This window comes from Rathayibacter sp. AY1D2 (genome assembly GCF_002932695.1).
Classification (GTDB): domain Bacteria; phylum Actinomycetota; class Actinomycetes; order Actinomycetales; family Microbacteriaceae; genus Rathayibacter.
This window is the reverse complement of the sequence record NZ_PSVX01000017.1, coordinates 1-54,423: the sequence shown is the minus strand read 5'-3', so window position 1 is coordinate 54,423 and position 54,423 is coordinate 1. Positions and strand designations below refer to the sequence as shown.

Below are 54,423 nucleotides of genomic sequence, written 5' to 3'. Positions count from 1 at the left end.
GCCGCCGGAGTCGCCGGAGACGATGTCTGCGTCCGTCTGGATCAGCCCGGTCAGCGTCTCGGCGGAGATCCCCGACTCGGAGCGGGTCGTGATCTGCTGATCGAGACCGGTGACCGTGCCGGTGGCGGCGACCAGGTCGCCCGTCCCTCCCGCGTTGCCGACGGCGGTCACGGTGTCGCCCACAGCGACCCCGTCCGTGTCGAGCGAGGCGGGGGTGAGGCCGGAGGCGTCCTCCAGCTGCAGGACGGCGACGTCGTTCGTCGCGTCGGTGCCGACGACGCGGGCGGTGTAGCTGCGGCCCGTCGACTCCACCGTGACCGAGATCGCGGTGGCGCCCTCGACGACGTGGTTGTTGGTGAGGATCATGCCGTCGGAGGTGAGGATCATGCCGGTGCCGGCCGAGCGGGCGCCCTGGTAGGTGAGCTCGGAGGTGATCGTGACGACGCCGGCGGTCTGCGCGGTGCTCGCGGCCACGGCGTCGGTCGCGCCGGTGGCCGGCTCGGCGGAGGAGCCGCCCTGCGACGAGCCGTACGGGGAGGAGCCGCCCTGCGTCGATCCGCCCCAGGAGGGGACGATCACGTACCCGCCGCCGAAGGATCCCCGCGAGCCGCCGGGGTAGACGATCGTGGCGGCGCCGGCCGAGGCGGAGGAGGCCGCCTCGGTGCGGCCGGCGGTGGCGACTCCGCCTGCTGTCACTCCGATCAGCACGGCGAGGCCGAGGCCGCCGGCGATCAGCGCTCGACGACGACGACGGCGGTCGTCCGCGCGCAGCGCGCGCACCTCGTCGGTGCCCGTCGCCTCGGTGGTGGCGGGCTGGTCGGTGAGCTCTCGCTCGTCGGATTCGTGTCGCTCGTTCATGGTGTCGTCCTCGTGCCGGGGCCGCCCCTGACGCGACCGGTTCCCATTCCACGCGCGGCCTCCCGGCGCCGCCTGGATGCCGCTTATGCGGTTCCTATGAGCGCTCACCTCCCCGAATGGTTGTAGCGTCAACCAAAAGCGGGTAGCGTCTCCGCGTGACCATCTCCTCCCCCGACCTGCTCGCTCCCGACACCGCGATGGGCGCGGTGACCCTCCGCGTCGCCGACCTCGACGGGATGATCGCCTACTACCGCGACGCCGTGACGCTCGAGCTGCTCTCGCACGACGGACCGGTCGCGGTGCTCGGCCGCGGCGGAGTGCCGGCCGTGATCCTCCAGCACGCGCCCGAGCTGGTGCACGCCTCGCCGCGCAGCGCCGGCCTCTTCCACACGGCGATCCTCTTCGAATCGGAGGCGGCGCTCGCCGCGGCCGTGTACAGCGTCGCGACCCGGCACCCCGGCTCCTTCACCGGCAGCTCCGACCACCTGGTCAGCAAGGCCTTCTACTTCGACGACCCCGAGCACAACGGCGTCGAGCTCTACTGGGACCGCGACCGCACGCAGTGGTCGTGGACGCACGGGCGGATCGAGATGAGCACGCTCTTCCTCGACCCGAACGCGTTCCTGCAGGAGCACCTCACCGAGGAGTCGATCGCGCAGCCGCGCCTCGGCGGCGCCTCCGTCGGCCACGTGCACCTGAGCGTGGGCGACGTCGCCACGGCGAAGGAGTTCTACGTCGACCGGCTCGGCTTCGAGACGACGATCGCGTACGGCGGGCAGGCGCTCTTCGTCTCGGCGGGCGGCTACCACCACCACATGGCGATGAACACCTGGAACTCGGCGGGCGCCGGACGCCGGCAGCAGGCCCTCGGCCTCGGACAGGTGGAGATCGTGGTGCCCGGCGCCGACGACCTCGGCGCGCTCGGCGAGCGGCTGGCCCGCTCCGGAGTCGCCACCCGCGACGACGGCCGCACCCTCGCCTTCGAGGACCCCTGGGCGAACGCGATCCGCGTCACGACCTCCTGAGCGCCGCCGACCGCGGGGACCCCCGCGGGTACGATGGTCGCGCGGAAGACCGCACTCCCCCGAGACTCCGGAGAACACGGTGCCCACGATCGTCGTTGAAGTCATGCCCAAGGCCGAGCTGCTCGACCCGCAGGGGAAGGCCGTCGCCGGCGCGCTCGCGCGGCTGGGCCACTCCGCCCTCCACGGCGTGCGGGTGGGCAAGCGCTTCGAGATCACCGTCGACGAGGTGACCGACGAGGTGCGCGCCTCGGTGCAGCGCATCGCCGACGAGATGCTCTCGAACTCGGTGATCGAGGACGTCGTCGGGATCCACTACCCGGCGGAGGCCGCCCGATGAGGATCGGCGTCATCACCTTCCCCGGCTCACTCGACGACCGCGACGCCCAGCGCGCCGTCCGGTTCGCGGGTGCGGAGCCGGTCGCGCTGTGGCACGGCGACCACGACCTCGACGGCGTCGACGCGATCGTCCTGCCCGGCGGCTTCTCCTACGGCGACTACCTGCGCTGCGGCGCCATCGCCTCCCACTCCCCCATCATGCGCGAGGTCGTCGACGCGGCGAACGCCGGGACCCCGGTCCTCGGCATCTGCAACGGCTTCCAGATGCTCACCGAGGCGCACCTGCTGCCCGGCGGCCTGATCGCGAACGACATCGGATCCTTCGTCTGCCGCGACCAGCGCCTGATGGTCGCGAGCACCGAGACCGCCTGGACGAACGGGTTCGAGCCCTGCCAGGAGATCACGATCCCGCTGAAGAACGGCGAGGGCGGCTACATCGCCTCGGCCGACACGCTGCTCGAGCTCGAGGCGGAGGGACGCGTCGTCGTCCGCTACCTCGGCCACAACCCGAACGGCTCGATGAACGACATCGCCGGCATCAGCAACCGCCGCGGCAACGTGGTGGGGCTCATGCCGCACCCGGAGCACGCCGTCGAGGAGGGCTTCGGGCCCGACACGGCCGCCGCGATGCGCTCGGGTGTGGACGGGCTGACGTTCTTCACGTCGGCGCTGAAGTCGCTGCTCGCCTCCGCCTGACGCATCCGGTCCGGGCGGCTCCGCCCGCCCGCGACGCACGAGACCCCCGGTTCCGGCCGGGGGTCTCGTGCGTGATGGGCGATGTTCGCGGCGCCGCTCAGGGCCCGGTCAGGACCTCGGGCTCGGGGGTCATCGAGATGGTGGGGATCGAGGCGGTGATCACGGTGCCGTCGGAGCGGCGGGTGCCCTCGATGTCGGACGTGGTCGGCGCTCCGTGCAGGCGGCGGCCCTGGTGCGTGAGCGGGACGCGCACGGGGCTGCCGGCGGCGACGTGCACGCGCTCGTCGCGGACGGTGATCGCGGCGGAGTCGCCGGTCTCGACCGTCAGCAGGACCTCGGTCTGCGTCACCTCGACGCGCACGCGCGTGCCGTGGAGGGTGATGCGGAAGGCGAGGCGGTCCCAGTCATCGGGCAGGCGCGGATCGAGCGTGATCCGGCCGCCGTGGTCGCGCATCCCGCCGAAGCCGTAGACGAGGGCGCTCCAGACGCCGCCCGTCGAGGCGACGTGGATGCCGTCCGCGGTGTTGCGGTGCAGGTCGGCGAGGTCGACGAAGAGCGCCGACAGGAAGTAGTGGCGGGCCAGGTCGCTGTAGCCGACCTCGGCGGCGATGATCGACTGCACGACGGCCGAGAGGGTCGAGTCGCCGGTGGTCAGCGCGTCGTAGTACTCGAAGTCGGCGCGCTTCTGCTCGGCGGTGAACTCGTTGCCCTGCAGCAGCAGCGCGAGCACGACGTCGGCCTGCTTGAGCACCTGGAAGCGGTAGATCACCAGCGGGTGGAAGTGCAGCAGCAGCGGGCGCTTGCTCGCGGGGGTGTTCTCGAGGTCCCACAGCTCCTTCTCGAGGAAGGCCGCGTCCTGCGGGTGGATGCCCGCCCGCGCGTCGAAGGGGATGTGCATCTTCTCGGCGGCGCGCGCCCACTCGAGCACCTCGCCCTCGTCGAGAGCGAGGCGGTCGGCCATCCGCTCGTACGCGGCGGGCTCGACGGCCTTCAGCAGCTCGACGGCGCGGGCGGCCGAGCGGAGGTTCGCCCGGGCCATGACGTTCGTGTACAGGTTGTCGTTGACGACGGTCGTGTACTCGTCCGGCCCCGTCACTCCGTGGATGTGGAAGTGATCGTCGCCGTTGCTGCGCCAGAAGCCCAGATCGGCCCACATCCGCGCGGTCTCGACGAGGATGTCGATCGCTCCGCGGGCGAGGAAGTCGTCGTCGCCCGTGGCACCCACGTACTGCATGAGCGCGTAGGAGATGTCGGCGTCGATGTGGTACTGAGCGGTGCCGGCGGCGTAGTACGCCGACGACTCCTGACCGTTGATGGTGCGCCAGGGGAAGAGCGCGCCGCGCTGGTTGAGCTCGGAGGCGCGCGCCCGGGCGGCCTCGAGCATGTTCTGCCGGAAGCGCAGGGCGTTCCGGGCGACGAGGGGCGCCGTGTAGCTGAGGAACGGGAGGACGTAGACCTCGGTGTCCCAGAAGTAGTGGCCGCCGTAGCCGGAGCCCGAGACGCCCTTGGCCGCGACTCCGCCGCCGTCGGTGCGGGCGGTGGACTGGGCGAGCTGGAAGAGGTTCCAGCGGGTGGCCTGCTGGATCGCGGGCTGGCCGTCCAGCTGCACGTCGGAGCGGGTCCAGAAGTCGTCCAGCCACTCGCGCTGCTTGACGAACTGCTCCTCGACCGGCGTCTCGCGGGCGCGGTCGAGCGTGCGGTCGCAGCGGTCGGCGAGCTCGCGCACGGGCACGCCGCGGGAGGTGTGGTAGGTCAGCGTCTTGACCAGGCGGACCGGCCGGCCGGCCTTGGCCTTCACGCGGTAGACGTGCTTGGCGAGGTCGTCGTCGATCTGGGAGGTCTGGTCCCACTCGTTCTCGGTCTCGAGCTGGTGCTCGGCGCCGCAGGCGACGGTCATCTGGGAGTTGGTGGTCCGGTAGCCGAGGAGGTAGCGGGTGCCGCTGACGCGCTTGAGGCGCGGCTGGAGCACGCGGTCCTCGAACGACTCCGCCTTGCGCGGGTCGAAGCCGGCGCCCTCGCTGCCGGAGGGGGCGTGGTACTCGTCCACGCCGTCCTGGCGGTTGAGGATCTGGCTCGAGATCAGCACGGACGCGTCGTGGTCGAGCATCTCGACCTCGTAGTCGAGGATCGCGAGGTGCCGGTCGGTGAACGAGACCAGGCGGCGCGAGCGGATCAGGACGCGCTTGCCGGAGGGGGTGCGCCACTCCAGCTCGCGGGTGAGCACGCCGTTCGCGAAGTCGAGGCGGCGCGAGTAGGCGAGGACGTCGGCCTCGCTCAGCACGAAGGGCTCGTCGTCGACGTAGAGGCGGATGATCTTGGCATCCGGCACGTTGACGATGGTCTGGCCGACGCGGGCGAAGCCGAACGCCTCCTCCGCGTGGCGGATGGGCCAGGTCTCGTGGAACCCGTTGATGAAGGTGCCGTAGGCGTAGCCGTCGCGCCCCTCCTCCACGTTGCCGCGGAGGCCGAGGTAGCCGTTGCCGGTGGCGAAGAGCGTCTCGGTGCGGCCCTGCAGCTCGGAGGCGAACTCGGTCTCGACGAGGGCCCACTCGTCGATCGGGAAGCGGTTCCGGTCGAGCGGGTCGGAGGTGATGGGGTTCATGCGGCGTCCTCGGGGGCGGGAGCGGTAGGGAGGAAGGGGAGCAGCTCGGCCAGGTCGTCCACGACCAGGTCGGCGCCGTGCTCGAGCAGGGTGTCGGCCCCGACTCCGCGGTCGACGCCGACGACGAGGCCGAAGCCGCCCGCGCGGCCTGCCGCGACTCCGGAGTGCGCGTCCTCGAGGACGGCGCACTCGGCGGCCGGGAGGCCGAGGAGCTCGGCCGCGTAGAGGTAGGTGTCGGGCGCGGGCTTGCCGGCGATCGAGCGCTCGGCGGCGAGGAGCCCGTCCACGACGACCTCGAAGCGGTCGCGGAGGCCGGCCGCCTCGAGCACCGGCACGCCGTTGCGGGAGGAGGTGACGACGGCGACCTGCACGCCCGCGGCGATCGCGGCGTCGACGAAGCGGAGCGAGCCCGGGTAGGGAGCGACGCCGGTCTCGGCGAGGGCGCGGTTGAAGGCGTCGTTCTTGCGGTTGCCGAGCCCGCAGACGGTCTCGAGCGACGGGTCGTCCTCGGGCGCGCCCTCGGGGAGGGTGATGCCGCGCGAGGCGAGGAGCGCCCGGACGCCGTCGTACCGCGGGCGTCCGTCGATGTACCGGAAGTAGTCGGCGTCGGTGTAGCCCTCGGCGATCCCGCGCGAGGAGAGGTACTCCGTGAACAGCCGCGACCAGGCCTGCATGTGGACGTCGGCGGTCGGCGTGAGCACGCCGTCGAGGTCGAACAGGAGCGCGCGGACGCCGCGGAGGGCGGAGGCGTCTGGGCGCGTCGGGGATGCAGTCACGGCGGGGAGGACCTCTGATCGGGGGCAGGCGTTCGGCGGTTCCGCCGATGACGGTCGTCCGCCGCGGACTGCAGGTATCGTATACGCCCCCCGGCCGCCGTGTGGAACCGTTTACACGTCCGTCATCTGCGCGCCGCCGGGGGCGTCGATCCGCTCGGGGGCGAGGCGGTGCCGCCCGAGGGGGAGCATCAGCGGGGTGCCCGAGGTCGGGTCGGTGATGATGCGGCTGTCGAGGCCGAACACGGCGAGCACCGTCTCCTCGGTGAGCACCGCGGCCGGGGTGCCGGAGGCGTGCACCGCGCCGTGCGCGATGGCCACGAGGTGGTCGGCGTAGCGGGCGGCCATGTTGAGGTCGTGCAGCACCATCACCACCGTCGTCCCGCGGGTGCGGTTGAGGTCGACGAGCAGGTCGAGCACCTCGATCTGGTGGCTGACGTCGAGGAAGGTGGTCGGCTCGTCCAGCAGCAGCACGTCGGTCTCCTGCGCGAGGGCCATCGCGATCCAGACGCGCTGGCGCTGCCCGCCGCTGAGCTCGTCGACGGAGCGGTCGGCCAGGGCGGCGGTGTCGGTCGCGTCGAGCGCGGTCGCGACGGCCTCGTCGTCGTGGGCGCTCCAACGGCTCAGCATCCCCTGGTGCGGATGGCGGCCGCGGCCGACGAGATCCGCGACGGTGATGCCCTCCGGGGCGATCGGCGACTGCGGGAGGAGGCCGAGCGTGCGGGCGAGCTGCTTCGCCGGCGTCCGGTGCACGGCCCTGCCGTCGAGCAGCACGGCGCCGGAGCGGGGCGCGAGCAGGCGCGACATCGAGCGCAGGAGCGTCGACTTGCCGCAGGCGTTCGCTCCGACGATCGCGGTGATGCGGCCGGGCGGGACGACGAGGTCGAGGCCGTCGACGACCGTCCGGTCGCCGTAGCCGAGGGTGACCCCCTCGGCCGTCAGGGTGTGCGCGGTGGTCACAGTGAGCCTCCCGCTCTATTGCTGCGGACGATGAGGTAGACGAGGTAGGGCGCCCCGAGGACGCCGGTGACCACTCCGACCGGGTAGCGCAGGCCCAGCCCGAACTGCCCGGCGAAGTCGGCGACGAGCACGAGCAGCGCGCCGACGAGGGCCGAGGGGATGAGGAGCGACGCGCCGGGCCCGATCAGGCGGGCGGCGATCGGGCCGGAGAGGAAGGCCACGAACGCGATCGGGCCGGCGGCGGCCGTCGCGAAGGCGATCAGCCCGACCGCGGCGACGATCACGACGAGGCGGGTGGCGTTCACGCGGATGCCGAGCGCGGAGGCGGTGTCGTCGCCGAGCTGCGTGGCGGAGAGGTCGCGCGAGCGCGAGAGCAGGACGGGGGTGAGGACGACGACCGCGGCGAGGACCGGCACGACCTCGCTCCAGCTCGCGCCGTTGAGGCTCCCGGTGAGCCAGCGGGACGCCTCCTGCAGGTCCCACGCGGCGGCCTGCGAGAGCACGTAGGCGGTGAGGGAGTCGAGCATGGCGGCGACCCCGATGCCGATCAGGATCAGCCGGGTGCCGGCGACTCCGCTGCGGTAGGACAGGGCGTAGACGAGCAGGGCGACCACGAGTCCCGCGACGATCGCGAGGGCCGAGACCTGCGCGGCCCCGAGCGAGAGCGTCACGATCGCGAAGGCCGCGGCGGCGCTCGCCCCGGCGCTGATCCCGATGATGTCGGGGCTGGCGAGCGGGTTGCGGAGCATGGTCTGGAAGCTCACTCCGCCGAGCCCGAAGCACAGGCCCACCAGCAGGGCGAGGACGGCGCGCGGGAGGCGGAGGCGCCCGACGGTGAAGCTCGCCCCGGGGACCTGCTCGCCGAGGATCACGCGCAGCACCTCGTCGGGCGAGTAGACGGTCTGGCCGATCAGCAGGGAGACGGCGAGGACGGCCGCGATCAGGACCGCGAGCACGGCGACGACGACCCGGCGGCGGGCCCCGCGGCGGCGGCGGCCGGCCGCGACGGCGCGGGCGGTGGCGGAGGGCGCCTCGAGCAGCGCGGTCACAGCTCGCGCACCTTCTGGCGGCGGACGATCGCGATGAACACCGGGGCGCCGACCAGCGCGGTGACGATGCCCACGTCGATCTCGCTCGGGCGCGCGACGACGCGGCCGACGATGTCGGCGGCGATCAGGAGCACGGCGCCGGTCACCGCCGAGAACGGCAGCAGCCAGCGGTGGTCCACGCCGACGAGGAGGCGGCAGGCGTGCGGGACGACCAGGCCGACGAAGCCGATGGGCCCGGTGACCGCGGTCGTCGCTCCGCAGAGCACGACCGCGCCCAGGGCGGCTCCGCCGCGCGCGAGGGCGACCCGCTCCCCCAGGCCCGCGGCGAGCTCGTCGCCGAGCGCGAGGGTGTTGAGGCTCTTGGCCGAGAGAACGCAGAGGACGAGGCCGGCCAGGAGGAAGGGGAGCACCTGCGCGATGCTCGCGGACGTCGCGCCGCCCACTCCGCCGATCTGCCAGGAGCGGATGCCGCCCGCGATGTCGGCGCGCGGCAGGACGATCGCGCTGATCACCGAGACGAGCGCGGCCGAGGTGGCGGCGCCGGCCAGGGCGAGCTTGAGCGGAGTCGCGCCGCCGCGCCCGAGCGAACCGACCGTGTAGACGAAGACCGCGGCGACCGCGGCCCCGCCGATCGCGACCCAGACGTAGGCGGCGGAGCTCGTCAGCCCGAAGAAGACGATGCCCGTCACGACCGCGAGCGAGGCTCCGGTGTTCACCCCGAGGATGCCGGGGTCGGCCAGCGGATTACGGGTCACCCCCTGCATCAGCACGCCGGCGACGCCGAGGGCCGCGCCCGCGATCGCGGCGAGCACGGTGCGCGGGATGCGCTTGGCGACCGCGGCCTGCGCGAATCCGTCCGTGGACCCGCCGAACGCGGCGACCACGTCGCTCCACGCCACCTCCCGCGACCCCACCAGCACCGAGACCACGGCGGCGGCGAGCAGCACGGCCACGGCCGCGACCAGCCAGAGGGCGCGCAGCCGCCTCGGGCGGCGCACGGCGGCGACGCCCGAGGCGGAGGGAGGAGCGGCGAGGGTCACGCGGGTCGGTCCCGGCTCAGGCGGCCGGAGTGCTCTGCGCGGCCTTGGCGGCGGCCTCGTCGAGCAGGTCCAGGTAGTCGTCGAGGACCCACGAGATCGAGAGCGGCGTCGGGTTGGCGGCGGTGCCGAGCGGGGTGGAGGGCAGGCGCACGATGGCGTCGTCGGCGACCGCGGGGATCTGCGAGAGCAGCGGGTCGGCCTTGAGGGTGCTCACGAGCTCGTCGTCGCCGTAGGTGACGATCACGTCGACGTCGCTGAAGGCGTCGGCCTGCTCGGCGCTCTGCGTGAGCGAGAACTTGTCGGTCGCGGCGGAGGCGGTGGCGATGCTGCCCGGGGTGGCCATGCCGAGGTCCTCGAAGAACGCGGGGCGGGTGTCGTGCGAGGTGTAGAAGCTGACCTGGCTGAGGTCCGTCGGGTCGACGTGGGTGAGGAACATCGCCGAGGTGCCGGCCAGCTGCGGGTGCGCGGCGACCTTCTCCTCGATCTCGCCCTCGAGCTCGGTGATCAGGGCGGCGCCCTCGTCGGCCCTGCCCATCGCCTCGCTGTTCAGCGTGATCATGTCGCGCCAGGAGGTGCCCCAGGCGGTCTCGGGGTAGGCGACGACGGGGGCGATCTCGCTCAGGGTGTCGTAGTCCTCCTGCGTGAGGCCGGAGTAGGCGGCGAGGATGACGTCCGGGTCGGTGTCCGAGACGGCCTCGAAGTCGATGCCGTCGGTCTCGTCGAAGAGGACGGGGGTCTCGGCGCCGAGCTCGTCGAGCTTCTCGCTCACCCAGGGGAGGAGCCCGTCGCCGTCGTCGTCGCCGAAGTTGGCGGCGGCCATGCCCACGGGGACGACACCCAGCGCGAGCGGGACCTCGTGGTTGGCCCAGTTGACGGTCGCCACGCGCTCGGGGGCCGACTCGATGGTGGTGGTGCCGAGAGCGTGCTCGATCGTGATCGGCGTGAAGCCGCTGTCGGCGGCGGCGTCGTCTCCGGCGGCCGAGCCGCTGCAGCCGGCGAGGCCGATCGTCAGCGCGGTGGCGGCGAGCAGGGCGAGGGGCGTGGTGGCGCGGGGCATGGGTCCCTTTCGAGAGGCTGTGCGGGAGGCGGCGCAGGGTCCGAGTGGACCGGCACTAAGGACAGCCTAACCAAAGAATGTGCGTGCTCTCAGCCCCGATTCCTCGCCTCCCGAGGTCGGAGGCGCCCCGAGGCGCCGCTCGCGGAGCCCGGAGACGGCCCTGCCACGGCCGCGGACGTCACGCCGTCGCGAGCCTCTCGACGGTGCGCAGGTTCCGGGTCGTGGTGCTCGAGCGGTAGGCGGAACGGGCGAGGATCCTCGCGACCGGAGTGTCCGTCGAGGAGCCGCGCGGGCAGCGCCAGTAGAGGACGCCGGCACCCCGGGCGACGAGCTCGACCGCCGGATCCGGCTCGCCGATCGCGCCCTGCGCGGTGTCGAGCGCCTCCTCGTCCGAGCCGAAGACGACGTACGGATGCGCCTCCTCGTCGATCCGCGGGAACGGGTAGGCGGCGAGCACCGCGGCGAGCGCCTCCTGCGTCACGAGCACGATCCAGGCGTCGTAGCCGAACCGCTCGGCGAGCGCCGCCTCGAGCGCGGGCTTCAGCTCGGCGGCCGGGCGATCGGAGTCGAAGGCCGCGTTGCCGCTCGCGAGGACCGTCCGCACCCGGTCCACGCCGATCCCGGCGACCGTCTCGGCGAGCTCGGCGCTGCGGACGGTGCGGCCGTTGACGTTCACTCCGCGGAGGAGGGCGAGGAACCGGGTCATGCGGCCGACGGTAGCGTGACGGCATGGCGCGCGGAAGCGGACGACGACGACCCCGGCGGACCCTCGAGGAGGAGATCCTGCGGGCGAGCGAGCGCGGACCCGGGGCGAGGACGCGGGCGGAGACCGTCCCTCCCTCCGGACGCCGGCTGGTGGCGCCGCCCGCCTCGGGCACCCTGCTCCACGTCGACGTGGACGCGCTGGTGGCGCTCGCCGCGCGGGAGGACCTGCTGATCGCGCTGGAGCGGCGGATCGGCGAGCACGCGGTGGCCGCGACTCCGGTGCTCTCGTGGTGGTCGGCGACTCCGTCGGTCCCGGGCGAGGAGGAGGAGCGCCGGCTCGACGCGCTCGTGCTGCGGACGGTGGAGCTCGGGGCGGGGCCGGCCGAGGACGTGGACTCGCGGCTGCAGGAGCTGGCGCACGAGGGCGATCTGGACGAGCTGGGCGCCGCGCTGGCGCTGCTCGCGCGGGTCCCGGATCCGCCGGCGGCGTTCCAGGATCCGGACGGGTTCCTGCGCGTGACGGTCCCGGAGTCGCCGTTCGAGCGGCGGCTCGAGGTCCTCGCGGAGGCGCAGGGCCGGGCGGGCGAGCTTCTGGTGCTGCTGCGCGACTGCGCGTTCACCGCGACCCTGCCGCGGCGACGCTCGGCGATCGCAGCGATGAGCGGGCGGATCCGCGCGGCCGCGGACCCGGGGCGCCTCGACTCCCGGCGGCTGGACGAGCTCGCGGAGGCGGTGGACGCGGCGCTCGAGAAGCGGTGGACCGTGCTCTGACGGCGGTCCGCGTTACGGGCGCGCCCGTCGCGGTGACCGTTCGCGCACCGGTTCAGCCCCCGCGCACCCCGGGTGAATAGGCTGGACGGATGCCTCTCACCGGTCTCGACCTCCGCCGCTTCCCCGCCGCCCTGAACGACGAGGGCGGTCCCGACGCCGCCACCGCCGCGTGGGCCACCGCGATCAACGCGGGCTTCCACGAGAAGGAGTTCACGCCGGAGAAGCTGCGCGACTGGGCCGAGCACATGGTCGCCGACCAGCGCGTGCTCACCGCGGTCGTCGACTCCTCCGCCCCCGAGGGGCTCGACGGCGCGGGCGTGCCGGTCGGCACCTACGCGGCGTTCCCCGGTGCCCTGCAGGTCGGCGGCGGACGCGAGCTGCCGGCGCACCTCGTCTCGCAGGTGACCGTGCGGCCCACGCACCGGCGCCGCGGCATCCTGCGCGCGATGATCACCGAGGACCTGCGCCTGGCGAAGGAGGCCGGCACCCCGGTCGCCGCGCTCACGGCGAGCGAGGCCTCCATCTACCGCCGGTTCGGCTTCGGCCGCTCGGCCTTCACCCGCTCGATCCGCGTCGACACCGGGCCGCGCTTCGGCCTGCAGACCGAGCCCGCCGGCCGCGTCGAGGTGGTCGCGACGAGCTGGCTGCAGCCGCGCATCCCCGCGGTGTTCGCCGCGTTCCAGGCGTCGACCCCCGGCTCGCTGACCCGCCAGTCGCGCTACGAGGCGAACTCCGTCGGCACCGCGTCCGGCGAGACCACGCCCGGCCTCGACGTCCGCTCGGCCGTCCACCTCGACGAGGAGGGGACGCTCGACGGCTTCGTGACCTACCGCGCTGTCGGGCCCGAGGACGACAAGACCCTCGAGATCGTCGACCTCGTCGCCCCCGGCGCCGACGCCTACCTCGCGCTCTGGGGCTACCTCGGCGCGGTCGACCTCGCCTCCGCGGTGACCTGGGACATGGCGCCGGTGGACGATCCGCTGACCTGGGCGCTCCGCGACGCGCGCGTGGTGCAGGTGAGCCACGTGGGCGACCTGATCTGGCTGCGGATCCTCGACGTCGCCGCCGCGTTCTCGGCCCGGCCGTGGACCGCTGACGGCTCGGTCGTCGTCGAGGTGGCCGACGGGCTCGGGCTCGCCGACGGCCGCTACCGCCTCACCGCCTCGGGCGGCTCCGCCACTGTGGAGCGCACCGGGGACGAGGCCGAGCTCGCGCTGGACGTGGCCGACCTGGGCTCGCTGCTGCTGGGCTCGGTGCGGCCGTCGATCCTGGTGAAGGCCGGGCTGGCGCGCGTCACGGGCGAGGCGGGGCGGATGGACCGCCTGTTCGCGCCGATCGCGACGCCGTACTGCATCTCGTTCTTCTAGGAGGCACCGCCCGCTCGGATGCAGCGCCCGCCCGGAGGCGTCCGGCTCCCGCGCCGCCGCCGTCCCGCGCACCTCAGCCGCCGCGGACTGCCAGCCGCTTCCGGGCGTCCGCGCATCCCGCGTCGGTCATGCTGGAGGACCCGTCCCCGACACCGGCAGGAGTTCCGCGTGGGTGCATCCGTGATCGTCGACGTCATCGTCGTGCTGAGCCTCATCGGCGCGCTCGTCGACGGTCTGCGGCGCGGTCTGCTCCGGACCCTCGGCGGTCTCGCCGGGATCGTCGCGGGCGCGATCGGCGCCTCGTTCGCCGTGCCCGCCGTCTCGTCGTGGGCGGCCGGCAGCGAGTGGCGCCTGCTCGCCGTGATCGGCACCGCCGTGCTGCTGCTGGGCGTCGGCTACGCGATCGGAGCGACGCTCGGCGCGGTCATCGGCCGCGGAGCCGACCGGGTGAAGCTCGGCCTGCTCGACCGGCTCGCGGGCGGCGTCGCCGGCGTCGCGATCTCCGGCCTGGTCTGGATCGCCGTCACCTCGGCCGTCTCCCTCCTCGGCGTCCCCCTCGTCACGACCTCGGTCGCCGGCTCGACGGTCATCCGCACGATCGACGACCTCACCCCCTCCCCCGTCCGCGCCTTCCTCGCCCAGCTGCAGTCGACCGTGGTCGACGAGGGCACGTCCTGGGTCGTCGAGGCGCTCGACGCTCCGACCCAGGCGCCCGCGATCCCGGACGTCTCGACCGACGACCCGGAGGTCGCCGCCGCCACCCGCTCGGTCGTGCGCGTCTCCGGCACGGCCTGGGCCTGCGACGTCGGAGTGACGGGCAGCGGCTTCGTCGTCTCGGACGACCGCGTCATCACCAACGCGCACGTGGTCGGCGGAGTCTCGCAGCCGGTCGTCGAGGCGCCGGGCGAGGCCCCGCGCACCGGCCGCGTCGTCTACCTGGACCCGGCCGCCGACCTCGCCGTGATCGCCGTCGACGGGCTCGACGCGTCTCCGCTCCCGCTCGACGACGCCGTCGCCGCCGGGGACGACGCCGTGGTCGCGGGCTACCCCTTCGGCGGCCCGCTGACCCTCGGCTCGGCCGAGATCTCCTCCGACGCCACGGTCTCGCTGATGGTCGACGGAGCACCGACCTCACGGGAGGTGCTGACCCTCGCCGCCGTCGTCAACCAGGGCAACTCGGGCGGCCCGCTGCTCTCTCTCGAGGGCACCGTGTCGGGCGTCGTCTTCGGCAAGGCCGCCTCCGTCGACAACGTCGGCTACGCCATCCCGCTCTCGGTCCTCACTCCCGTGGTCGAGCAGGCCGCCTCGCTGACGGACGCCGTCGATCCGGGGGCCTGCCGCTCGAAGTGAGCGGTCACGGCAGCGGTCCGTCGACCAGCACGAGGGTGAGGTCGTCGAGCCGCACCGTCTCGGGCCGCGCCGACTCGAGGTAGGCGGACACGCGCGGATCGACGGGGAAGCGCGCCGACCGCTCGATCGCGATGGCGACGATCCCTGCGGACGACGGATCGGTCGTCACCCGGTCGCCGATGTAGGGCACGTAAACGCCCGAGGACATGCCCTGCGCGAGGACCAGGCCGCCGTCGAGGCCGCGCTCGCGCAGCACGTCGGCCACCCGCGCGATCCCGGTCGGCCGCTCCTGGGCGATCCCCGCCGAGGTGGCGATCGCGATCACGAGGGAGGCGGCCAGCAGCACCGCGCCGGCGCCGCGGGCGAGGGGTGCGGGCAGCACGATCCCGCCGCGCAGTGCCTCCGCGATGCCGATGCCCGCCAGCGCGCAGAGGAGCCACGCCCACGCCGCGTAGTAGTGCGGCAGCGCGACCGAGCTGATCGCCAGGTGGAACACGAGGAGGAGCAGCGTCGCGGCGCCCAGGTAGAGCACCAGCGCGCGGCGCCGCGGAGCGAGCAGGGCCAGCAGGGTCCCGAGGAGCAGCACGGCGAGCGCCGCCGGCCCGATGCCGACGACCATGAACCAGAGGTTCGCCCACCACGGAGGGAAGACGTACGCGGTCCCGGCGACCTCGATCAGGTGGCCGTCGGCGTTGTGCTCGGACTGGAACTCGAGCAGGTACCGGACCGCCTCGACCGGGTGCACCGGCAGGTAGGCGAGCACCCCGGTGACGACGAACGCGACGGAGAGGGCGAGGCCGCCCCGCAGAGCCCGGGCCCTGCTCCCCGACCACAGCAGCGGCAGCAGGAGCACGGGCGCGAGGACCGCGGTGGTCAGCTTCGAGGTGACCGACAGCGCCAGCAGCGCACCGGCCAGTGCGATCAGCCAGCCGCTCCGCCTGTCCGGGGAGGCGCGCGACCAGGTCCACGCCGCCGCCATCGCCGCGACGGCGAAGAGCACCATGAACGGCTCCAGGAGCGCGAGGCGGTCGATCCGGGTGCCGGCTCCCACGGCGGTGCGCGGGAGGAGGAGGAACAGGCCGGCCGGGACGAGCGCGAGCGTCGGGCCGAGCTCGCGCCGGAACCAGAGCCAGAGCACCACCCCGGTGAGGAACGCGGCCGCGCCGGCGGCGATCCTGCCCGCGAGCAGCCCCTCGCCGAGCAGCACCTGCGCGAGCCCGATCAGGTACTTCGCCGTCGGCGGATGCTCGAGGTTCGCGCTCACGTCGCCGTGCAGGTAGTCCCACCCCGCGGCGAGGTACACGGGCTCGTCCGACGAGATGTTCGCCGCTCCGAGGTTCCCGAAGCACTGGTAGAGCCCCCACAGCACGGTCCCGATCAGAGCCGCCCGCTTCACCCGCCCGATCCTAGGCGCCGCTGCCCGCACCGCTCCACCGGAGGGCCCGGGCCCCGGCGACCGCGGCGGGTAGGATCGACCCGCATCCCGTCCCCCTCCCCTGGAGCCTCCAGCACATGGCAGACAGCCGCACCGCCGTTCCCGACACCACTGCGAACGCGGAGGCGACGCCCGAGCGGGAGCAGCCCTACGCGGCCCTCGGACTCAAGCCCGACGAGTACGCGAGCATCCGCAAGATTCTCGGCCGCCGCCCCACGAGCGGCGAGCTCGCGATGTACTCGGTGATGTGGAGCGAGCACTGCTCCTACAAGTCGTCGAAGATGTACCTCCGCCAGTTCGGGCAGAAGGTCTCCCCCGCCATGAAGAAGAACCTCATGGTCGGCATGGGCGAGAACGCCGGAGTGGTCGACGTCGGCGAGGGCTGGGCCGTCACCTTCAAGATCGAGAGCCACAACCACCCGAGCTACATCGAGCCCTTCCAGGGTGCGGCGACGGGGGTCGGCGGCATCGTCCGCGACATCATCTCGATGGGCGCCCGGCCGGTCGCGGTCATGGACGCGCTGCGCTTCGGGGCGATCGACGACCCCGACACCGCGCGCGTGGTGCACGGCGTCGTGGCCGGCATCTCCTTCTACGGCAACTGCCTCGGCCTGCCGAACATCGGCGGCGAGACCTACTTCGACTCCGTCTACCAGGGCAACCCGCTCGTCAACGCGCTGGCCGTCGGCGTCCTCCGCCACGAGGACCTGCACCTCGCGAACGCCCGCGGCGTCGGCAACAAGGTCGTGCTCTTCGGGGCGCGCACCGGAGGCGACGGCATCGGCGGCGCGTCGATCCTCGCCTCCGACACCTTCGCCGACGGCGGACCGACCAAGCGTCCCGCGGTGCAGGTCGGCGACCCGTTCGCCGAGAAGGTGCTCATCGAGTGCTGCCTCGAGCTGTTCCGCAAGGACCTCGTCGAGGGCATCCAGGACCTGGGCGCCGCGGGCATCTCGTGCGCCACCTCGGAGCTGGCCTCCAACGGAGACGGCGGCATGTTCATCGAGCTCGACTCGGTGCTGCTGCGCGACCCCTCGCTCACGGCGGAGGAGATCCTCATGTCGGAGTCGCAGGAGCGGATGATGGCCGTCGTCACGCCCGAGAAGCTCGACGCGTTCCTCGAGGTCGTCGGCAAGTGGGACGTCGAGACCAGCGTGCTCGGCGAGGTCACCGACTCCGGCCGCCTCATCATCAACTGGCACGGCGAGGAGATCGTCAACGTCGACCCGCGCACCGTCGCGGTCGACGGCCCGGTCTACGAGCGCCCGATCGAGTACCCCTCCTGGCTCGACGCGCTGCAGGCCGACTCCTCCTCCCGCCTGCCCCGCTCGACCGGCGGCGACGCGCTGCGCGCCGAGACCCTGGCGCTCCTGGGCTCGGCGAACCTCGCCGACAAGAGCTGGATCACCTCGCAGTACGACCGCTACGTGCTCGGCAACACCGCGCTCAGCTACCCCGACGACGGCGGCATGGTCCGCGTCGACGAGGAGTCGGGCCTCGGCTTCGCGGTCGCGACCGACGCGAACGGGCGCTGGTGCCAGCTCGACCCGGCACAGGGCGCCCGCCTGGCGCTGGCGGAGGCGTTCCGCAATGTCGCCGTCACCGGAGCGACCCCGGTCGCCGTCTCGGACTGCCTCAACTTCGGCAGCCCCGAGAACCCCGAGGTGATGTGGCAGTTCCGCGAGGCCGTGGGCGCGCTCGCCGACGCCTGCCTCGAGCTCGAGATCCCCGTCACCGGCGGCAACGTCTCGTTCTACAACCAGACCGGCGACGTGCCGATCTTCCCGACCCCGGTCGTCGGCGTCCTCGGCGTGATCGACGACGTCGCGCGCCGCATCCCCTCCGGCTGGCAGGACGAGGGCGACAACCTCTACCTCCTCGGCACCACCCGCGACGAGCTCGACGGCTCCGCGTGGGCCGGCACCATCCACGACCACCTCGGCGGGCTGCCCCCGCAGCTCGACCTGGCCGCCGAGCGCGCGCTGGCTGAGCTGATCTCGGCGGGCGCGAAGGAGTCGCTCATCGCCTCCGCCCACGACCTCGCCGACGGCGGGCTCGTGGTGGCGCTGGCCGAGTCGGCGCTGCGCTTCGGCGTCGGGGCGCGCATCTGGCTCGACGAGCTGATGGAGCGCGACGGCGTCGACGCGACGGCCGCGCTGTTCTCGGAGTCGACCGGCCGCGTGCTCGTGTCGGTGCCGCGCGAGGACGACGTGAAGTTCCGCGGGCTCTGCGAGGGCCGGGGCTACCCGGTGCTGCGCATCGGCGTGACCGACGCGGCGACCCCCGCGGTCGAGGTGCAGGGCCTCTTCATGCTGCCGCTGGACGAGCTGCGCTCGGTGAACGGCGCCGTGCTGCCGCGCCACTTCGGCTGAGCCTCCGGGCGATCCGAATCCCGCAGGAGTCGCGGTGGTCGAGCTGGACCACCGCGACTCCTGCGGTACCGGCTCCGCTCCGGAGTTCCGTGATTACGGAATGTTTGCAATAGTGGAGGCATGACCTCCTCCCGAGACCTCGCCGGCGAGGTCGACGAGCTCCGAGCGCGGCTGGACCGCCTCGAGCGCGCCGACACCCCCGCCGCGCCCGCCGCCGACGATCCGCTCTGGGCCCTGACCGCTCTCCGCGAGCGCCTGCCCTCTCCCGGCGGAGTCGTCTTCGCCGGCTCGGTCGCCACTCCGGCCGGCCCCGTCGAGTGGCAGTACGGCCTCAGCACCGACGCGTTCTTCGAGCGCGACTGGGGAGCGAGCCCCGGGCCGACCGCGCTCGCCGCGCTGGGCAGCCCCGTGCGTCTGCGGTTCCTGCAGGCGGTGGCCGGCGGAGTCGAGACCGTCGCGCAGCTCGCCGAGAGCGAGGGCGCGGGCACCACCGGGCAGATCTACCACCACGTCAACCAGCTGGTCGCCGCCGGCTGGCTGGAGGCGCGCGGCCGCGGTCGCTACGGCGTCCCGCCGGAGCGCCTCGTCCCCCTGCTCGTGATCCTGCTCGCCTCCGGAGGACCCCGATGACCCGCCGCCGCCTCGCTCTCGCCGCCGCCTCCGCCGCGGCCGTCGTCCTGCTCGGCGGAGTGCTGCTCCGTCCCTCCGCTCCCACCCTCTCGACCGAGGCGACGGGCGACGCCGAGATCGCCGGGTGGCTCCGGACCGACGTCGGGGACGGGGCGCGGAACCACCTCGTCGCCGCCGTGATCACGCCCGACGGCGTGCGCTACGGCGGACTCGGAGCCGACGAGCGGACCGAGGTCGAGATCGGATCGGTCACGAAGACGATGACCGCGCTCCTCCTCGCCCGGAGCGCCGCCGAGGGGACGGTCGGGCTCGAGGACCCCGGTCCCGAGCACGCCGACGTCGGCGGCTTCACCGGGACGCTCGAGGAGCTGGCGACCCACCGCTCCGGCCTGCCGCGCCTCCCCACCGGTGTCGGCGACCTCGCCTCGACGCTCGTCGCCCAGCTGCGCGGCACGGACCCCTACGCGGGCTGGTCGGCCGACGACGTCCTCCGGCAGGCCGCAGAGGCGGACCAGGGCGAGCACGTGCACGCCTACTCGAACCTCGGTGCGGCGGTGCTGGGCCAGACGCTCGCCCGCGCCGAGGGCCGCGACTACGCCGACCTCCTCCGCGAGCGCGTCCTCGATCCGCTCGGGATGACCGCGACCTCCGTCCCGGAGACCGCGGACGCCCTCCCCGCCGACGCGCCGACCGGCTTCTCGGCGAGCGGGCGGTCCGTCGATGCGTGGACGATGGCGGGCTAGGCGCCGGCGGGCGGCGTCCGCTCCACGGCGGCGGACATGGCCCGCTACGCACAGGCCCTCCTCACCGACGACCCCGCGCTGGGGGTGTCCGCGGCGAGCGTCCTGGATCCCCGGTTCGACGCCGACGGGGCGCGGATCGGCCTCGGCTGGTTCACCTCGGAGTCGGAGGACGGCGGATCCGTCACCTGGCACAACGGAGGGACCTCCGGCTACTCGACGATGCTCGCGATGGACCGGGAGCGCGGCGTGGCCGTGTTCGTCAACGGGGACACGGCGAGCTCGGTCGACGAGCTCGGCCTGCGCCTGCTGGAGCGCGCCGGGGAGGAGTCGTGATGATCGCCTCGATCCTCGTCCTGCTCGTCGTCGCGTTCACCGTCGGCCGCTTCGCCCTGGGGAGCGTCCCCCGGCGCCGGGCGGCCGGGCTCCTCGACCGCGACCGCGTCCGGACGCTCGCCCGCGGCGTCGAGGCCGTCGCCGTGCTGCTGCTCGGGCGGGCGCTCGTCGACTGGTCGGCGCTGACGCTGCTCCCCTGGGCCGCGCTGGTGGCTCTCACCGCGGCCGGGGCGGCCGGCGCCGTGCTGCGCTGGGGCGGGCTGCCGTGGTTCGAGGATCCGGCGCGCCGCCGCTCGCGGACGACCGGGCTCGCCGCGACCGTCGCCGTGTCGGCGGTCCTGATCGGCGTCCTGGGCTGAGTGCCGCGCACGTGCCGTCGGATCCGCGCCTTCCGCGGTGGTCGCGTGCTGCTGCGAGGCGGGAGGAGTGGCGGCGGGCGTCGGCGGCGTCAGCCGGTCTGCGCGGGGAGGTCGTCGGGCTCGGCGTTGTCGAGGACGCGGCCGTTCTGGTCGCCGACGCTCAGGACGGTCGCCGGGCGGAGGTTGAGGGTGTCGCCGCCGTAGAGGCTGTCGATGTCGACGCCGTCGCGGCGCACCGAGTTCAGCGCGGAGAGGTAGTCGGAGCTGATGCAGAACCGGTCCGCGATCCGCTCGCTGATGTCGCCCGCTGCCACCAGGTAGGAGGCCGGGGCGCCGTCGGAGGCGGTGCTCGCCGTCCCGGTCGCGCCGACGCGGGTGCCGCGGTCGCGCACGCGCTCGAGGTCGACGCCGTCGAGCGTCCCCTCGTCGAGCGCCTGGACGACGCACTCGCCCGAGACGTCCTCGACGGGTGCGGGAGTGGTCGAGACGCTCGGCACCGGCCGCGGCGTGGACTCGGCTCCGGCGGCGGGCGGTGCGGTCGAGGCGGTCGAGGCGGTCGGCTCGGCGGGTGCGGCGGCGGGGCTCGTCGCCTCCGCCGTGCAGCCGGCGAGCAGGACCACGGCGGAGAGGGCGATCACGAGGCGCTGCGTCGTCCGGACCATTCCGCGACTCTAACCCGGCACCCGGGCGGCCGGGCGCCACCGCGCCCAGCGGGCTGCGGGCGATCCGGTCGAGGCCGCTGGACCCGGCCGACGCGGAGGCCCGAGGCGGGGCGTGGGGTGGCCCCTGGACGGCGCGCCCCCGATTGACCTCCCCCGTCGATCGCACCCATGCCGAGCACCTGTTGGACACGCGGCCCGAACCGGAGTCGACTGGGACCATGCAGTACACGCACCTCGGTCGCACCGGCCTGTCCGTCTCCCGCACCGTCCTCGGCACCATGAACTTCGGCATGCAGACCGAGGAGTCCGACTCGTTCGCGATCATGGACCGCGCGCACGAGCTCGGCGTCAACTTCTTCGACACCGCCAACGTCTACGGAGGCGAGGCCGGCCGCGGCGCCACCGAGGAGATCGTGGGCCGCTGGTTCGCGCAGGGCGGCGAGCGCCGCGAGCGCACCGTCCTCGCGACCAAGGTCTTCGGCGACATGGGCGAGTTCGCCGCTCCCGGAGCCGAGCGCGGCCGCGACTCCTGGCCCAACGGCGGCCGCCTCTCGGCGCTCACCCTGCGCCGCGCGCTCGACGAGAGCCTCCGCCGCCTGCAGACGGACCACATCGACCTCTACCAGTTCCACCACGTCGACCGGACGACTCCCTGGGACGAGATCTGGCAGGCGATGGAGGTCGCCGTCCAGCAGGGCAAGGTCCTCTACGTCGGCTCCAGCAACTTCGCCGGCTGGCACCTCGCCCAGGCGCAGGAGGCGGCGCGCGCCCGCCACTTCACCGGCCTCGCCTCCGAGCAGTCGATCTACAACCTGCTCGTCCGCGACGTCGAGCGCGAGGTCCTGCCCGCCGCGCTGCACTACGGGCTCGGCGTCATCCCCTGGTCGCCGCTGCAGGGCGGGCTGCTGGGCGGCGTCCTCGAGAAGACCGCGGAGGGCGGGCGCCGCTCCTCCGAGCGCACCCTCGCCGCGATCGAGGAGCACCGTCCCGCGCTGGAGCAGTGGGAGGCGTTCGCCCGCGAGCGCGGCGAGGCGCCCGGCGAGCTGGCGCTGGCGTGGCTCCTCCACCAGCCCGCCGTCACCGGTCCGATCACCGGGCCGCGGACGCTCGAGCAGCTCGAGAGCGCCGTCGCCGCCGTCGACATCACCCTCGACGCCGAGGCCCTCGCGCGCCTCGACGAGATCTTCCCCGGCCACCGGACAGCCCCCGAGGACTACGCCTGGTGACCACCCACCCCACTGCGAAGGAGCATTCATGAAGCAGCGCACTCTCGGCGACCTCCAGGTCGGCGCGATCGGACTCGGCGGCATGCCGATGTCGATCGAGGGCCGCCCGGACCGCGAGCGCTCGATCGCCACGATCCACGCCGCCCTCGACGCCGGCGTGACCCTGATCGACACGGCCGACGCCTACCACCTCGCCGCCCAGGACGACCTCGGTCACAACGAGCTGCTGATCGCGGAGGCGCTGCGCAGCTACGGCGGCGACACCTCCGCCGTGCTCGTCGCCACCAAGGGCGGCCACCTGCGGCGCGAGCCCGGCCCCTGGGACCAGGACGGCCGCCCCGAGTACCTCAAGGAGGCGGCCCGCGCGTCCGCGAAGCGCCTCGGCGTCGACGCGATCGGCCTCTACCAGTACCACCGGCCCGACCCGGCGGTCCCCTACGCCGACTCGATCGGAGCGCTGGCCGAGCTGCTCGACGAGGGCGTCGTCCTCCGCGCGGGAATCTCGAACGCCGACCCGGACCAGATCCGCGAGGCGCACGGCATCCTCGGCGAGCGCCTGGTCTCGGTGCAGAACCAGTTCTCGCCGTCGTTCCGCTCCAGCGAGCCGGAGCTCGAGCTCTGCGCCGAGCTCGGACTGGCGTTCCTGCCGTGGAGCCCGCTCGGCGGCATCTCCTCGGCGGGCGAGCTCGGCTCGCGCTACTCCGCGTTCGCGGCGGTCGCCGAGGCCCGCGGCGTGACGCCGCAGGTCGTCTGCCTCGCCTGGGAACTGGCGAAGGCCCCGGTCGTGCTGCCGATCCCGGGCGCCTCCCGCCCCGAGAGCATCCGCGACTCCGCCACGGCGGCCGACCTGGAGCTCACGCCCGAGGAGTTGGCCTCGCTCGACTGAGCCCGTTCATGACGGAGGAGGGATCCGGTCGAGGCACCGGTCCGACGCGGATCGCGGGATCTCGGCGCTGGTCCCTCCTCCGTTGCGAGCGCGTTCCGACTCAGACCGCGTCCTGCAGCGGCTGCGGGAGGGCCGAGACGAACGCGCGGGCCGCGGCGCTCGGCCGTTCCGGCACCGCCACCATCGTCCGCCACACCAGGAGCGGATCGGCGAGGGCCACCGCCCGCAGCCCGGCCGGGCGCTTCTCGGCGAAGTGCGCCGGCACGACCGCGATCCCCATGCCGTACTCGACCAGGTCGAGCAGCGTGTGCACGTCGTTCACCTCGAGCTCGACCTCGAACGCGAGGCCGTGCGCCGCGAACGCCCGCGCCGCGAGGTGACTCGCCGCCCAGTGCTCCTGCAGCCCCACGATCGTCTCGCCCGCCAGGTCCGGGATGCGGCAGCCGACGCGGCTCGCGAGCGGGTGACCCGGGCGCACGAGCACCGCGAAGCCCTCGCTCGCCAGCGGCATCGTCCGCACGCCGCCCGGCACGGCTCCGATGTCGGCGACCAGCGCCAGGTCGAGGCGGCCGGCGGCGACGGAGTCGAGCAGCGTGCCGGACCCCTCGTGGATCAGCCGGAGCGCGACTCCCGGGTGCTGCTCGCGGAAGGTCGCGAGCTCGCGCGGCAGGTGCACGCCGCCGAGGCACTCCTCCGTGCCGACCGCCAGGCTCCCGCGGAGCACCCCCTGCACGGCGAGCACCGCGTCGCGGGCGGCGAGCGCGCTGGCGACCGAGCGCTCCGACTCCGCGAGCATCGCCCGGCCGGCCGGCGTCAGCTCGACCCGGCGCGTGCTGCGGGTGAAGAGGGGGCTGCCCAGCTCGCTCTCGAGCGCACGGATCGACGCCGAGAGGCCCGACTGCGAGATCTGCAGGGCGCTCGCGGCGCGGGTGAAGTGCTGCTCCTTCGCGACGGCGAGGAAGTGTTCGAGCTGACGCAGTTCCATGGGTCCATCCTCGTCGCGCGGGCGGGGGAGCGGGGACCGGACCAGACACTCTCCAGCGGCCGCTCGGCCGCCGGGTGCGGACTCGGCCGGCGGGTACGGCGGCCGCCGTCGCGAGAGCCGGCCCGGCTCAGGCGTCGGCGGACGAGATCGCGAGGACGATCGCCGTCAGCGTCGCCCGCAGGCGCTCGAGCGACTCGGGCTCCGACTCGTCCTCGAGGATCGACTGCTTGACCGCGTCGTCGTAGCCCGCCACCAGCAGGCGCACGGCCGTCGTCGGCTCGAGGGAGAAGTCGCGGCGCACCTGGCGCAGCGCCCCGTGCACGATCTGCACGAGCGAGGCGTCGAAGCCGGCGCGGAAGTCGCGGTACTGCGGAGCGATCCGCGGGTCGCGCAGCGCGAGCAGCTCGAACTCCGACTCGACCACGCACCAGCGGCGGTTGTCGGTGGCAGGACCCTGGAGGAAGTCAAGGATGACCACGGCCAGCGTCTCGGCCGTCAGCGGCTCGTCGGCCGAGACGACGCGCGGGATCGTACGGTCCATCTGCTCGACGAGGGCGGTCACCCGGGCGCCGTTCTCCCGCTCCATGAGCGCGAAGAACAGCTCCTCCTTGGTGGAGAAGTTGGAGTAGAAGGCGCCGCGCGAGAACCCGGCGCGCTCGCAGATCTGCTCGACGGACGCGCTGTGCACGCCGGTCTCGGCGAAGACGTCGTAGGCCGCGTCGAGCAGGCGCTCGCGGGTGCGGCCTCGGCGGGAGGTCTCGGGAGGGGTGGAGTCGATCGCCGTCATCACCAGCCTCCTGCCCGCCCTGTCAACACCTTCGACGCCGTTCACCTTATCCGATACATTCACGTATCGAATACGGTCCTGTATCGGATACGCTCGTGTATCGGAGCCCGGCTCCGCCCTGGTACAGAGACGTATCGCCATCCTCCCCACCCATCGTCAGGAGACCGCGTGTCGTCGCTGCTCTACCGTCTCGGTCGTCGCGTGTACCGCGCCCACCGCCTCGTCGCCGTCCTGTGGCTGCTGATCGTGGTGGCGGGCGGAGGAGGAGCGCTGCTGCTCAACCAGGGCACCGACAACACGTTCTCCATCCCGGGCACGCAGTCGCAGACCGCCCTCGACCAGCTCGAGCGCACCTTCCCCCAGGTCAGCGGCACGTCCGCGCGGTACGTGGTCGTCGCGCCCGACGGGGGCAGCGTCCAGGACGCCGACGTGAAGGGCCCCGTCAGCGACGCGGTCGCCGCGCTCGGCGACGTCGACGAGGTCGCAGCCGTCACGGACCCCTACTCCGACAGCGTGTCCGGCACGATCTCCGACGCCGGGAACGCCCTCGTCATCACCGCCCAGATGGACGGCTCCGCCACCACCACGAGCCCCGAGAGCCGCGACGCGCTGAAGGCCGAGGCGACGACCCTCCAGGACGCGCTGCCCGCCGGCTCCGTGGTCTCGCTCGGCGGCGACCTCTTCGCCCAGAACCTCCCCGGCGTGACCATCACGGAGGCGATCGGCCTCGTGGTCGCCCTCGTCGTCCTCGTGCTCACCTTCGGCTCGTTCCTGGCCGCCGGCATGCCGCTGATCACCGCACTGCTCGGCGTCGCCCTCTCGATGTCGGCCATCTTCATCGCCACCCGCTTCGCCTCGATCTCCTCGACCACGCCGCTCCTGGCGCTGATGCTGGGCCTGGCGGTCGGCATCGACTACGCCCTCTTCATCATCAGCCGCCACCAGGACCAGCTGAAGCAGGGCATGGACCCGGAGGAGTCGACCGCGCGGGCGACCGCGACCGCGGGCTCCGCCGTCGTCTTCGCGGGCCTGACCGTGATCATCGCGCTCGTCGGCCTCTCGGTCGCGGGCATCCCGTTCCTCACCACGATGGGCGTCGCAGCGGCGGGCGGAGTCGCGATCGCCGTGGTCATCGCGCTCACCCTGACCCCCGCCCTCCTCGGCTTCGCCGGCGCGCGGCTGCGCCCGAAGGAGCGCCGCGCGAAGAAGAAGGCCGCGAAGGCCGCCGCCGCCGCGGGCACCCACGTCGACACCGAGGCGCACGAGGAGGCGGCGACCGCCTCCCCCGGCGGCCACGTGCACGCCGAGGTCCCGCGCGGGTTCTTCCGCGGCTGGGTCCGGGTCGTCACGCGCTTCCCGATCGTGACGATCATCGCGGTGATCGGCGTGCTCGGCGTCGCGAGCATCCCGGCGCTCAGCCTCCGCCTCGCCCTGCCGGACGCCGGCTACCAGGCCGAGGGCACTCCCGCGCGCACCACCTACGACCTGCTCGCCGAGAACTTCGGCGCCGGCTACAACGGCCCGCTCATCGTCACCGGCACGATCATCGGCTCGACCGATCCGCTCGGCCTGATGGACGACCTCAAGGGCGAGATCGAGAAGCTCGACGGAGTCGCCTCGGTGCCGCTCGCGACGCCCAACGAGACCGCCGACACCGGCATCATCCAGGTCATCCCCGAGGGCGGCCCCGACTCCGAGGCCACCAAGGCGCTGGTCGCCGAGATCCGCGACAAGCACGACGACTTCCAGCAGGAGTACGGCGTCGACCTCGCGGTGACCGGCCAGACCGCGGTCGGGATCGACATCTCGGACACTCTCGCCAAGGCCCTGCTGCCGTTCGGCCTGCTCGTCGTGGGCCTGTCGCTGGTGCTGCTGACGATGGTGTTCCGCTCGCTCTGGGTGCCGATCAAGGCGACGCTGGGCTACCTGCTGTCGGTCGGTGCGTCCTTCGGCGCCGTGGCGGCGGTGTTCGAGTGGGGATGGTTCTCGGACGCTCTGCACGTCGACAAGACGGGCCCGATCATCAGCTTCATGCCGATCATCCTGATGGGCGTGCTCTTCGGCCTCGCGATGGACTACGAGGTGTTCCTGGTCTCGCGGATGCGCGAGGACTACGTGCACGGGAGGCCGGCGCGCGCCGCTGTCGAGTCGGGCTTCGTCGGCTCGGCCAAGGTGGTCACGGCCGCCGCGGTCATCATGTTCTCGGTCTTCGCCGCCTTCGTGCCGGAGGGGGACACCAACATCAAGCCGATCGCGCTCGGGCTCGCCGTGGGCGTCTTCGTCGACGCGTTCATCGTGCGGATGACGCTGGTGCCCGCCGTGCTGCACCTGCTCGGCGACCGCGCCTGGCACATGCCGCGCTGGCTCGACCGCGTCCTCCCGTCCTTCGACGTCGAGGGCGAGGGCCTCACGAAGGAGCTCGCGCTGGCCGACTGGCCGGAGCCCGGATCCACGGACGTGATCGCGGCCGAGGACCTCCGCCTCGACGGACCCGACGGACCCGTCTACAGCGGCGTCTCGCTGCGGGTCGCTCCCGGCTCCTCCCTCGTGGTCCACGGGCCGCACCGCTCCGGCCGCACCGCGCTGCTGCTGAGCATCGCCGGTCGGCTCGCCCCCGACTCCGGGCGCCTGAAGGTCGCGGGCCTGGTCGTGCCGATCCGCTCCGCCGCCGTGCGCGGCCGGGTCGGGCTGGTGCGCCTCGCCGGAGCCGCCGACCCCGTCGCCGACGTCCGGTCGGCCCTGGAGTCGGCTCCGCCGATCCTGGTGCTCGACGACCTCGACACGGTCACCGACCCGCAGCTGCGTGGCGCGATCCGGGCCGAGCTCGACGCCGCCCGCGCCGCCGACGACGCGTTCACCGTGGTCGCCTCCTCCGTCGACGCCGAGGCGCTCGACGACCTCCTCCCCTCCGACCGCGGCGTGCTCGCGGTCTCGCCCGCGGCCGAGCGCCGCGCGATCGCAAAGGTCCTCTGACAGATGGCTCTCCTCTCCCTCGAACGCCCCCGCGGCGTCAAGAAGGTGTCCTGGCTGACCCTTCTCGGGATCGTCCTGGTCCCCCTCGTCATCGGCGGCCTCCTGGTGTGGGCGCTGTGGAACCCGACCGAGCGACTCGACACGATCACGGCCGCCGTGGTCAACGAGGACACCCCGGTCGAGATCAACGGGCAGACCGTGCCGCTCGGGCGCCAGCTCGCGGCCGGCCTGGTGACGGGCGGCACCGACTCCGCGAGCTCGGACGCCCCCTCCTCCACCCCCTCGGCGAGCGCGACGCCGTCCGCGAGCACGACCCCGGTGCCCAACGTCTCCGGCTCGGACTCGACGGGCAACTTCACCTGGGTCCTCACGGACAAGGACGACGCCGCGAAGGGCCTCGCCGACGGCAGCTACGCGACCGTCGTGACGATCCCCTCCTCCTTCTCCGCCGCCGCCACCTCGTACGCGGGCGACGCCGCGGAGGCGACGAAGGCGACCATCGACATCGCCACCAGCGAAAAGGCCAAGCTCGTCGACGACGCCATCTCGGCCACGGTGACCAGCACCGCCACCTCGCTGCTCAACACGCAGCTGACCACGGCCTACCTCGAGAACGTCTACGTCGGCTTCAACACCCTCAACGAGCAGATCGGCCAGGCGGCCGAGGGCGCGGGCACGCTCGCCGACGGCGCCGACCAGCTCGGCACCGGCGCCTCCACCCTCGCCGACGGCACCAGCAGCCTCGCCGACGGGATCGACGAGCTCGCCACCGGCGCCTCCTCGCTCTCGGACGGCGTCGGGCAGATCGGCACCGGAGCCTCGTCCCTCGCCGACGGCGTGGGACAGCTGGGCACCGGAGCCTCCGACCTCTCCGGCGGAGTCGCGCAGCTGGCCACCGGTGCGCGCGGCCTCTCCGGCGGAGTGGGACAGCTCGCGACGGGCGCCCGCGACTCGGCGACCGGAGCGACCGCGCTGCAGGGCGGAGCCTCCGACCTGGCCGACGGGCTCGACCAGCTGAGGGAGGGAGTGGTGAGGACCGGCGACGGGACCCAGCAGGTCGCCGCCCTCAGCGCCGGCGCCGCCGCCGCCACTGCGGGGACCTTCGAGGCGCTCAGCGCCGCGCTCGAGGGCTGCGAGACGACGCAGTGCCTCGCCGCGCGCGCCGTCATCGCCTCGGCGGACGGACCCACCGGCGCGACCACCCTCGCCACGACGACCGCGGGAGCCGTCGCCGGGATCGACGCGGGCATCCGCCTCGGCGGCGACGGGCAGCCCTCGCTGATCGACGCGGTCGGGCAGTCCGCCACCGGCGCCCGCACTCTCTCGGGGGGCATCGGACAGCTGTCCGGCGGCCTGACGCAGCTCGCCGACGGCGCGGACGACGCCGCGGGCGGAGCGTCCCAGCTCGCCGACGGCCTCGACACCACGGCGGCCGGGTCGGCGCAGCTCGCGACCGGCGCCACCACCGCCGCGGCCGGCGCCCGCGACCTCGCGACCGGCGCGACCACGGCCGCGGGCGGCGCCGCCGACCTCGCGACGGGAGCCTCCTCCGCCGCCGACGGAGCCGACCAGCTCGCCGACGGCGCGAGCGGGGTCTCGGACGGCGCCGTGCAGCTCGCCGACGGCACCCGCACGCTCGCCACCGGCCTCGACGCTGCGGTCGCGCAGCTCCCGACCTACACCGAGTCGGAGTCGACGAACCTCGCCGACGTCGTCTCGGACCCGGTCGAGAACGCGAGCAGCGCGACCGACCTGTTCGGAGCCTCCAGCGTCCCGTTCTTCGCGACGATCGCCCTCTGGCTCGGCGCCCTCGCGACGTTCCTGGTGCTCGCCGCGTTCTCGCACCGCGCGCTCTCCTCGACCCGCTCCTCCGCCGCGCTCGCCCTCTCCTCCTACGTGCCGGCGCTCGTGATCGGCGTGGTGCAGGGACTCGCGGTCGCGATCGTGATGAGCGGGGTCGCGGGCCTGGAGCCGGGCCGCTGGGTCGGCTTCGCCCTCCTGGCGATGCTCACCGGCGCCTCGTTCGCCGCGGTGAACCAGGGGCTGGTCGCCCTGCTCGGAGGGATCGGCCGCTTCCTCGCGATGGTCGCGGCGGTGATCGCGCTCGGCGCGGGCATCATCTCGACGGTCCCCGGGCTGTTCGACGACGTGCTCGGGTTCCTGCCGCTCTCGGCGGCGCAGAACGCGCTGTCCGGAGTGGTCGAGGGCACCGACGGAACGGCCGGCGCCGTCGTCGGCCTGGTGATCTGGCTGCTGTTCGGCCTGCTGCTCACCGTCGCCGCGATCGCCCGTCGCCGGGTCGTCTCGGTCCGCGCCCTGCACCGCACCGCGGAGGCGTAGGCCGCGCCTCGCGCCACTCCTCCCCCGAACCGGGGACGGGTGGCGCGAGGATCGCGCCACCGCCGCGCCTCTCCGGGTGACCGGCCCCGGCCGGGGCTAGCCTGACGCGATGGAGTCGGAACCGATGGCGATCCGGACGCGACGGGTGTACGGCCCATCGGTCCTGCGGCGCCTCCGCGCCCTCCTCCTGCGGCTCCTCGGCGCCGGCCTCGCGGCCGTGCTCATCCCGTTCGCCGTCCTCGCGGACCGCCGCGGGGTCCTCGACGAGTCGGTGCTCGCGCTCGGGCTCCTCGCCCTCACCGTCGTCATCGGACTGGCCTCGGCGGTCTCGCTCTTCGTCGTCTCCCCCACCCGAGTGATGACGACCGAGACGCAGGTCGTGCTGATGCGCGGCCGCCGCCGCCGCGAGCAGTGGCCCCGCCGGTCGGTCCGCTTCCTCGAGTCCGCCGACGGCGACGGCTTCGTCGCCTGGTGCCGCGGCGACGGAGTCGAGGTCCGCTGCGCGCATTTCCGCCCGGAGGACCTCGCCGCCCTGCTCGCCGACCTCGGCGCCGCCGCCCGCGTCCGCGACGCCCTGCCGCCCGCTCTGGCCGGGCCCGCCTCGGCCGTCCGCTTCCGGCCGCACCGCGCTCCGCTCCAGCGCCGGGCGGTCGCCCTGGTCGTCGTCGCCACGGAGGCGTTCGCCGCCGGCGTCCTGGCCGTCGCCCTCGCGGGATCCCCGTCGGGCGACCGCGCGCAGATCGCGCTGGGGGCGGTCGTCGTGGCGCTCTCCCTCCCGCTCGGGCTGGTCGCCGCGCGGCTGGCGCTGCGGCCCGGACTGCCGGGCTCGATCGTGGTGTCGGAGTCGGCCATCCAGATCGACGGGCTGATCTTCCCGCTCGAGGCCCTGCGCTCGGTCATCGCCTCGAGCCCGACGGGGAGCCGGAGCCTCCGCCTGACCCTCACCGAGACGAACGGCCGCATCACGGAGGTCCCCCTCGGGCTGCGGGTGCCGACGCTGCGGCGCGACCAGCTCTTCCCCGACTATCCGCTGCTGCTCGGCGTGCTGCGCGAGCGCACAGCGGGGCTGCTGCGGATCGAGGGCTGAGGCTCAGTCCTCGGCGCCGTCGGCGATGCGCTGGTGGTGGTGGATGACCTCGGCGACGATGAACCCGAGGAACTTCTCGGCGAACGCCGGGTCGAGGTGCGACTCCTCGGCGAGCGCCCGCAGCCGCGCGATCTGGCACGCCTCGCGCTCGAGGTCCGCGGCGGGCAGCCCGTGCGCGGCCTTCAGCCGGCCGACCTTCTGCGTGAACTTGAAGCGCTCGGCGAGCAGGTGGATCAGCGCCGCGTCGATGTTGTCGATGCTCTGACGGATCTGCACGAGCTCGGCCCGCGCCAGGGACTCCTCGTGCGACGGCTCCTCGTGCGACAGCTCCTCGGTCATGCCCCGACCCTAACGGACCGCCCCCGGACACGACGACGGCCCCTGCCCGGAGTCCGGGAGGGGCCGTCGAGACGGCCCGGTCAGTCGACCAGGTTGATCTGCACGGGGATGTTGCCGCGGGTGGCGTTGGAGTACGGGCAGAGCTGGTGCGCCGCATCGGCCACCTTCTGCGCGTCCTCGGAGCTCGCCTTCGGCACGTAGACGTCGAGCTCGACCGAGAGGCCGAAGCCGTCGGAGTCGTTCTTCCCGATCGAGACGCTGGCCGAGACGGCCGCGTCGGTCGTGTCGATCTTCAGCTGGCGACCGGCTCCGTGCAGGGCGCTGAGGAAGCAGGCGGAGTAGCCGGCCGCGAACAACTGCTCGGGGTTGGTCCCCTCGCCGGAGCCGCCGAGCTCCTGCGGGGCGCGGGTGTCGAGGTCGAGACGGTCGTCCTCGGTGCGGACGTGGCCGTCGCGTCCTCCACCGGAGGCGTGGGCGATGGCGGTGTAGAGAGCATCCATCCCCCCATCCCACCACTCGGCCGCCGTGAGTCGGGTGAACGCGGGATGCACGTCCGTGCGTTCTCCCGGGAATCCCCCTCGGGAACGCTCCGGGGAGCGTCAAGCCCCTCCCCCTCGGCGCCCTCCGGGTGTGCGGTGGAGGGACACCGACCCCGACCGGCGCGAGCCGGAGAACGGACACGAGCATGCGAGCACTCACCTGGCAGGGCACCGAGAAGGTCTCGGTCGAGACCGTCCCCGACCCCCGCATCCAGCAGCCGACCGACGCGATCGTCCGGATCACCTCGACCGCGATCTGCGGCTCCGACCTGCACCTCTACCGCCTCCTCGGGCCCTACATCGACCGCGGGGACGTGCTCGGCCACGAGCCGATGGGCGTCGTCGAGGAGGTGGGCTCCGGAGTCACCACCCTGAAGCCCGGCGACCGCGTCGTCGTGCCCTTCACCATCGCCTGCGGCGAGTGCTTCATGTGCCGCCGAGGGCTGCAGTCGCAGTGCGAGACGACGCAGGTCACCGAGTACGGCTCGGGAGCGGCGCTCTTCGGCTACACGAAGATGTACGGCCAGGTCCCCGGAGGGCAGGCCGAGCTGCTCCGCGTGCCGCTGGCCGACTACAACACGATCGTCGTCGGCACGGACCTGCCGGACGAGCGCTACCTCTTCCTCAGCGACATCGTGCCCACCGCCTGGCAGGGCGTGGAGTACGCGCAGGTGCCCGAAGGCGGGACCCTGGTCGTCTTCGGACTCGGCCCGGTCGGCCAGTTCGCGGCGCGGATCGGCGCCCACCGCGGCTACCGCGTCCTCGCCGTGGAGCCCGTCGCCGAGCGGCGCGCGATGGCCGAGCGGTACGGCGTGGAGACGTTCGACCTGTCCGACGACATCGCCGCGCAGCTGCGCGACCTCACGGACGGGCGCGGCCCCGACTCCGTCGTCGACGCGGTCGGCATGGAGGCGCACGGCTCGCCGGTCGGCTCGTTCGCTCAGTCGATGGCGGGGCTCCTGCCCGACCCGATCGCCCGCAAGGCGATGGACACGGTCGGCGTCGACCGCCTCGCCGCGGTCCACGCGTCCCTCGACCTGGTGCGCCGCGGCGGCACCGTGTCGCTGAGCGGGGTCTACGGCGGAGAGGCCGACCCGATGCCGCTGAAGTCGATGTTCGACAAGCAGGTGACGGTGCGGATGGGACAGTGCAACGTGAAGCGCTGGATCGACGACCTGCTGCCGCTGGTGGAGGACTCCTCCGATCCGCTCGGCGTGATGGACCTCGTGACCCACCGGGCGCCGCTCGAGGACGCTCCGGCCCTCTACGAGACCTTCCAGAAGAAGGAGGACGGCTGCATCAAGGTCGTCCTGCACCCCTAGCCGGGGAACAGCGAAGGCGGCGCCCCCCGAGGGGAGCGCCGCCTTCGCGGTACTGCCGAGACCTACTTGAAGACGTCCTTGACGTCCTCGCCGGCCTGCTTGGCCGAGGCCGCGGCCTGGTCCTTCTGGCCTTCGGCCTTCAGGCTGTCGTCGTTCTTGTGGTCGCCCAGGGCTTCCTTCGCCTTGCCGGCGATGTCCTGAGCGGCGTTCTTGATCTTGTCATCGAGCCCCATGGTGGTGCCTCCTTCGCTGATCGTTGGCACGACCGTAGGACCGGGAACTGCCCGCTTCCTGGGAGCGGGAAGGGGCTTGCCCGGGCGCCCGCTGGACTGCGATGATTCGCGCCCTCGACCGGTGCCGGCCGGTCGAGGGCGCGGGATCAGGTCGCCGGGGTGGCGGACTCGGACGGAGCGGACTGCGAGGGCGCGTTCGTGGGCGTCTGCGACGATCCGTCGTCGGCGCTGGTGGGCACCGCGCTCCCCGACTGGTACGGCGTCTGGGCGTCGCCGGTGCAGCCAGCCAGCAGGCCGATCGTCAGGGCGGAGGCGCCGAGCGCCCCGAGGACCCGTGCGGCGCTCACTTGCCCGTCACCGCGTCCTTGACGGCCCCACTGCCTTCTCGACGATGTTCGGCTTCGGGTCGGTGCCGTAGAGGCGCTCGTCCGGCTGCGTGGGCGGGGGCATCGGGACGTTGCCGCCGGGCTCCGCGACGCGGTAGCTGAACTCTCCCTTGCCGTCCGGGGTCGGGCCCGAGGCCCAGCTGCCCTCGGAGGCCGCTGCTCCGTCCGAGAAGTTGATGTACTCGTACGACACGGAGCGCTCCTCCTTCGAGATCGGGAAGTTCGAGGGCACGGGCAGGTCCTCCCGGCCCTCCGCGCGCAGCTCGGCGGCCGCCGCGATCCACTGGTTCTGGTGCATGGTGTCGCGGGCCAGGAGGAACGACAGGAGGTCGCGCACGCCGTGGTCGTCGGTCATGTGGTAGAGCCGGGCGACCTGGAGCCGGCCCTGCATCTCCGCGTTCGCGTTGGCGGTGAAGTCGGCCAGCAGGTTGCCGCTGGCGGTGATGTAGGAGCCCTGCCACGGGTTGCCCATGCTGTCGACGGGGCGCGCGCCGGCGCCGGCCACGATGGCGTGCTGCACGTCGGAGCCGCCGATGACCGCCGCGAGCACGGGGTCCTTCTTCATCGCGTCCTCGGACTGCTCGACCGGGGCCTTCTCGAGCAGCTGGGCGATCATCACGGCGATCATCTCGACGTGGCCGAACTCCTCGGCGCCGATGCCGAAGAGCAGGTCCCGGTACTTGCCCGGGTCGTGGGCGTTCCAGGCCTGGAAGCCGTACTGCATCGCCACGGTGATCTCGCCGTACTGGCCGCCGAGCACCTCCTGGAAGCGGCGGGCGAAGACCGCGTCGGGCTTCGAGGGCGTGGACGTGAATTGGAGTTCCTGACGGTGGAAGAACATGACTGGTTGCCTTTCCGGGGTAGCCGGGCGGATCCGGGTGCGGACGTCCGATGTCTGTCCTCTCGACGGTAAGGAGCCCTGTTCGCGGGTCAGAAGGGGCTTGACGCGGTGGCGGAGCAGTCGGTCCACGGGCTCTCGGGCCCCGCCCTCGTGGGCGCGGGATGGTAGCCCCATCGGGGGGTCAGCCGCTATGCCCTTCCCGGTACTCGAGGGCCCGAACAGACTGGCGACGCCGGCATGCATTGATTCCCCACTCGATCCTGGAAGGGACAGACGATGTCGAACATCGATCCCGCTTCACCTCCGTTCGGAGACGGCGCCGCGAACTTCGGCGCGACCGAGACCCCCATCGACAGCGGGGCGCACGTCGCCTCCACGGACACCTCCTCCGGCTCCTCCTCGGGCGGCACGGCCGACTCCGCGAAGGAGAAGGCGAGCGCCGCCGCGGGCACCGCCAAGGACCAGGCCGGCGCCGTCGCCGGCGACGCCAAGCAGGCCGCGAGCGAAGTGCTCTCGACCGGCAAGGACGAGGCCGCCAACGTGGTCCAGGAGGCCAAGGTCCAGGTCAAGGACCTCTACGACCAGAGCCGCACCCAGCTCACCGAGCAGGCCCACGCCCAGAAGGAGAACGCCGCCAAGGGCGCCCGCGCCTTCAGTGACGACCTGACCGCGCTGGCCAACGGCGAGGGCGGCAGCGACAACGCCGCCGCGAAGCTCGTCTCCCAGGCGGCCACCCGCGTGCAGGGTGTGGCCTCGTGGCTCGAGAACCGCGACCCGTCCGAGCTCCTCGACGACGTCCGCGCGTTCGCCCGCCGCCGCCCGGGCGCCTTCATCCTCATCGCCGCGGCGACGGGACTCGTCGGCGGGCGCCTCATCCGAGCCCTGACCGCCGAGGCGAAGGACGAGAAGGAGGCGACGAGCACCCGCACCGACGGGCCCGAGTTCGACGCCCCCGCCTCGACCACCGCGTACTCCGACGCCTCCGCGTACGACGCGCCCGTCGCGTCCGCCTACGGCACCGTCGGCTCGAGCTCCCTCGAGCGCGACTACGCGCCGACCGAGCCCGTCGCCGACCCGCTCGACGGCGGCTTCCCGAACGGCGGCCGGCTGTGACCGACCCGACGGGCGTCCACCGCTCGACGGAGACGCCCGACCAGCGGGCCGGGTCGACGTCGCTGGGCGATCTGCTCGGCGAGGTCTCGCGCGACCTCTCCACGCTGATCCGCCAGGAGATGGCCCTCGCGAAGGCCGAGCTCAAGGAGTCCGCCGGCAAGGCGGGCAAGGGAGCGGGCCTCCTCGGCGGGGCGGGCTACGCCGCGCTGATGGCCGTGCTCTTCCTCTCGATCGCCCTCTGGTGGGGCCTGGGCACTCTGATCGGCAACGGCTGGTCCGGAGTGGTCGTGGCCGTCATCTGGGCGATCGTGGCCGCGATCCTCTACGCGGTGGGCCGCAAGAGCCTGAAGCAGGTCGACGGCGCTCCCGAGACGGTCGACTCCCTCAAGAAGATTCCCGACACCCTCAAGCCGAACGGGGCAGGACGATGACGTACGACGCAGGACAGAACAAGACACCCGAGGAGATCCGGGCGGACATCGAGCGCACGCGCATCGAGCTGGGCGGGGACGTCGACGCGCTGGCCGAGAAGGTCAGCCCGTCCGCCATCGCGCAGCGTCAGACCGACAAGGTCAAGTCGGCCGTGGGCTCCGTCCGCGACCGCGTGATGGGCTCGGCGCACGACGCCTCCGACTCGCTCTCGAGCGGTGCGGGCTCGGCGAAGGCCAAGGCCGAGGGCAACCCGTTCGCCGTGGGGCTCATCGCCCTCGGCGCCGGACTCCTCGTCGCCTCGCTCATCCCCGCCTCCAGCAAGGAGAAGGAGGCGGCGAGCCGCGTCAAGGAGCAGGCCCAGCCGGTCGTCGACAAGGTGACCGACGCGGCCAAGGAGGCGGCGAGCGAGCTCCGCGAGCCCGCACAGCAGGCGTTCGCCTCCGTCAAGGAGACCGCGACCGACGCCGCGCAGAACGTCAAGGAGGCGGGCACCTCCGCCACCGACGACGTGAAGGACTCGGCCCGCGAGGCCAAGCACGCCGTCCAGGAGGACGTGCAGCACTGATCCGTCGGCGCTGACAGGGCGGTGGGCCTCCGGGCCCGCCGCCCTTCGTCGTGCCGCCGGGAATACACCGCCGCCCGCGCTCCTTGCCCTCCGTATGCGATCGATCGTCTACTCCCGCACCGGTGACTCCTCCGTCCTCTCCCTCGTCGACCGGGAGGAGCGGGCTCCGGGCTCCGGCGAGGTCCGCGTCCGCGTCCTGGCGTCGGGCGTGAATCCGACCGACTGGAAGGCACGCGCAGACGGCGACCTCGCGTTCGACGAGGTCGTGCCGAACCAGGACGGCGCCGGTGTCGTCGAGGCGCTCGGCGAGGGCGTCGAGGGCCTGGCCGTCGGCGACCGGGTCTGGATGTACCTCTCCGCGCACCGCCGCCCCACCGGCACCGCGCAGGAGTCGGCGGTGCTCGCCGCCGAGCACGTCGTGCGCCTGCCCGAGGGCGTCGGCACCGACGTCGCCGCGAGCCTCGGCGTCCCCGCGATGACCGCCCACCGCGCCCTCACCGTGCACGAGCACGGCCCCTCACGCCTCGCCCCCGGCGCCCTCGCCGGCCGCACCGTCCTGGTCCAGGGCGGCGCCGGAGCCGTCGGGCACGCCGCGATCCAGCTCGCGGTCTGGGCCGGGGCGACCGTCATCGCGACGGTGAGCAGCGACTCCAAGGAGCGGCTCGCCCGTGCGGCCGGTGCGCAGCACGTGCTGCAGTACCCGGACGACGCCCTCGCCGACCGGATCCGCGAGCTCGCCCCCGAGGGCGTCCAGCACGTGGTCGAGGTCGCACCGGCTCAGAACGCCGCGCTCGACGTCGAGGTGCTCGCCAACCACGGCAGCATCGGGTACTACGCGAACAACAACGGCGACGAGTTCACCGTGCCGATCGTCGCGAGCTTCGCGAAGAACGCCCGCTGGCAGGGCCTGCTGCTCTACACCGTGGGCGAGGAGGCACTGCAGGCCGCGGCCGAGGACATCACCGCGGCGCTCGTCGACGGCGCGCTCCCGGTGGGCGAGGAGGCGGGCCTCCCGCTGACCTGGTTCCCGCTCGAGGAGACCGCGGCCGCCCACGACGCGGTCGAGCAGGGCGCGACGGGCAAGGTGCTCATCCGCGTCGCCGACTGACCGGGAGGGCTCGCCTCCGATCGACGACCGGCCGGATCATCCCCGGAGCGGGGGCGAGCCCGGGACGGTCGAGCGGTCGGCCAGGCCGGCCACGAGCTCGGCGAGCGCCTCCTCGGCCGTGCGGGTCGGCGCCCAGCCGAGCTCGGCGCGGGCGCGCTCGGTCGACATCACCGGGACGTTGCCCGCGATGTCGAGCCAGCCCGCGTCGGTGCGCTGCAGGCGCAGGTGCCAGGTCGCGGTGACGACGGAGCGGAGCAGCCCGAACGGCACCGTGACCAGGCGGGCGCCGAAGGCGTGCGCCAGCCGCTCCGGAGTGAGGACCGGCTCGGCCGCGATGTTGAAGGCCCCGCCGGCGCGCCGGTCGAGCGCGCGCCAGAAGGCGTCGGCCACGTCGTCGGCGTGCACGCCCTGGAAGACGATGCTCCGCGGCAGCGGCAGGACCGGGATCCGGACCGCCTTCAGCCACCGCGTCGGGTAGTGGGGACCGGCGAAGAGCCCGGCGATCTCCGTCGCCGCTCCGCGCTGGAAGACGAGCCCCGGGCGCAGGCGTGTGACGACGATCTCGGGGTGCCGCTCCTCGAAGGCGTCGAGCTGCCGCTCGTTCGCGGCCTTGTGGCGGCTGTAGGTCGAGGTGTGCAGGCCGCCCGTGGGCCAGTCCTCGGTCACCCGGATCGACTTCGGCGCGGCGCTGTAGGCGCCCACGGACGAGGCGACGGCGACCTGGCCGACTCCCGCGGCGGCGACCGCCTCGAGCACGGCCGCAGTGCCTCCGACGTCGACCAGCCGCTGGAACGGCTCGTCGTGGCTGGGCTGCAGCGCCCAGGCGAGGTGCACGACGGCGTCGACGCCGGCGAAGGCCTCGCGGAGCCGCCGCGGGGCGACGCTCGACGCGAGGTCGATCTCGACCCAGCGCACGTCGCGGTACTCCTCCGAGCGGAGCCGAGGGGCCCGGCGGGCGATGCCCACGATCTCCTCTACCCCGGCCTCGCCGTGCAGGCGCCGCAGCAGCGCCGTCCCCAGGTTGCCGGTCGCCCCGACGATCGCGATCCGCATGGCGTCATCCCTCCGGGAGCGGCGCACGCCGACCGCCTCCTCCGAGGCTAGGCAGGGGCGCCGCCGGGGAGGAGCCGCTTGACAGCGGGGACGACGGGACGCTCGGCGGGGACCGCCGGCGGCCGGCGGGGTGGACGCTCCTCCCCAGGGCGGACGCGGCCTAGACCACGGCGGGAGCGGGCGCATCCCCCCGCGCGGCCGGCCGCCGATCCCTAGCCTGGGACGATGCTGCCGACACCGCCCCGCCGCGTCCTCCCCGTGCGACACGAGGTCGAGGGCGTCACGCTGCGGACGGTCGACACCGGTCCGGCCGGAGCGGGCGCGGTGTTCGTCCTGATCCACGGGATCGGGATGTCGCACCACACCTTCTCGCCGCTCGCCGCCCGCCTGAAGCGGCACGGCCGGGTGATCGGCGTCGACCTCGCCGGCTTCGGCGCGAACGCGCGCCCGCGGCGGAGGGTCGGCCTCGAGGACCACGCGCGGCAGGTCGAGCAGGTCCTCCGCGGACTGGGCGTCTCGCGCGCGGTCGTCGTCGGGCACTCGATGGGGTCGCAGGTGGCGGTCGAGCTGGGGCTGCGCGCGCCCGGCCTCGTCGACGGCGCGGTGCTCATCGGGCCGGTGGTGGATCCGCAGCGGCCCGGAGCGGTCCGCCAGGGGCTCGCGCTGCTGCGGGACTGCCTCGGCGAGCCGGTGGGCGTCGACGCGATCCTGCTGGCCGACTACCTGCGCGGCGGCCTGCGCTGGTACCTGCGCCAGCTGCCCGAGATGCTGCGGCATCCGGTCCAGGAGCGCGTCGCCCGGCTGGAGGTGCCGGTCCTCGTCGCCCGCGGCCGCGACGATCCGATCGCCACCCGTGACTGGTGCGAGCGGCTCACGGCCCACGCGCGCGAGGGGCGGCTCGTCGAGTTCGCCGGCTCGCGCCACGTCGTCCCCCGCACCGAGCCCGGAGCGCTCGCCCGCGAGATCCTCCGCTTCGCCGCCGCGCTCGGCGAGAGGCCCGCCGCCCCGCTCCCCCTCCGGTCGGAGCCGGCCGCATGAGCCGGCTCCGGCGCCTGGTCCGCGACGCCGTCTGGTGGATCCGCGACTACGCCTACGCCGTCGCCTGGCAGGTGCGCGGCGTCCTCTCGCGCCGTGCCCCGGACGACTACCTCGACGGCGACCGGCGGCCCGTCGTGGTCCTGCCGGGGATCTGGGAGACCTGGTCCTTCCTCCGCCCGATCATCGATCCGCTGCACGAGCGCGGGCACCCTCTCCACGTGCTGACGAGCCTCGGCCGCAACGGCCGCCCGGTCGCCCGGACGGCCGAGGACGTGGCCGCCTACCTCGCCGAGCACGGGCTCCGCGACGTGGTGATCGTCGCCCACAGCAAGGGCGGACTGATCGGCAAGTACGTGATGACCGAGCTCGACCCGGACGGCCGGGTCGACCGGATGGTCGCCGTGGCGACTCCGTTCGGCGGCTCCCGCTACGCGCCCTACCTGGTCCTCCGGAGCCTGCGCGCCTTCTCGCCGCGCGACGCCACGACCCTGCTGCTGTCGAGCCGCTCCGGAGCGAACGCGCGGATCACGTCCGTGTTCGGCCTCTTCGATCCGCACATCCCCGAGGGCAGCATGCTCGAGGGCGCGGTCAACGTCCGGATCGAGACCGGCGGGCACTTCCGCATCCTGAGCGACCCCGAGACGCTCACCGCGGTCGTCACGGCGGTCTCTGCGGAGGAGCGCGCCGACGGAGAGGCGCCCTGACGGCGGCGGAACCCCTCCGTAGCAACCCGCGTCGCCGCGGCGGAACCCCCTGGCGCCTCCGTCCCGCGAGGCGGAGCGTGGAGCCATGCCCGCCTCCTCCACCGGCCCGACCGCGCTCCTCCTCGTCCGTCACGGCGAGAGCCTCGCCAACATCGCGGCGAGCGCCGCCGAGGCCTCGGGGGCGCACGAGATCGCCGTCGACCGCCGCGACCCCGACGTCGAGCTCTCCCCCGCCGGCGAGGAGCAGGCGCGCGCGCTCGGCCGCTGGCTATCCGAGGAGGCGCGGCCCGCCTCCGCCTGGACGTCGCCCTACCGCCGCGCCTCCGCGACCGCCCGCCTCGCCCTCGGCGAGGCCGGCATCGACCTGCGGCTGCGCCCCGACGAGCGCCTGCGCGACCGCGACCTCGGCGTCACCGACCGCCTCACCTCCGCCGGCGTGCGGGCCCGGATGCCCGAGGAGGCGGCGCGGCGCGAGTGGCTCGGCAAGTTCTACTACCGGCCGCCGGGAGGCGAGGCCTGGACGGACCTCGCGCTCCGCGTCCGCGCCTTCGTCGACCACCTCGCCGTCGCCGCGCCTCCCGGGCCGGCGATCCTCTTCTGCCACGACGCGGTCGTCCTCGTCCTCCGCTACGTCCTCGAGGGCCTCTCCGAGCACGAGCTGCTCGACATCGGCGCTTCGACGCCCGTCGCCAACGGCTCCGTCACCCGTCTCGTCCGCGACGGCGACGCGTGGCGCCTCGAGCTCTTCAACCGCACGTCCCACCTCGAGCGCTCCGGCGCCCCCGTCACCCGGCACGACGACCGCGCAGCCGGAGAAGGAGACCCTCATGAGTGACCTCGTCTCCCGCGCCCTGCTCGAGCAGCGCTGGCCCCTCCCGGAGCCCGGAGGCTCGAAGCACTCCCGCGGCGACGTGGTCGTCGTCGGCGGCGCCCGCAAGACGCCCGGCGCCGCGATCCTCGCGGGGATCGCCGCGCTGCGGACCGGCGCGGGGCGCATCACGCTCTGTGTCGCCGAGTCGGTCGCGTCGGCCACCGCGGTCGCGCTGCCGGAGTGCGGAGTGGTCCCGCTCGCGGAGACGCGCACCGGCTCCGTCTCGGGCCGCGGGCTCGACGTCCTGGCCCGCGAGCTCTCCTCCGCCGACGTCGCCCTGATCGGACCCGGCCTGGACGACCCGCGCGCGACCGCCGCGACCCTCCGTGCCCTCGCTCCGCTCCTCGACGACGTGCCGGCCGTGCACCTCGACGCCTTCCCGCTCGGGGTCCTGCCCGGGCAGCGCCGTCTCGCGTGGAGGCTCGCGGGCCGGCTCCTGCTGACCGCGAACTCGGAGGAGGCGTCCCGCCTCCTCGGCGAGGAGGTCGACGACGTCGAGCGGGCCGCCCTCGCTGTCGCCGAGCGCTACGGCGCGGTGGTGAGCCTGTTCAACACGATCGCCTCGCCCGACGGCGACGCGGTGCGGATCGAGGGCGAGCACCCCGGGCTGGCCACCGCGGGCAGCGGCGACGTGCTCGCCGGAGCGACGGCGGGCCTGCGCGGGCGCGGCGTCGATCCGATGGGCGCGGCCGCGTGGGGCGCGTTCCTGCACACGGAGGCTGACACGCGCCTCTCCGCACGGATCGGCCCGGCCGGGTACCTCGCGAGCGAGATCCCCGGGGGAGTTCCCGCGCGTGCTGGCGGGCTGAGCGGGGCGGGTGCGCTGAGGACGGCAGTCGTTCCGAGGCGGGCCGGCGGTGCGAGCGCCCCGGACCGAGCCGGCGGCGTGAGCGGCGGCGATCACCGTGACCGCGGCGTCGACCTCAGTGCGCGACGTCGGCGACCGAGAACGCCACTCCCGGCGTGATCAGGATCGAGGTCTCGCGGGGCTCGCCCTCGCCCTGGTTCACCGTGATCCAGCGCGACGCGGAGCCGTCCAGGGCGCGGTCGATGCTCTCGCGCACCTCCGCGGCCGACGTCTCGCTCAGGCTGAACGGCGCTCCGCCGTAGATGATCTCGACGCGCTTCACAGCATGCTCTCCTCGCTCTGACGGGCGGTCCCGTGGGGCTCCTCGCTGATCCGCAGCCCGTGCGCCGTGTGCGAGTCGGCGAGCAGCTGTCGGATCCAGTCCGGGTTGATGTTCGGGGCACGGCCGCCGTGGTACTTGAAGCGCAACGGGATGGCGGGGTGCAGCCAGATCGAGGTGCGTCCGTCGCCGACCGCCTGCGAGTCCTTCCACGAGAAGTAGAAGGACTCGTTGCGCGCGAGCTTCGAGCCGATCACGATCTGCAGGTGCGCCAGCAGACGGTCGTCGAAGTCGGCCTCGAGGGTCGAGTCGTAGATCAGTCGCCCCATCAGGCGGTTCTCCGTTCGGGAAGTCGCCCGTCCGCGAAGGATCGGGCGGAGTCGTGAGTGTCGATCCTACCGGCGCCCCGGATGCTCACCAGGAGTCGTCCTCGCCGTGGAAGTGCGGGATCTCGGTGTCGACGGCGGAGAGGGGCCCGGCGCCGCCGTCCTCCTCGGCCACGGGGTGCGAGACGCCCAGGCGGGCCGTCTCGCGGGTGAAGCGCTCGACGAGCTCCTCGTCGAGGAGCTCCTCGGCTCCGTCGTCCTCGGACTCCGAGAACAGCTGGCTCGCCGGTCCGATCAGCAGCGCCGCCCGTCCGGGCCGGCCGGACTCCTGGCGGATCGGGATGTCGACCGTGATCGACCCCTTGGTGAGCGCCAGCGCCTCCGCGTAGGCCAGCAGCGACCGCGCGATGGCGGTACCCGTCAGCACGGAGCTGCCGGCGTAGTGGATGCGTTCCATGCCTTCTTCCTACTCCTCGGGCGGCCGCCCGGTCAGCGGTTGCGCGGTCGAGGGAGGGAGCGCTAGCGCCGCGTCGATCCGGCGGTCGAGCGCGTCGCGGACGGCCGGCCACTCGGCCGCGAGGATCGAGTGGACGGCCGTGTCGCGCCACGAGCCGTCGGCCCGCCGCTGGTCGTGGCGGAGCACCCCCTCGAACACGGCGCCGAGGCGGAGGATCGCGGCCCGCGAGCGCGCGTTCACCGCATCCGCCTGGAGCTTCACCCGCTCGTAGCCGCTGTCGAAGGCGAGCCCGAGCACCAGCCGCTTCGCCTCCGGGTTCACGACGGTGCCCCACGTCTCGGGCGCGTAGGCCGTCCAGCCGAGGTGGGCCGCCTCGCGCGTCTCGTCGAAGTCGGCCAGCGAGGTCGTGCCGACGACGCGCCCCTCCTGCAGCACAGCGAACGGCAGGCCCGTGCCCCAGGGGTAGTAGCGGTCGACGAAGGCGCGGAACTCCTCCGGGGTGCCGGGGAAACCGGCGGGTCCTCCTCCGTAGCCGCTAGCGAACACCTCCGGACGCCCGATCGCCCGCCCGAGCGGCTCGACGTGCTCGGCGGCGAGCGGCTCGAGGACGATCGAGCGGCCGACGAGCGTGACGGGACCGGGGCGGCGGGGACTGCTCATGCGATCAGTGTGGGGCACCGTGCCAGCATGGCTCCATGAGCACCGCCGCGCTGTTCGAGTCCGCCGCCGCCGCCCTCATCGGCCTGCTCGCGCAGGTGCGGGAGGACCAGTGGGAGCAGCCGGGGCTCGGTGTCTGGGACGTCCGCGGCCTCGCGGGCCATGCGTCGCGAGCGGTGCTGACGGTCGAGGCGTACCTCCTCGCTCCGGAGCCGCCCGAGCCGACCATCGAGGACGCGCTCGGCTACTACGCCGCGCTTGCCGGGAACGTCGCCGACCCCGCGGCGGTGGCGCGACGCGGGGTCGAGGCGGGGCTGCTGCTCGGCGACAGGCCGGCTCAGGCGCTGGCGGAGGCGGCGGGCCGCGCGGTCGAGCTGGTCGCCGCCCAGCGTCCCGGCCGCCTCGTCGCCGTGGGCGGCCACGCGATCGAGCTGGACGAGTACCTCCGGACCCGGCTGCTCGAGCTGGTCGTGCACACGCTCGACCTCTCGCGCGCCACCGGGATCCCGCACGTGCTGCCCGCCGAGGCCGTCGAGGCGTGCATCGCGCTGACCGGTGGGCTGGCCGCTCGAGCCGGACGCGGCGAGGAGCTCCTGCTCGCGCTGAGCGGGCGGGAGCCCCTCGCCGCGGGGTTCTCGGTGGTGTGAGGGCGCCGATCCTCAGGCCGCGGGTTCGGCGTGGTGCCGGCTCTCAGGCCACGGCGAGAGCGGCGACCGGCGACACCTTCGTGGCGCGGCGGGCGGGCAGCACGGCCGAGACGACCGTGATCACGACACCGACCACGAGCACGGCCACCAGGATCGGCACCGGGACGGTCGGCGGGATCAGTCCGATGCCCGGCAGCGAGCCGAACACCGAGATCGCGCCGCACCAGCCGTACACGATCCCGAGCACGATGCCGAGCACCGCGGCAGCGATGATCATCTGCGCCGCCTCGAGCACCACCATCGACCGCACCTGCGAGCCGGTGAAGCCGAGCGCGCGGAGCAGGCCCAGCTCGCGCCGGCGCTGCAGCACGCTGAGCGACAGCGTGTTGACCATGCCGACGGCGGCCAGAACGACCGAGAAGCCGAGCAGGACGCTCATCACCGCGGTGCTCACCTGGATGAACTGCTCGAACGCCGCGATCACCTCGGGATTCGTCTCACCCGAGCGCTCCATGATCGTGCCGAAGGTGGCGGCGGCGACCGCGAACATCGTGACCAGCGACACTCCGATGACCAGTCCGATGACGGCGCGGGCGCTGCGCGCCGGATTGCGGACGGCGTTGGCGGACGCCAGGCGGGCGACGGGGCCCCGGCCGAAGGCGCGGCCCACGAGGGCCGTGAGCGGAGGGAGCAGGACGGGCGCCCCGAGGATCACGCCGGTGAAGGACGCCATGCCTCCGACCAGCCCGAGCAGGACGCCGCCGGGGTTGGCCAGCCCGAACACCACGCCGCCGGCGAGCAGCAGCGCGCCGACCACGACGAAGACGATCGCCGTGACGTTGCGGGCGGTGCGGCCGCGCAGCTCCTCGTAGCGGGGCTCGGCGGACGATCCGGCGGCCTGCGACGGCGCGACCGCGAGCACGCGGCGCGATCCGGACCACGAGGCGATGACCGTCGAGGCGACCACGGCGATCAGCGGCAGCACGAGGCCGGGCGAGACGAGCGGGTAGTCGAAGCGGGGCAGGGTGCCGCTCCGGATGGCGAGCTCCGCGGCGAGCGCCACGAGAGCGACGCCGGCGACCAGGCCGATCGCCGCTCCGAGGAGCCCCTGCAGGAGGCCCGTGCGGACGATCCCGCTGCGCAGCGACCGGCCGGAGGCGCCGAGCAGGCGCAGCAGGGCGATCTCGCGGGTGCGCCCGGCGATGACGGTCGAGACCGCGTTGGCCGTGACGATCCCGCCCACGAACACCGCGATGCCGAAGAAGACGACGCCGACCATCCCGAGCATGAGGGCGACCTGGCCGATGCCGTCGATCCCCGCTGCCGCGAAGGCCGCGACCATGTCGGCGATGACCTGCACCAGCACGGCGCCGAACGCCGCGGCGAGTGCGGCGACGGTGACGATGGCGCCCCCGCCCTGGCTCGAGCCCGTGCGCACGCCGCTCACGCCGCGCCCTCCATCGTGAGCATCGCGCGCGAGATCTCCTCGGCGCTCATCCCGCGGCGGTCGTCGACGACGGCCCCGTCGCGGAGGAAGACGATGCGGTCGGCATAGGCCGCCGCGATCGGGTCGTGGGTGACCATGGCGATCGACTGGCCGTACTCGCGGGTGGAGGCCCGGAGCAGGCTGAGGACCTCGCGGCCGGTGCGCGAGTCCAGGTTGCCGGTGGGCTCGTCGGCGAAGATCAGCTGCGGCCGGGTGGCGAGGGCGCGGGCGATCGCCACGCGCTGCTGCTGCCCGCCCGAGAGCTCATGGGGCCGGTGCGTGAGGCGCTCGCGGAGCCCGAGGGACTCGATCAGCCGGGCGATCCACTGCTCCTCGTCGCCGGTCACGGAGCGGCCGTCGAGCTCGAACGGGAGGCGGATGTTTCCGCGCACGTCGAGCGTGGGGACGAGGTTGAAGGCCTGGAAGACGAAGCCGACGCTGCGGCGGCGGAGCACGGTCAGCTCGGCGTCGCTCATCGAGGTGATCTCGGCGTCCCCGAGGAACACGCGGCCGGAGGAGGCGGTGTCGAGGCCGGCGAGGACGTGCATGAGCGTCGACTTGCCGGATCCGCTGGGGCCCATCACCGCGGTGAACTCGCCCCGCTCGATCGAGAGCGTGACGTCGTCGAGGGCGACGACGGGCGGCGTGCTGCCGTAGAGCTTGCGCACGCCCTCGACGCGCGCCACGACGGAGGAGGTCTGGTTCTGCATGTCCTCGACGCTACGGAGGCACCCGTGTCGCCGGCGTCGTCCGCAGTGGCTCGCGGCGTCATCCCTCCGGCGGACCCGCGATGGTCCTGCGGGGTCAGCGGGGCCGGAGCCCCGCCCGGCGGAGGGCGAGGGCCGCCAGCGCGGCGGTGACGGCGGGGTCGCCGGTCCGCCAGCCCGCGGCGGCGTCCGGGTGCGCGGCGAGGATGTCGCGGGGGGACGCCTGGGTGAGCGCGCGCAGGGCCAGCAGCTCGGTTCCGCCGCCGGTCGAGCCGAGGGCGCGCAGCTCGGCGGTCCGGCGGGCGAAGCGGAGCCGGGGCCGGAGCCAGAGCACGGCCAGGAGCAGGAGCGGGAGGCCCCCGACGGCGAGCCCGGCGACCACGGCCAGGGCGCTCGCGAGCTGCTGCTGGTCGCGTCCGGCGGCGGCCAGCACGGAGCCGGCCCCGCTCGCCTCGTCGAACGGCGCGCGCACGGCGTCGCCGAGCAGGGGGATGCCGCCGAGGGTGGTCCCGGCGTCGCTCATGGTCGAGCCGAAGCCGCTGCCGGCGCTCTCGAGCCGCCGGCCGATCTCGGCCAGGCCGGCGATCAGCGAGCCGACCGCGATCCCCGCGGCGATCGCCACGACGGCCACGCCGAGAGCGAGGGCGTCGGCCAGGATCTGCCGCGCGCGGACGGCCGGGAGGTCGGCGTAGATCTGCATGCGCCGATTATCCGGCGCGCTCGGCGGCGGTCGTGTCCACACCGGAAGAAGGATTCGTCGAGAGGGCCCGGGATCCGCGTCACTCCGCGAGGTCACCGATGTTCTTCCTCCGCTGTGAACACGACGGCCGCCTCCGAGAGGGCTGCCCGGCCCGGCTCCTCGCCGCTTCTAGTCGAGCAGGTCGTGCAGCACGACGACCTGCTCGCGCTCCGGCCCGACGCCGATCGCCGAGAACCGGGCACCGCTCATCGCCTCGAGCGCGCGCACGTAGTCCTGCGCGGTCTGCGGCAGGTCCGAGAACTCGCGGCAGCCGGAGATGTCCTCCTGCCAGCCGGGGAACTCCTCGTAGATCGGCTTCGCATGGTGGAAGTCGCTCTGCGAGACCGGGACCTCGTCGTGGCGCACGCCGTCGACGTCGTAGGCGACGCAGACGGGGATGGTCTCGAGGCCCGAGAGCACGTCGAGCTTGGTGAGGACGAAGTCGGTGACCCCGTTGATCCGCGCCGAGTAGCGGGCGATCGGGGCGTCGTACCAGCCGCAGCGGCGCGGGCGGCCGGTCGTGGTGCCGAACTCGAAGCCCTGCCGGCGGAGGTACTCGCCCCACTCGTCGAAGAGCTCGGTCGGGAACGGGCCGGCGCCGACGCGGGTCGTGTACGCCTTGATGACCGCGATGACGCGGTCGATGCGGTTCGGTGCGACTCCGGAGCCGGTGGCCGCTCCTCCCGAGGTCGCGTTGGAGGAGGTGACGAACGGGTAGGTGCCGTGGTCGACGTCGAGCATCGTGGCCTGGCCGGCCTCGAACAGCACCGTCCTGCCGGCGTCGAGCGCCTGCGAGAGGATCAGCGACGTGTCGGCGACCATCGGGCGCAGGCGCTCGGTGTACTGCAGCAGGTCCTCCAGCACCTGCTCGACCAGGATCGCGCGGCGGTTGTAGACCTTCACCAGCAGGTGGTTCTTCTGGTCGAGGGCGCCCTCGACCTTCTGGCGGAGGATGTTCTCGTCGAAGAGGTCCTGGATGCGGATGCCGACGCGGTTGATCTTGTCGGCGTACGCCGGGCCGATGCCGCGGCCGGTGGTGCCGATCTGGCGCTTGCCGAGGAAGCGCTCCGTCACCTTGTCGAGGGTGCGGTGGTAGCTGGTGATGACGTGTGCGTTGGCGCTGACGAGCAGCTTCGACACGTCGACCCCGCGCGCGCTCAGCGCCTCGAGCTCGTGGAACAGCACCTCGATGTCGACGACGACGCCGTTCGCGATGACCGGGACGACGCCCGGGGTGAGGATGCCGGAGGGGAGCAGGTGCAGGGCGTACTTCTCGTCGCCCACCACGACCGTGTGCCCGGCGTTGTTGCCACCGTTGAACTTCACGACGTAGTCGACGCGGCTGCCGAGGAGGTCGGTGGCGCGTCCCTTGCCCTCGTCGCCCCACTGGGCGCCGGTGATGACGATTGCTGGCATGGCGTGTCCTTCTCGACGGGAGGGGCGGGGGTGGGCGGGTGCGGCGCGGCAGTCGTGCCGCCTCCGCGCGACCAGCCGCTCGATTCTAGCGGAGGGGCCGGAGGACGGCTCCAGCGTGCGGGGGCGGCACCGCGGACTCCCCCGGCTCCGGGCCGGCACCGCGGATCCATCGCCGAGCAATGCTCTCGATCCCGTCATGCGCAGTTCACACGCGGCGCATAGATTCGAGGACGTTCACACTCCACTCATCACGCGAACAGGACCACGATGCGCAGACTCCGCGCCGCAAGCCTCCTCGCCGTCGTCGCACTCGGAGCCGCCACCGCCGCTCCGATCGCCTCGGCCGCCCCGCTCGACGACGGCGTCGAGCTCACCCTGGTGTCGACGACCGACACGCACGGGCACGTCTACGACTGGGACTACTTCGCGAACGCGCCGTACCCGGCCGACGGTGCGCTCGGCCTCACCCGCGTCGCGACCGAGGTCGACCGCCTCCGCGCCGAGAAGGGCGAGGAGTCCGTGCTCGTCATGGACAACGGCGACGCGATCCAGGGCACGCCGCTCACCTACTACTACGGCCTCGGCGACGGCGCCGCGGGCGTCCTCTCCGGCGAGACGACGCACCCGATGGCCACCGCGTTCAACACCATCGGCTACGACGCGCAGGTCGTCGGCAACCACGAGTACAACTACGGGCTCGACATGCTCAGCGCGTACGAGGGCGACCTGAACGCCCCGCTGCTGGGCGCGAACGTCGTCGACGTCGCCACCGGCAAGCCGTACCACGACCCCTACACGCTGATCGAGCGCGAGATCGACGGGAAGACGGTCACCGTCGGCGTCCTCGGCCTCGTCACCCCCGGCGTCCGCGTCTGGGACAAGCAGTACGTCGACGGCGTCCTCGAGTTCCAGGACATGGTCGCCGCCGCGAAGCAGTGGGTCCCGATCGTGCAGGAGCAGGCGGACGTGGTCGTCGTCCTCGCGCACACCGGCCAGGGCACGGTGCCCGACGCCGAGTACGACGCCGCCGATCTCAACGAGGACGTCGTCAACAACATCGCGACGCAGGTCCCCGGCATCGACGTGGTCGTCGCCGGCCACAGCCACAAGGACCTGCCGCAGACGCTGTTCACCAACGTCGCCGGCGAGCAGGTGCTGGTCACCCAGCCCGAGTTCTGGGCGCAGGGCCTCACCGAGGTCACGCTGAACCTGGTGCCGGACGCCGCGGGCGGCCTCGAGGTCGACTGGTCGGCCGGGAACGCGCCCGTCACGCAGCCCGTCTACGCGAAGGACATCGCCGAGGAGTCGCCCGCACTGGTCGACGCCCTCGCGGAGCAGCACGCCGCCACGATCGAGTACGTGAACACCCCCGTCGCCGACTCGGTCGAGGAGCTCTCGGCCGCGACCTCGCGCTACGAGGACACCCCGATCATCGACTTCATCAACACCGTCCAGGCCGAGACCGTCGAGACGGCTCTCGAGGGCACCGAGTGGGCCGACCTGCCGGTGATCTCGCAGGCGTCGCCGTTCTCGCGCACCGCCGTCTTCCCGAAGGGGCAGGTCAGCATCCGCGACATCGCGGGCCTGTACATCTACGAGAACACCCTCCGCGGAGTGGAGCTGACCGGAGCCGAGGTGCGCGACTACCTCGAGTTCTCGGCCCGCTACTTCGTGCAGACCGCCGAGGGCGCCGTGTTCGACCCCGAGACCGGCACCAACGCGACGACCGAGGACCGAGCCGACGGCATCCCGGACTACAACTACGACGCGATCTCGGGCCTGGACTACGTGATCGACGTGTCCCAGCCCGCCGGCTCGCGGATCCGCGGTCTCGCCCACGCCGACGGCACACCCGTCGCCGACGACGAGCGCTTCGTGATGGCGGTCAACAACTACCGCCAGAGCGGCGGAGGCGCCTACCCGGCCGTCGCGCAGGCACCGCTCGTCTACGACGAGCGCCTCGAGATCCGCCAGCTCCTCATCGACTGGTCGACCGCCCGCGGTGTGATCGACCAGGCCGACTTCTACGACCCCAACTGGTCGCTGACGACGGAGCCCGCCGCCGAGGTCCCGGTCACCCCGGCGCCGACCGAGCCCGGCACCCCGACGGAGCAGCCCACCACCGCTCCGTCGCCGCACCCCACCACCACGGCGGCCCCCGTCGCGGGAGGCTCCGGCCCGGGCTCGCTCGCGAACACCGGCGCCGACGCGGCCGGCCTGATCGGCGGAGCCCTCGTGCTGCTGCTGTCGGGTCTCGCGCTGGTCGTCGCGCGACGCCGCCTCGCGGCCTAGCCGAGCAGGGCACGGGCGGCGGTCGGCGGGGTCTCCCGCCGGCCGCCGTTCGCCGTTCCGGAGGATCGCGGGACGATCGGGCCGCGGACCGGCGGCTCAGTCCCCGCGGCGTCGCGACCGGCGGGCCCGCCAGGCTGAGAACGCCCCGGTCGACCAGAGCGCCCAGACCACCAGCAGGGGCTGGAAGACGAGCCGCACCGCGCGCGCCGCGTCCGTCTCGAGGCCGAACGCCGGCGTCCGCGTCACCAGCTGCGAGATGTTCCCAGGGAAGACCGCGACGAAGAACGCGGCCACCACGACTCCCACGATCACGCGCCACCGCACGAGCACGACGAGCGCCAGCCCGAGCGCGATCTCGACGACGCCCGACGCGACGACCACCAGGTCCGGGTCGGCCGGCAGCCACGGCGGGACCTGCGCCTGGAAGGCCTGACGCGCGACCGTCAGGTGCGCCGTGCCGGCCGTGACGAGCAGCAGGCCCAGGAGGATGCGGGCGAGAGTGCGCGGGAGGGAGCGGCGTCCTCCGTCGGGCGCTGTGGCGGCGGTCATGCCCCCAGTCTGCGCTCGGAGCCCGCTCGCGCCGACCGCGAGCGCGTTCCGGCGGCGCCCCGTATCCTCGTTACCGCCCCGTCCGCAGACCGTGAAACGAGTTCCATGAGCACCCTGCCCCGCCTGATGGCCTTCGACCTCGACGACACCCTCGCCGCCTCGAAGTCCCCCGTCGACCCGGCGATGGCCGACCTCTTCGTGAAGCTGCTCCAGGCCACCGAGGTGTGCATCATCTCGGGCGGCCAGATCGGCCAGTTCCGGATGCAGGTGCTCGACCGCCTCGAGGGCGCCGACCCCGAGGTGCTCGCGAAGCTGCACCTCATGCCCACCTGCGGCACGCAGTACTACCGGTACGAGAACGGCGACTGGGCGCAGATCTACGCCGAGAACCTCACCGAGGACGAGAAGTCGCGCGCGCTCGCCGCCGTCGAGGAGAAGGCGAAGGAGCTCGGCTACTGGGAGTCCGAGACCTGGGGCCCGATCCTCGAGGACCGCGACTCGCAGATCACCTTCTCGGCCCTCGGCCAGTCCGCGCCCGTCGAGGTCAAGCAGGCCTGGGACCCGGACGGCGAGAAGAAGAACACCCTCCGTGAGGCCGTGCAGGCCGTGCTCCCCGACCTCGAGGTCCGCTCCGGCGGCTCGACGTCGGTCGACATCACCCGCAAGGGCATCGACAAGGCGTACGGGATGAACAAGCTCACCGAGCTCACGGGCATCCCCCTCGACGACATGATCTTCGTCGGCGACCGCCTCGACCCGGACGGCAACGACTACCCCGTCAAGGCGATGGGCGTCGAGTGCTTCGCCGTCGAGGGCTGGCACGACACCGCCGCGTACCTCCGCTCCTACGGCCTGTAGCCGCTCCGCGCGCGAGACGTTCCGGGATCCCCTGCTGCGGCGGGGGATTCCGTGCATCCAGGGGTCGTCGCAGGCCTCGGGCGCTGGACGTCGAGGGCGGTGCGCGTCCAGCTGCCGTCAGGCGTCGGCGCCCCCTCGCGGGTCCTGTGCACCCGCGCGTCCAGGCGCTGCGCAGGCGGGCACCGTCAGGCGTCCGGCCCTCCGTCGGGCCGCGGGCACAGCGCGTCCGGGCTCGGCCGGTTCGGGGGTCTGCGCGTCCGGGCCCTGCGCGTCCCGGCCGCTGTCAGACGTCCTCGTTCAACGATCCGGACGCCGTGCCGTCGAGGGCGAGGCGGAGCCGTTTCGGCAGGTTCGCGACCACGATCGCGTGCGACTCCTCGATGAGCTCGAGCACCAGCTCGGGCTCGACGATCCCGCCGGCGTCGACGGTGACCCAGTGCTTCTTGTTCAGGTGGTAGCCGGGCTCGATCCCGTCGACCCCCGCGACCAGGTGCACCACGTTCTCGGGCAGCGCCTTCACGCTCACGACCGGCCGCCCGAACCGCTCCGACTCGAGCGCGAAGACCTTCCCCGCGACCTTCCACACCCGGATCCCCTCCCCGAACGGGAACCCCGCCTCCGCTCCCGGAAGCCCTTCGAGAAGCCGCTCCACCGCCCCGCCGTCCATCCCCCCATCCTGCCGCAGCCCTCTCGCGCCGCCTAGATCACCCGCCACCCGAGGCCGGCCTCGCGCCGAACGCACGTCCCACGTCCAGGGCCCGAAGCGGCTCGCGCCGAAGGCACGGCCCGACCCTCCAGCACCCGCACCACGCTCGTGCCGCGACCACGGCCCCCCGCGCTCCCCGCTGGCCTGGGCACTGCTCGCCGACAGCGTCTGGGGCATCGACGCGGCCCTCCCCTCCTACGCCTACGCCCGCGTCGGCTACCACCGCGGCCTCGATCTCCTCCGCGGAGCCGGCTGGCGCGGCCAGGGCCCCATCCCCTGGCGCCACGGACCCAACCGCGGATTCCTGCTCTCCCTCTACGCCCTCCGCCGCGCCGCCGACTCCATCGGCGAGACCGAGGAGGTCACCCGCCTCACCCAGTTCCTCCAGCAGGCCGACCCGATCGCCATCGAGGAGATCGAGCGGTACCACGAGGACGCGTTACCCCCTACCGCCGCCATCATCATCCTCGGCAACGACTAGGCGCCGCCCGGGTGCGGTTCTGGC

55 protein-coding genes and 1 pseudogene (1 of these 56 only partly in view) are annotated in these 54,423 nt (G+C 73.5%); 28 read left to right on the top strand and 28 right to left on the bottom strand.

Going from position 1 to position 54,423, the window contains the following annotated elements:
- Positions 1-858: the 5' portion of a S1C family serine protease gene (locus C5D04_RS18500; RefSeq protein ID WP_104347431.1), read on the bottom strand. 462 nt of this gene lie to the left of the window's left edge; the window shows 858 of its 1,320 coding nt (coding positions 1-858); its start codon is at positions 856-858; the stop codon falls past the left edge of the window.
- 197 nt (positions 859-1,055) lie between these two features.
- On the opposite strand from C5D04_RS18500, the gene C5D04_RS06420 reads away from it, so the two are divergent.
- From C5D04_RS06420 to purQ, 3 genes are all read left to right on the top strand, one after another.
- Positions 1,056-1,883 carry a VOC family protein gene (locus C5D04_RS06420; protein WP_104239376.1) on the top strand — a complete coding sequence of 276 codons (828 nt, stop codon included), beginning with the start codon at positions 1,056-1,058 and terminating at the stop codon, positions 1,881-1,883.
- A gap of 79 nt (positions 1,884-1,962) precedes the next feature.
- A complete protein-coding gene (gene purS, locus C5D04_RS06415; protein WP_104222736.1) occupies positions 1,963-2,220 on the top strand; it encodes a phosphoribosylformylglycinamidine synthase subunit PurS in 258 nt (85 codons plus the stop codon).
- Entirely contained in the window at positions 2,217-2,915 is a 699-nt protein-coding gene (gene purQ, locus C5D04_RS06410) for a phosphoribosylformylglycinamidine synthase subunit PurQ (protein ID WP_104347430.1), read from the top strand. Before purS ends, purQ begins: the two co-directional genes overlap by 4 nt.
- A 97-nt stretch (positions 2,916-3,012) precedes the next feature.
- On the opposite strand, the gene C5D04_RS06405 is transcribed toward purQ, so the two are convergent.
- The 7 genes from C5D04_RS06405 to C5D04_RS06375 all read right to left on the bottom strand — a co-directional run bounded on the left by C5D04_RS06405 (position 3,013) and on the right by C5D04_RS06375 (position 11,102).
- On the bottom strand, positions 3,013-5,517 hold the full coding sequence (locus C5D04_RS06405) for a glycoside hydrolase family 65 protein (protein WP_104222738.1): 2,505 nt from the start codon (positions 5,515-5,517) through the stop codon (positions 3,013-3,015).
- A complete protein-coding gene (locus C5D04_RS06400) occupies positions 5,514-6,293 on the bottom strand; it encodes an HAD family phosphatase (protein WP_104347429.1) in 780 nt (259 codons plus the stop codon). Before C5D04_RS06400 ends, C5D04_RS06405 begins: the two co-directional genes overlap by 4 nt.
- A gap of 111 nt (positions 6,294-6,404) precedes the next feature.
- On the bottom strand, positions 6,405-7,250 hold the full coding sequence (locus tag C5D04_RS06395; protein ID WP_104222740.1) for an ABC transporter ATP-binding protein: 846 nt from the start codon (positions 7,248-7,250) through the stop codon (positions 6,405-6,407).
- Positions 7,247-8,299, bottom strand: a complete 1,053-nt coding sequence (locus C5D04_RS06390) for an iron chelate uptake ABC transporter family permease subunit (RefSeq protein ID WP_258068849.1) — start codon at positions 8,297-8,299, stop codon at positions 7,247-7,249. The genes C5D04_RS06395 and C5D04_RS06390 overlap by 4 nt, the downstream gene beginning before the upstream one ends.
- The gene (locus C5D04_RS06385; protein ID WP_104347428.1) at positions 8,296-9,339 is read right to left on the bottom strand and encodes an iron ABC transporter permease; all 1,044 of its coding nucleotides are present in this window, start codon (positions 9,337-9,339) and stop codon (positions 8,296-8,298) included. The genes C5D04_RS06390 and C5D04_RS06385 overlap by 4 nt, the downstream gene beginning before the upstream one ends.
- 16 nt (positions 9,340-9,355) lie before the next feature.
- Complete coding sequence (locus tag C5D04_RS06380; RefSeq protein WP_104222743.1) at positions 9,356-10,396, bottom strand: iron-siderophore ABC transporter substrate-binding protein; 1,041 nt, start codon at positions 10,394-10,396, stop codon at positions 9,356-9,358.
- A 178-nt stretch (positions 10,397-10,574) separates the two neighbouring features.
- A complete protein-coding gene (locus tag C5D04_RS06375; RefSeq protein WP_104347427.1) occupies positions 10,575-11,102 on the bottom strand; it encodes a DUF1697 domain-containing protein in 528 nt (175 codons plus the stop codon).
- 23 nt (positions 11,103-11,125) lie between these two features.
- On the opposite strand from C5D04_RS06375, the gene C5D04_RS06370 reads away from it, so the two are divergent.
- From C5D04_RS06370 to C5D04_RS06360, 3 genes are all read left to right on the top strand, one after another.
- Positions 11,126-11,872 (top strand): DUF2254 family protein, encoded by a 747-nt coding sequence (locus C5D04_RS06370; protein WP_104347426.1) that lies wholly within the window; start codon positions 11,126-11,128, stop codon positions 11,870-11,872.
- Between the two features lie 89 nt (positions 11,873-11,961).
- Positions 11,962-13,239, top strand: coding sequence for a GNAT family N-acetyltransferase (locus tag C5D04_RS06365; protein WP_104347425.1), 1,278 nt, complete (start codon positions 11,962-11,964; stop codon positions 13,237-13,239).
- A gap of 168 nt (positions 13,240-13,407) precedes the next feature.
- The gene (locus tag C5D04_RS06360) at positions 13,408-14,589 is read left to right on the top strand and encodes a MarP family serine protease (protein WP_258060556.1); all 1,182 of its coding nucleotides are present in this window, start codon (positions 13,408-13,410) and stop codon (positions 14,587-14,589) included.
- Between the two features lie 4 nt (positions 14,590-14,593).
- Here the strand turns inward: C5D04_RS06360 and C5D04_RS06355 are convergent, their stop codons facing one another.
- Positions 14,594-15,985: a glycosyltransferase family 39 protein gene (locus C5D04_RS06355; protein ID WP_181134433.1), complete on the bottom strand. Its 1,392-nt coding sequence runs from the start codon at positions 15,983-15,985 to the stop codon at positions 14,594-14,596.
- A gap of 116 nt (positions 15,986-16,101) precedes the next feature.
- On the opposite strand from C5D04_RS06355, the gene purL reads away from it, so the two are divergent.
- The 4 genes and pseudogenes from purL to C5D04_RS06330 all read left to right on the top strand — a co-directional run bounded on the left by purL (position 16,102) and on the right by C5D04_RS06330 (position 20,461).
- Positions 16,102-18,396 carry a phosphoribosylformylglycinamidine synthase subunit PurL gene (gene purL / locus C5D04_RS06350; protein ID WP_104347423.1) on the top strand — a complete coding sequence of 765 codons (2,295 nt, stop codon included), beginning with the start codon at positions 16,102-16,104 and terminating at the stop codon, positions 18,394-18,396.
- 120 nt (positions 18,397-18,516) lie between these two features.
- Positions 18,517-19,026 carry a helix-turn-helix transcriptional regulator gene (locus C5D04_RS06345; RefSeq protein ID WP_104222749.1) on the top strand — a complete coding sequence of 170 codons (510 nt, stop codon included), beginning with the start codon at positions 18,517-18,519 and terminating at the stop codon, positions 19,024-19,026.
- Positions 19,023-20,102: pseudogene (locus C5D04_RS06340) on the top strand (serine hydrolase domain-containing protein). The gene C5D04_RS06345 and the pseudogene C5D04_RS06340 overlap by 4 nt, the downstream one beginning before the upstream one ends.
- Complete coding sequence (locus C5D04_RS06330) at positions 20,102-20,461, top strand: hypothetical protein (protein WP_104225688.1); 360 nt, start codon at positions 20,102-20,104, stop codon at positions 20,459-20,461. The pseudogene C5D04_RS06340 and the gene C5D04_RS06330 overlap by 1 nt, the downstream one beginning before the upstream one ends.
- A gap of 89 nt (positions 20,462-20,550) precedes the next feature.
- On the opposite strand, the gene C5D04_RS06325 is transcribed toward C5D04_RS06330, so the two are convergent.
- Positions 20,551-21,123, bottom strand: a complete 573-nt coding sequence (locus tag C5D04_RS06325) for a hypothetical protein (protein WP_104258059.1) — start codon at positions 21,121-21,123, stop codon at positions 20,551-20,553.
- Between the two features lie 218 nt (positions 21,124-21,341).
- Here C5D04_RS06325 and C5D04_RS06320 point away from each other — a divergent pair, with 218 nt between their 5' ends.
- A complete protein-coding gene (locus C5D04_RS06320) occupies positions 21,342-22,349 on the top strand; it encodes an aldo/keto reductase (protein WP_104222753.1) in 1,008 nt (335 codons plus the stop codon).
- A gap of 28 nt (positions 22,350-22,377) precedes the next feature.
- Positions 22,378-23,235: an aldo/keto reductase gene (locus C5D04_RS06315; protein WP_104347420.1), complete on the top strand. Its 858-nt coding sequence runs from the start codon at positions 22,378-22,380 to the stop codon at positions 23,233-23,235.
- A 100-nt stretch (positions 23,236-23,335) separates the two neighbouring features.
- On the opposite strand, the gene C5D04_RS06310 is transcribed toward C5D04_RS06315, so the two are convergent.
- The gene (locus C5D04_RS06310) at positions 23,336-24,220 is read right to left on the bottom strand and encodes a LysR family transcriptional regulator (protein ID WP_104222755.1); all 885 of its coding nucleotides are present in this window, start codon (positions 24,218-24,220) and stop codon (positions 23,336-23,338) included.
- Positions 24,221-24,347: 127 nt separating this feature from the next.
- Positions 24,348-25,007: a TetR/AcrR family transcriptional regulator gene (locus C5D04_RS06305; RefSeq protein WP_104247472.1), complete on the bottom strand. Its 660-nt coding sequence runs from the start codon at positions 25,005-25,007 to the stop codon at positions 24,348-24,350.
- A 168-nt stretch (positions 25,008-25,175) separates the two neighbouring features.
- On the opposite strand from C5D04_RS06305, the gene C5D04_RS06300 reads away from it, so the two are divergent.
- The 3 genes from C5D04_RS06300 (at position 25,176) to C5D04_RS06290 (ending at position 31,407) form a co-directional block, all read left to right on the top strand.
- Positions 25,176-27,980, top strand: coding sequence for an MMPL family transporter (locus C5D04_RS06300; RefSeq protein ID WP_104347418.1), 2,805 nt, complete (start codon positions 25,176-25,178; stop codon positions 27,978-27,980).
- A gap of 3 nt (positions 27,981-27,983) precedes the next feature.
- Positions 27,984-30,320, top strand: a complete 2,337-nt coding sequence (locus tag C5D04_RS06295; protein WP_104347417.1) for a YhgE/Pip domain-containing protein — start codon at positions 27,984-27,986, stop codon at positions 30,318-30,320.
- 109 nt (positions 30,321-30,429) lie between these two features.
- Positions 30,430-31,407, top strand: coding sequence for a hypothetical protein (locus tag C5D04_RS06290; protein WP_146087843.1), 978 nt, complete (start codon positions 30,430-30,432; stop codon positions 31,405-31,407).
- Positions 31,408-31,410: 3 nt separating this feature from the next.
- Here the strand turns inward: C5D04_RS06290 and C5D04_RS06285 are convergent, their stop codons facing one another.
- Both C5D04_RS06285 and C5D04_RS06280 read right to left on the bottom strand, forming a co-directional pair.
- Positions 31,411-31,746 carry a chorismate mutase gene (locus C5D04_RS06285; protein WP_104347415.1) on the bottom strand — a complete coding sequence of 112 codons (336 nt, stop codon included), beginning with the start codon at positions 31,744-31,746 and terminating at the stop codon, positions 31,411-31,413.
- 80 nt (positions 31,747-31,826) lie between these two features.
- A complete protein-coding gene (locus tag C5D04_RS06280) occupies positions 31,827-32,246 on the bottom strand; it encodes an organic hydroperoxide resistance protein (RefSeq protein ID WP_104222761.1) in 420 nt (139 codons plus the stop codon).
- A 185-nt stretch (positions 32,247-32,431) separates the two neighbouring features.
- On the opposite strand from C5D04_RS06280, the gene C5D04_RS06275 reads away from it, so the two are divergent.
- Complete coding sequence (locus C5D04_RS06275; protein WP_104347414.1) at positions 32,432-33,607, top strand: zinc-dependent alcohol dehydrogenase; 1,176 nt, start codon at positions 32,432-32,434, stop codon at positions 33,605-33,607.
- A 62-nt stretch (positions 33,608-33,669) separates the two neighbouring features.
- Here the strand turns inward: C5D04_RS06275 and C5D04_RS06270 are convergent, their stop codons facing one another.
- From C5D04_RS06270 to C5D04_RS06260, 3 genes are all read right to left on the bottom strand, one after another.
- Entirely contained in the window at positions 33,670-33,840 is a 171-nt protein-coding gene (locus tag C5D04_RS06270) for a CsbD family protein (RefSeq protein WP_104347413.1), read from the bottom strand.
- 146 nt (positions 33,841-33,986) lie between these two features.
- Positions 33,987-34,187 carry a hypothetical protein gene (locus C5D04_RS06265; RefSeq protein WP_104222764.1) on the bottom strand — a complete coding sequence of 67 codons (201 nt, stop codon included), beginning with the start codon at positions 34,185-34,187 and terminating at the stop codon, positions 33,987-33,989.
- 7 nt (positions 34,188-34,194) lie between these two features.
- Positions 34,195-35,067: a manganese catalase family protein gene (locus C5D04_RS06260; protein ID WP_104347412.1), complete on the bottom strand. Its 873-nt coding sequence runs from the start codon at positions 35,065-35,067 to the stop codon at positions 34,195-34,197.
- Positions 35,068-35,343: 276 nt separating this feature from the next.
- Here C5D04_RS06260 and C5D04_RS06255 point away from each other — a divergent pair, with 276 nt between their 5' ends.
- The 4 genes from C5D04_RS06255 to C5D04_RS06240 all read left to right on the top strand — a co-directional run bounded on the left by C5D04_RS06255 (position 35,344) and on the right by C5D04_RS06240 (position 38,285).
- Positions 35,344-36,180: a hypothetical protein gene (locus tag C5D04_RS06255; RefSeq protein ID WP_104225698.1), complete on the top strand. Its 837-nt coding sequence runs from the start codon at positions 35,344-35,346 to the stop codon at positions 36,178-36,180.
- Positions 36,177-36,611, top strand: coding sequence for a phage holin family protein (locus C5D04_RS06250; RefSeq protein ID WP_104222767.1), 435 nt, complete (start codon positions 36,177-36,179; stop codon positions 36,609-36,611). Before C5D04_RS06255 ends, C5D04_RS06250 begins: the two co-directional genes overlap by 4 nt.
- Entirely contained in the window at positions 36,608-37,177 is a 570-nt protein-coding gene (locus C5D04_RS06245; protein ID WP_104347411.1) for a DUF3618 domain-containing protein, read from the top strand. The genes C5D04_RS06250 and C5D04_RS06245 overlap by 4 nt, the downstream gene beginning before the upstream one ends.
- 94 nt (positions 37,178-37,271) lie before the next feature.
- Complete coding sequence (locus tag C5D04_RS06240; protein WP_104309575.1) at positions 37,272-38,285, top strand: NADPH:quinone reductase; 1,014 nt, start codon at positions 37,272-37,274, stop codon at positions 38,283-38,285.
- A 36-nt stretch (positions 38,286-38,321) separates the two neighbouring features.
- Here the strand turns inward: C5D04_RS06240 and C5D04_RS06235 are convergent, their stop codons facing one another.
- The gene (locus C5D04_RS06235) at positions 38,322-39,338 is read right to left on the bottom strand and encodes an NAD-dependent epimerase/dehydratase family protein (protein ID WP_104222770.1); all 1,017 of its coding nucleotides are present in this window, start codon (positions 39,336-39,338) and stop codon (positions 38,322-38,324) included.
- A gap of 225 nt (positions 39,339-39,563) precedes the next feature.
- Between C5D04_RS06235 and C5D04_RS06230 the strand changes: the two genes are divergently transcribed.
- The 4 genes from C5D04_RS06230 to C5D04_RS06215 all read left to right on the top strand — a co-directional run bounded on the left by C5D04_RS06230 (position 39,564) and on the right by C5D04_RS06215 (position 42,918).
- Positions 39,564-40,376, top strand: coding sequence for an alpha/beta fold hydrolase (locus C5D04_RS06230; protein WP_104288360.1), 813 nt, complete (start codon positions 39,564-39,566; stop codon positions 40,374-40,376).
- Positions 40,373-41,080 (top strand): triacylglycerol lipase, encoded by a 708-nt coding sequence (locus C5D04_RS06225; RefSeq protein ID WP_104239324.1) that lies wholly within the window; start codon positions 40,373-40,375, stop codon positions 41,078-41,080. The genes C5D04_RS06230 and C5D04_RS06225 overlap by 4 nt, the downstream gene beginning before the upstream one ends.
- Before the next feature lie 85 nt (positions 41,081-41,165).
- On the top strand, positions 41,166-41,915 hold the full coding sequence (locus tag C5D04_RS06220) for a histidine phosphatase family protein (protein ID WP_104347410.1): 750 nt from the start codon (positions 41,166-41,168) through the stop codon (positions 41,913-41,915).
- On the top strand, positions 41,908-42,918 hold the full coding sequence (locus C5D04_RS06215; protein WP_104347409.1) for an NAD(P)H-hydrate dehydratase: 1,011 nt from the start codon (positions 41,908-41,910) through the stop codon (positions 42,916-42,918). The genes C5D04_RS06220 and C5D04_RS06215 overlap by 8 nt, the downstream gene beginning before the upstream one ends.
- Here the strand turns inward: C5D04_RS06215 and C5D04_RS06210 are convergent.
- The 4 genes from C5D04_RS06210 to C5D04_RS06195 all read right to left on the bottom strand — a co-directional run bounded on the left by C5D04_RS06210 (position 42,875) and on the right by C5D04_RS06195 (position 44,521).
- Positions 42,875-43,081, bottom strand: a complete 207-nt coding sequence (locus C5D04_RS06210) for a hypothetical protein (protein ID WP_104222775.1) — start codon at positions 43,079-43,081, stop codon at positions 42,875-42,877. The two genes, C5D04_RS06215 and C5D04_RS06210, sit on opposite strands and share 44 nt — an antisense overlap.
- A complete protein-coding gene (locus C5D04_RS06205; protein WP_104222776.1) occupies positions 43,078-43,407 on the bottom strand; it encodes an ATP-dependent DNA ligase in 330 nt (109 codons plus the stop codon). Before C5D04_RS06205 ends, C5D04_RS06210 begins: the two co-directional genes overlap by 4 nt.
- A gap of 85 nt (positions 43,408-43,492) precedes the next feature.
- Entirely contained in the window at positions 43,493-43,861 is a 369-nt protein-coding gene (locus tag C5D04_RS06200; protein ID WP_104222777.1) for a hypothetical protein, read from the bottom strand.
- Positions 43,862-43,870: 9 nt separating this feature from the next.
- Positions 43,871-44,521 carry a GNAT family N-acetyltransferase gene (locus tag C5D04_RS06195; RefSeq protein WP_104347408.1) on the bottom strand — a complete coding sequence of 217 codons (651 nt, stop codon included), beginning with the start codon at positions 44,519-44,521 and terminating at the stop codon, positions 43,871-43,873.
- 35 nt (positions 44,522-44,556) lie between these two features.
- Here C5D04_RS06195 and C5D04_RS06190 point away from each other — a divergent pair, with 35 nt between their 5' ends.
- On the top strand, positions 44,557-45,165 hold the full coding sequence (locus C5D04_RS06190; protein ID WP_104347407.1) for a maleylpyruvate isomerase N-terminal domain-containing protein: 609 nt from the start codon (positions 44,557-44,559) through the stop codon (positions 45,163-45,165).
- A gap of 43 nt (positions 45,166-45,208) precedes the next feature.
- On the opposite strand, the gene C5D04_RS06185 is transcribed toward C5D04_RS06190, so the two are convergent.
- The 4 genes from C5D04_RS06185 to C5D04_RS06170 all read right to left on the bottom strand — a co-directional run bounded on the left by C5D04_RS06185 (position 45,209) and on the right by C5D04_RS06170 (position 49,513).
- Positions 45,209-46,612, bottom strand: a complete 1,404-nt coding sequence (locus C5D04_RS06185; protein WP_104347406.1) for an FtsX-like permease family protein — start codon at positions 46,610-46,612, stop codon at positions 45,209-45,211.
- Positions 46,609-47,361, bottom strand: coding sequence for an ABC transporter ATP-binding protein (locus C5D04_RS06180; protein ID WP_104222781.1), 753 nt, complete (start codon positions 47,359-47,361; stop codon positions 46,609-46,611). Before C5D04_RS06180 ends, C5D04_RS06185 begins: the two co-directional genes overlap by 4 nt.
- Before the next feature lie 94 nt (positions 47,362-47,455).
- A complete protein-coding gene (locus tag C5D04_RS06175) occupies positions 47,456-48,058 on the bottom strand; it encodes a hypothetical protein (protein ID WP_104234281.1) in 603 nt (200 codons plus the stop codon).
- A 168-nt stretch (positions 48,059-48,226) separates the two neighbouring features.
- Positions 48,227-49,513, bottom strand: coding sequence for an adenylosuccinate synthase (locus tag C5D04_RS06170; protein WP_104234282.1), 1,287 nt, complete (start codon positions 49,511-49,513; stop codon positions 48,227-48,229).
- A gap of 267 nt (positions 49,514-49,780) precedes the next feature.
- Here C5D04_RS06170 and C5D04_RS06165 point away from each other — a divergent pair, with 267 nt between their 5' ends.
- Entirely contained in the window at positions 49,781-51,805 is a 2,025-nt protein-coding gene (locus tag C5D04_RS06165) for a bifunctional UDP-sugar hydrolase/5'-nucleotidase (protein WP_104347405.1), read from the top strand.
- Between the two features lie 96 nt (positions 51,806-51,901).
- Here the strand turns inward: C5D04_RS06165 and C5D04_RS06160 are convergent, their stop codons facing one another.
- On the bottom strand, positions 51,902-52,354 hold the full coding sequence (locus C5D04_RS06160) for a DoxX family membrane protein (protein WP_104347404.1): 453 nt from the start codon (positions 52,352-52,354) through the stop codon (positions 51,902-51,904).
- Between the two features lie 105 nt (positions 52,355-52,459).
- Here C5D04_RS06160 and C5D04_RS06155 point away from each other — a divergent pair, with 105 nt between their 5' ends.
- Positions 52,460-53,212 (top strand): HAD-IIB family hydrolase, encoded by a 753-nt coding sequence (locus tag C5D04_RS06155; RefSeq protein ID WP_104222786.1) that lies wholly within the window; start codon positions 52,460-52,462, stop codon positions 53,210-53,212.
- A gap of 283 nt (positions 53,213-53,495) precedes the next feature.
- Here the strand turns inward: C5D04_RS06155 and C5D04_RS06150 are convergent, their stop codons facing one another.
- Positions 53,496-53,879: an MmcQ/YjbR family DNA-binding protein gene (locus C5D04_RS06150; RefSeq protein WP_104347403.1), complete on the bottom strand. Its 384-nt coding sequence runs from the start codon at positions 53,877-53,879 to the stop codon at positions 53,496-53,498.
- On the opposite strand from C5D04_RS06150, the gene C5D04_RS06145 reads away from it, so the two are divergent.
- Positions 53,878-54,399: a DUF3151 domain-containing protein gene (locus C5D04_RS06145; protein WP_104347433.1), complete on the top strand. Its 522-nt coding sequence runs from the start codon at positions 53,878-53,880 to the stop codon at positions 54,397-54,399. The genes C5D04_RS06150 and C5D04_RS06145 overlap by 2 nt on opposite strands.
- Positions 54,400-54,423: the final 24 nt, after the last annotated feature.

Bases quoted from the DNA above. Each gene is read 5' to 3' on its own strand.
- C5D04_RS06170 (WP_104234282.1), bottom strand. From the start codon at position 49,513: ATGCCAGCAATCGTCATCACCGGCGCCCAGTGGGGCGACGAGGGCAAG.
- C5D04_RS06405 (WP_104222738.1), bottom strand. From the start codon at position 5,517: ATGAACCCCATCACCTCCGACCCGCTCGACCGGAACCGCTTCCCGATC.
- C5D04_RS06365 (WP_104347425.1), top strand. From the start codon at position 11,962: ATGCCTCTCACCGGTCTCGACCTCCGCCGCTTCCCCGCCGCCCTGAAC.
- C5D04_RS06280 (WP_104222761.1), bottom strand. From the start codon at position 32,246: ATGGATGCTCTCTACACCGCCATCGCCCACGCCTCCGGTGGAGGACGC.
- C5D04_RS06235 (WP_104222770.1), bottom strand. From the start codon at position 39,338: ATGCGGATCGCGATCGTCGGGGCGACCGGCAACCTGGGGACGGCGCTG.
- C5D04_RS06215 (WP_104347409.1), top strand. From the start codon at position 41,908: ATGAGTGACCTCGTCTCCCGCGCCCTGCTCGAGCAGCGCTGGCCCCTC.
- C5D04_RS06375 (WP_104347427.1), bottom strand. From the start codon at position 11,102: ATGACCCGGTTCCTCGCCCTCCTCCGCGGAGTGAACGTCAACGGCCGC.
- purQ (WP_104347430.1), top strand. From the start codon at position 2,217: ATGAGGATCGGCGTCATCACCTTCCCCGGCTCACTCGACGACCGCGAC.
- C5D04_RS06205 (WP_104222776.1), bottom strand. From the start codon at position 43,407: ATGGGGCGACTGATCTACGACTCGACCCTCGAGGCCGACTTCGACGAC.
- C5D04_RS06315 (WP_104347420.1), top strand. From the start codon at position 22,378: ATGAAGCAGCGCACTCTCGGCGACCTCCAGGTCGGCGCGATCGGACTC.
- C5D04_RS06175 (WP_104234281.1), bottom strand. From the start codon at position 48,058: ATGCAGATCTACGCCGACCTCCCGGCCGTCCGCGCGCGGCAGATCCTG.
- C5D04_RS06290 (WP_146087843.1), top strand. From the start codon at position 30,430: ATGGAGTCGGAACCGATGGCGATCCGGACGCGACGGGTGTACGGCCCA.
- C5D04_RS06200 (WP_104222777.1), bottom strand. From the start codon at position 43,861: ATGGAACGCATCCACTACGCCGGCAGCTCCGTGCTGACGGGTACCGCC.
- C5D04_RS06370 (WP_104347426.1), top strand. From the start codon at position 11,126: ATGGCGCGCGGAAGCGGACGACGACGACCCCGGCGGACCCTCGAGGAG.
- C5D04_RS06270 (WP_104347413.1), bottom strand. From the start codon at position 33,840: ATGGGGCTCGATGACAAGATCAAGAACGCCGCTCAGGACATCGCCGGC.
- C5D04_RS06225 (WP_104239324.1), top strand. From the start codon at position 40,373: ATGAGCCGGCTCCGGCGCCTGGTCCGCGACGCCGTCTGGTGGATCCGC.
- C5D04_RS06330 (WP_104225688.1), top strand. From the start codon at position 20,102: ATGATCGCCTCGATCCTCGTCCTGCTCGTCGTCGCGTTCACCGTCGGC.
- C5D04_RS06325 (WP_104258059.1), bottom strand. From the start codon at position 21,123: ATGGTCCGGACGACGCAGCGCCTCGTGATCGCCCTCTCCGCCGTGGTC.
- C5D04_RS06195 (WP_104347408.1), bottom strand. From the start codon at position 44,521: ATGAGCAGTCCCCGCCGCCCCGGTCCCGTCACGCTCGTCGGCCGCTCG.
- C5D04_RS06150 (WP_104347403.1), bottom strand. From the start codon at position 53,879: ATGGACGGCGGGGCGGTGGAGCGGCTTCTCGAAGGGCTTCCGGGAGCG.
- C5D04_RS06380 (WP_104222743.1), bottom strand. From the start codon at position 10,396: ATGCCCCGCGCCACCACGCCCCTCGCCCTGCTCGCCGCCACCGCGCTG.
- C5D04_RS06345 (WP_104222749.1), top strand. From the start codon at position 18,517: ATGACCTCCTCCCGAGACCTCGCCGGCGAGGTCGACGAGCTCCGAGCG.
- C5D04_RS06165 (WP_104347405.1), top strand. From the start codon at position 49,781: ATGCGCAGACTCCGCGCCGCAAGCCTCCTCGCCGTCGTCGCACTCGGA.
- purL (WP_104347423.1), top strand. From the start codon at position 16,102: ATGGCAGACAGCCGCACCGCCGTTCCCGACACCACTGCGAACGCGGAG.
- C5D04_RS06245 (WP_104347411.1), top strand. From the start codon at position 36,608: ATGACGTACGACGCAGGACAGAACAAGACACCCGAGGAGATCCGGGCG.
- C5D04_RS06420 (WP_104239376.1), top strand. From the start codon at position 1,056: ATGGGCGCGGTGACCCTCCGCGTCGCCGACCTCGACGGGATGATCGCC.
- C5D04_RS06320 (WP_104222753.1), top strand. From the start codon at position 21,342: ATGCAGTACACGCACCTCGGTCGCACCGGCCTGTCCGTCTCCCGCACC.
- C5D04_RS06285 (WP_104347415.1), bottom strand. From the start codon at position 31,746: ATGACCGAGGAGCTGTCGCACGAGGAGCCGTCGCACGAGGAGTCCCTG.
- C5D04_RS06190 (WP_104347407.1), top strand. From the start codon at position 44,557: ATGAGCACCGCCGCGCTGTTCGAGTCCGCCGCCGCCGCCCTCATCGGC.
- C5D04_RS06220 (WP_104347410.1), top strand. From the start codon at position 41,166: ATGCCCGCCTCCTCCACCGGCCCGACCGCGCTCCTCCTCGTCCGTCAC.
- C5D04_RS06230 (WP_104288360.1), top strand. From the start codon at position 39,564: ATGCTGCCGACACCGCCCCGCCGCGTCCTCCCCGTGCGACACGAGGTC.
- C5D04_RS06255 (WP_104225698.1), top strand. From the start codon at position 35,344: ATGTCGAACATCGATCCCGCTTCACCTCCGTTCGGAGACGGCGCCGCG.
- C5D04_RS06275 (WP_104347414.1), top strand. From the start codon at position 32,432: ATGCGAGCACTCACCTGGCAGGGCACCGAGAAGGTCTCGGTCGAGACC.
- C5D04_RS06260 (WP_104347412.1), bottom strand. From the start codon at position 35,067: ATGTTCTTCCACCGTCAGGAACTCCAATTCACGTCCACGCCCTCGAAG.
- C5D04_RS06305 (WP_104247472.1), bottom strand. From the start codon at position 25,007: ATGACGGCGATCGACTCCACCCCTCCCGAGACCTCCCGCCGAGGCCGC.
- C5D04_RS06310 (WP_104222755.1), bottom strand. From the start codon at position 24,220: ATGGAACTGCGTCAGCTCGAACACTTCCTCGCCGTCGCGAAGGAGCAG.
- C5D04_RS06180 (WP_104222781.1), bottom strand. From the start codon at position 47,361: ATGCAGAACCAGACCTCCTCCGTCGTGGCGCGCGTCGAGGGCGTGCGC.
- C5D04_RS06160 (WP_104347404.1), bottom strand. From the start codon at position 52,354: ATGACCGCCGCCACAGCGCCCGACGGAGGACGCCGCTCCCTCCCGCGC.
- C5D04_RS06240 (WP_104309575.1), top strand. From the start codon at position 37,272: ATGCGATCGATCGTCTACTCCCGCACCGGTGACTCCTCCGTCCTCTCC.
- C5D04_RS06155 (WP_104222786.1), top strand. From the start codon at position 52,460: ATGAGCACCCTGCCCCGCCTGATGGCCTTCGACCTCGACGACACCCTC.
- C5D04_RS06295 (WP_104347417.1), top strand. From the start codon at position 27,984: ATGGCTCTCCTCTCCCTCGAACGCCCCCGCGGCGTCAAGAAGGTGTCC.